The organism is Paenibacillus chungangensis (genome assembly GCF_042675905.1).
In the GTDB taxonomy this organism is placed as follows: Bacteria; Bacillota; Bacilli; order Paenibacillales; family Paenibacillaceae; genus Pristimantibacillus; species Pristimantibacillus chungangensis.
This window is the reverse complement of the sequence record NZ_JBHTJZ010000004.1, coordinates 1-57671: the sequence shown is the minus strand read 5'-3', so window position 1 is coordinate 57671 and position 57671 is coordinate 1. Positions and strand designations below refer to the sequence as shown.

At 51.4% G+C, this 57671-nt stretch carries 49 protein-coding genes, 7 tRNA genes, 1 rRNA gene and 1 other RNA gene (1 of these 58 running past the window's edge); 9 read left to right on the top strand and 49 right to left on the bottom strand.

All coding sequences use genetic code 11. The annotated features are described in order from the left end of the window. Positions 1-195 carry the 5' portion of a hypothetical protein gene (locus ACFQ2I_RS01040; RefSeq protein WP_377561593.1) on the bottom strand. 138 nt of this gene lie to the left of the window's left edge, so only the first 195 of its 333 coding nucleotides appear in the window; the start codon lies at positions 193-195; its stop codon lies off the left edge, out of view. Positions 196-655: 460 nt separating this feature from the next. Continuing rightward, positions 656-1585, bottom strand: a complete 930-nt coding sequence (locus ACFQ2I_RS01035) for a helix-turn-helix domain-containing protein (RefSeq protein ID WP_377561592.1) — start codon at positions 1583-1585, stop codon at positions 656-658. A 331-nt stretch (positions 1586-1916) separates the two neighbouring features. Between ACFQ2I_RS01035 and ACFQ2I_RS01030 the strand changes: the two genes are divergently transcribed. From ACFQ2I_RS01030 to ACFQ2I_RS01015, 4 genes are all read left to right on the top strand, one after another. Next, entirely contained in the window at positions 1917-3311 is a 1395-nt protein-coding gene (locus ACFQ2I_RS01030; protein ID WP_377561591.1) for a YfjI family protein, read from the top strand. A 190-nt stretch (positions 3312-3501) separates the two neighbouring features. Beyond that, a complete protein-coding gene (locus tag ACFQ2I_RS01025; RefSeq protein WP_377561590.1) occupies positions 3502-5517 on the top strand; it encodes a hypothetical protein in 2016 nt (671 codons plus the stop codon). Positions 5518-5847: 330 nt separating this feature from the next. Then, on the top strand, positions 5848-6693 hold the full coding sequence (locus ACFQ2I_RS01020; protein WP_377561589.1) for a recombinase family protein: 846 nt from the start codon (positions 5848-5850) through the stop codon (positions 6691-6693). A gap of 97 nt (positions 6694-6790) precedes the next feature. After that, entirely contained in the window at positions 6791-8392 is a 1602-nt protein-coding gene (locus ACFQ2I_RS01015) for a recombinase family protein (protein ID WP_377561588.1), read from the top strand. Positions 8393-8550: 158 nt separating this feature from the next. Here the strand turns inward: ACFQ2I_RS01015 and ssrA are convergent. The 19 genes from ssrA to ACFQ2I_RS00920 all read right to left on the bottom strand — a co-directional run bounded on the left by ssrA (position 8551) and on the right by ACFQ2I_RS00920 (position 32119). Next, positions 8551-8915: a transfer-messenger RNA gene (ssrA, locus tag ACFQ2I_RS01010) on the bottom strand. Between the two features lie 261 nt (positions 8916-9176). Further along, on the bottom strand, positions 9177-9659 hold the full coding sequence (gene smpB, locus ACFQ2I_RS01005) for an SsrA-binding protein SmpB (RefSeq protein WP_377561587.1): 483 nt from the start codon (positions 9657-9659) through the stop codon (positions 9177-9179). A gap of 170 nt (positions 9660-9829) precedes the next feature. Further along, the gene (locus ACFQ2I_RS01000; protein WP_377561586.1) at positions 9830-10030 is read right to left on the bottom strand and encodes a cold-shock protein; all 201 of its coding nucleotides are present in this window, start codon (positions 10028-10030) and stop codon (positions 9830-9832) included. 321 nt (positions 10031-10351) lie between these two features. Further along, on the bottom strand, positions 10352-13303 hold the full coding sequence (rnr, locus tag ACFQ2I_RS00995) for a ribonuclease R (protein ID WP_377561584.1): 2952 nt from the start codon (positions 13301-13303) through the stop codon (positions 10352-10354). A 142-nt stretch (positions 13304-13445) separates the two neighbouring features. Continuing rightward, the gene (gene secG / locus ACFQ2I_RS00990; protein ID WP_377561583.1) at positions 13446-13682 is read right to left on the bottom strand and encodes a preprotein translocase subunit SecG; all 237 of its coding nucleotides are present in this window, start codon (positions 13680-13682) and stop codon (positions 13446-13448) included. Positions 13683-13813: 131 nt separating this feature from the next. Further along, a complete protein-coding gene (locus ACFQ2I_RS00985; RefSeq protein ID WP_377561581.1) occupies positions 13814-14509 on the bottom strand; it encodes a copper homeostasis protein CutC in 696 nt (231 codons plus the stop codon). After that, the gene (locus ACFQ2I_RS00980) at positions 14506-16056 is read right to left on the bottom strand and encodes a leucyl aminopeptidase family protein (protein WP_377561580.1); all 1551 of its coding nucleotides are present in this window, start codon (positions 16054-16056) and stop codon (positions 14506-14508) included. The genes ACFQ2I_RS00985 and ACFQ2I_RS00980 overlap by 4 nt, the downstream gene beginning before the upstream one ends. A gap of 11 nt (positions 16057-16067) precedes the next feature. Then, complete coding sequence (pepV, locus tag ACFQ2I_RS00975) at positions 16068-17573, bottom strand: dipeptidase PepV (RefSeq protein ID WP_377561579.1); 1506 nt, start codon at positions 17571-17573, stop codon at positions 16068-16070. Next, positions 17573-18589: an asparaginase gene (locus ACFQ2I_RS00970; protein ID WP_377561578.1), complete on the bottom strand. Its 1017-nt coding sequence runs from the start codon at positions 18587-18589 to the stop codon at positions 17573-17575. Before ACFQ2I_RS00970 ends, pepV begins: the two co-directional genes overlap by 1 nt. Before the next feature lie 74 nt (positions 18590-18663). Next, positions 18664-20337: an ABC transporter substrate-binding protein gene (locus ACFQ2I_RS00965; protein ID WP_377561931.1), complete on the bottom strand. Its 1674-nt coding sequence runs from the start codon at positions 20335-20337 to the stop codon at positions 18664-18666. Between the two features lie 44 nt (positions 20338-20381). Then, a complete protein-coding gene (locus ACFQ2I_RS00960; protein ID WP_377561577.1) occupies positions 20382-21278 on the bottom strand; it encodes a carbohydrate ABC transporter permease in 897 nt (298 codons plus the stop codon). A 14-nt stretch (positions 21279-21292) separates the two neighbouring features. Then, a complete protein-coding gene (locus ACFQ2I_RS00955) occupies positions 21293-22108 on the bottom strand; it encodes an ABC transporter permease (RefSeq protein ID WP_377561576.1) in 816 nt (271 codons plus the stop codon). Between the two features lie 278 nt (positions 22109-22386). After that, positions 22387-24678 carry a helix-turn-helix domain-containing protein gene (locus ACFQ2I_RS00950; protein WP_377561575.1) on the bottom strand — a complete coding sequence of 764 codons (2292 nt, stop codon included), beginning with the start codon at positions 24676-24678 and terminating at the stop codon, positions 22387-22389. Between the two features lie 286 nt (positions 24679-24964). Beyond that, positions 24965-26257 carry a phosphopyruvate hydratase gene (eno, locus tag ACFQ2I_RS00945; RefSeq protein WP_377561574.1) on the bottom strand — a complete coding sequence of 431 codons (1293 nt, stop codon included), beginning with the start codon at positions 26255-26257 and terminating at the stop codon, positions 24965-24967. A 53-nt stretch (positions 26258-26310) separates the two neighbouring features. Next, complete coding sequence (gene gpmI, locus ACFQ2I_RS00940) at positions 26311-27846, bottom strand: 2,3-bisphosphoglycerate-independent phosphoglycerate mutase (protein WP_377561573.1); 1536 nt, start codon at positions 27844-27846, stop codon at positions 26311-26313. Position 27847: 1 nt separating this feature from the next. After that, positions 27848-28603, bottom strand: a complete 756-nt coding sequence (gene tpiA / locus ACFQ2I_RS00935; protein ID WP_377561571.1) for a triose-phosphate isomerase — start codon at positions 28601-28603, stop codon at positions 27848-27850. 18 nt (positions 28604-28621) lie between these two features. After that, positions 28622-29806: a phosphoglycerate kinase gene (locus tag ACFQ2I_RS00930; RefSeq protein WP_377561570.1), complete on the bottom strand. Its 1185-nt coding sequence runs from the start codon at positions 29804-29806 to the stop codon at positions 28622-28624. A gap of 167 nt (positions 29807-29973) precedes the next feature. Next, positions 29974-30978, bottom strand: coding sequence for a type I glyceraldehyde-3-phosphate dehydrogenase (gene gap / locus ACFQ2I_RS00925; protein WP_377561568.1), 1005 nt, complete (start codon positions 30976-30978; stop codon positions 29974-29976). Positions 30979-31084: 106 nt separating this feature from the next. Continuing rightward, positions 31085-32119 carry a sugar-binding transcriptional regulator gene (locus ACFQ2I_RS00920; RefSeq protein ID WP_377561567.1) on the bottom strand — a complete coding sequence of 345 codons (1035 nt, stop codon included), beginning with the start codon at positions 32117-32119 and terminating at the stop codon, positions 31085-31087. Between the two features lie 253 nt (positions 32120-32372). Here ACFQ2I_RS00920 and ACFQ2I_RS00915 point away from each other — a divergent pair. The 4 genes from ACFQ2I_RS00915 (at position 32373) to ACFQ2I_RS00900 (ending at position 35113) form a co-directional block, all read left to right on the top strand. Then, a tRNA-Arg gene (locus ACFQ2I_RS00915) sits at positions 32373-32447 on the top strand. Positions 32448-32633: 186 nt separating this feature from the next. Continuing rightward, positions 32634-33218, top strand: coding sequence for an ATP-dependent Clp endopeptidase proteolytic subunit ClpP (gene clpP, locus ACFQ2I_RS00910; RefSeq protein WP_377561566.1), 585 nt, complete (start codon positions 32634-32636; stop codon positions 33216-33218). Positions 33219-33360: 142 nt separating this feature from the next. Then, the gene (locus ACFQ2I_RS00905) at positions 33361-34140 is read left to right on the top strand and encodes a formate/nitrite transporter family protein (protein WP_377561565.1); all 780 of its coding nucleotides are present in this window, start codon (positions 33361-33363) and stop codon (positions 34138-34140) included. Positions 34141-34192: 52 nt separating this feature from the next. After that, entirely contained in the window at positions 34193-35113 is a 921-nt protein-coding gene (locus tag ACFQ2I_RS00900; protein WP_377561564.1) for an L-lactate dehydrogenase, read from the top strand. Between the two features lie 169 nt (positions 35114-35282). On the opposite strand, the gene ACFQ2I_RS00895 is transcribed toward ACFQ2I_RS00900, so the two are convergent. From ACFQ2I_RS00895 to ACFQ2I_RS00795, 21 genes are all read right to left on the bottom strand, one after another. Then, positions 35283-35552: an HPr family phosphocarrier protein gene (locus tag ACFQ2I_RS00895; RefSeq protein ID WP_262680290.1), complete on the bottom strand. Its 270-nt coding sequence runs from the start codon at positions 35550-35552 to the stop codon at positions 35283-35285. Positions 35553-35674: 122 nt separating this feature from the next. Further along, entirely contained in the window at positions 35675-36616 is a 942-nt protein-coding gene (gene whiA / locus ACFQ2I_RS00890) for a DNA-binding protein WhiA (RefSeq protein WP_377561563.1), read from the bottom strand. Between the two features lie 6 nt (positions 36617-36622). Continuing rightward, positions 36623-37609 (bottom strand): gluconeogenesis factor YvcK family protein, encoded by a 987-nt coding sequence (locus ACFQ2I_RS00885; protein ID WP_377561562.1) that lies wholly within the window; start codon positions 37607-37609, stop codon positions 36623-36625. Positions 37610-37621: 12 nt separating this feature from the next. Further along, positions 37622-38512 (bottom strand): RNase adapter RapZ, encoded by an 891-nt coding sequence (rapZ, locus tag ACFQ2I_RS00880; protein ID WP_377561560.1) that lies wholly within the window; start codon positions 38510-38512, stop codon positions 37622-37624. A 14-nt stretch (positions 38513-38526) separates the two neighbouring features. Then, positions 38527-39477, bottom strand: coding sequence for an ROK family glucokinase (locus tag ACFQ2I_RS00875; RefSeq protein WP_377561559.1), 951 nt, complete (start codon positions 39475-39477; stop codon positions 38527-38529). A 257-nt stretch (positions 39478-39734) separates the two neighbouring features. After that, positions 39735-40682, bottom strand: coding sequence for a thioredoxin-disulfide reductase (trxB, locus tag ACFQ2I_RS00870; protein WP_377561557.1), 948 nt, complete (start codon positions 40680-40682; stop codon positions 39735-39737). A 25-nt stretch (positions 40683-40707) separates the two neighbouring features. Then, positions 40708-42465, bottom strand: a complete 1758-nt coding sequence (locus ACFQ2I_RS00865; RefSeq protein ID WP_377561556.1) for a tetratricopeptide repeat protein — start codon at positions 42463-42465, stop codon at positions 40708-40710. A gap of 140 nt (positions 42466-42605) precedes the next feature. Next, positions 42606-43556: a ribose-phosphate diphosphokinase gene (locus ACFQ2I_RS00860; RefSeq protein WP_377561555.1), complete on the bottom strand. Its 951-nt coding sequence runs from the start codon at positions 43554-43556 to the stop codon at positions 42606-42608. Between the two features lie 134 nt (positions 43557-43690). Beyond that, positions 43691-44371 carry a bifunctional phosphoribosyl-AMP cyclohydrolase/phosphoribosyl-ATP diphosphatase HisIE gene (gene hisIE / locus ACFQ2I_RS00855; protein ID WP_377561554.1) on the bottom strand — a complete coding sequence of 227 codons (681 nt, stop codon included), beginning with the start codon at positions 44369-44371 and terminating at the stop codon, positions 43691-43693. Then, positions 44368-45126, bottom strand: a complete 759-nt coding sequence (hisF, locus tag ACFQ2I_RS00850; RefSeq protein ID WP_377561553.1) for an imidazole glycerol phosphate synthase subunit HisF — start codon at positions 45124-45126, stop codon at positions 44368-44370. The genes hisIE and hisF overlap by 4 nt, the downstream gene beginning before the upstream one ends. 4 nt (positions 45127-45130) lie before the next feature. Then, positions 45131-45745 carry an imidazole glycerol phosphate synthase subunit HisH gene (hisH, locus tag ACFQ2I_RS00845; RefSeq protein ID WP_377561551.1) on the bottom strand — a complete coding sequence of 205 codons (615 nt, stop codon included), beginning with the start codon at positions 45743-45745 and terminating at the stop codon, positions 45131-45133. A gap of 1 nt (position 45746) precedes the next feature. Further along, positions 45747-46346, bottom strand: a complete 600-nt coding sequence (hisB, locus tag ACFQ2I_RS00840) for an imidazoleglycerol-phosphate dehydratase HisB (RefSeq protein ID WP_377561549.1) — start codon at positions 46344-46346, stop codon at positions 45747-45749. Positions 46347-46383: 37 nt separating this feature from the next. Further along, positions 46384-47670 (bottom strand): histidinol dehydrogenase, encoded by a 1287-nt coding sequence (gene hisD, locus ACFQ2I_RS00835; protein WP_377561548.1) that lies wholly within the window; start codon positions 47668-47670, stop codon positions 46384-46386. 168 nt (positions 47671-47838) lie between these two features. Further along, a complete protein-coding gene (gene hisG, locus ACFQ2I_RS00830) occupies positions 47839-48489 on the bottom strand; it encodes an ATP phosphoribosyltransferase (protein WP_377561547.1) in 651 nt (216 codons plus the stop codon). Further along, positions 48486-49703: an ATP phosphoribosyltransferase regulatory subunit gene (locus ACFQ2I_RS00825; protein WP_377561546.1), complete on the bottom strand. Its 1218-nt coding sequence runs from the start codon at positions 49701-49703 to the stop codon at positions 48486-48488. The genes hisG and ACFQ2I_RS00825 overlap by 4 nt, the downstream gene beginning before the upstream one ends. Before the next feature lie 231 nt (positions 49704-49934). After that, positions 49935-50423 (bottom strand): acyltransferase, encoded by a 489-nt coding sequence (locus ACFQ2I_RS00820; protein ID WP_377561545.1) that lies wholly within the window; start codon positions 50421-50423, stop codon positions 49935-49937. Beyond that, on the bottom strand, positions 50410-51078 hold the full coding sequence (ppaX, locus tag ACFQ2I_RS00815; protein WP_377561544.1) for a pyrophosphatase PpaX: 669 nt from the start codon (positions 51076-51078) through the stop codon (positions 50410-50412). Before ppaX ends, ACFQ2I_RS00820 begins: the two co-directional genes overlap by 14 nt. Before the next feature lie 44 nt (positions 51079-51122). Further along, positions 51123-52169: a prolipoprotein diacylglyceryl transferase gene (lgt, locus tag ACFQ2I_RS00810; protein WP_377561543.1), complete on the bottom strand. Its 1047-nt coding sequence runs from the start codon at positions 52167-52169 to the stop codon at positions 51123-51125. A gap of 59 nt (positions 52170-52228) precedes the next feature. Next, positions 52229-53167 carry an HPr(Ser) kinase/phosphatase gene (gene hprK, locus ACFQ2I_RS00805; protein ID WP_377561541.1) on the bottom strand — a complete coding sequence of 313 codons (939 nt, stop codon included), beginning with the start codon at positions 53165-53167 and terminating at the stop codon, positions 52229-52231. A gap of 252 nt (positions 53168-53419) precedes the next feature. After that, a complete protein-coding gene (locus ACFQ2I_RS00800) occupies positions 53420-54541 on the bottom strand; it encodes an ABC transporter ATP-binding protein (protein ID WP_377561540.1) in 1122 nt (373 codons plus the stop codon). A gap of 90 nt (positions 54542-54631) precedes the next feature. After that, positions 54632-55780 (bottom strand): PucR family transcriptional regulator, encoded by a 1149-nt coding sequence (locus tag ACFQ2I_RS00795; protein ID WP_377561539.1) that lies wholly within the window; start codon positions 55778-55780, stop codon positions 54632-54634. A 161-nt stretch (positions 55781-55941) separates the two neighbouring features. Here ACFQ2I_RS00795 and ssuE point away from each other — a divergent pair, with 161 nt between their 5' ends. Next, positions 55942-56493 (top strand): NADPH-dependent FMN reductase, encoded by a 552-nt coding sequence (gene ssuE, locus ACFQ2I_RS00790; RefSeq protein WP_377561538.1) that lies wholly within the window; start codon positions 55942-55944, stop codon positions 56491-56493. A 376-nt stretch (positions 56494-56869) separates the two neighbouring features. Here the strand turns inward: ssuE and ACFQ2I_RS00785 are convergent. The 7 genes from ACFQ2I_RS00785 to ACFQ2I_RS00755 all read right to left on the bottom strand — a co-directional run. Then, positions 56870-56945: transfer RNA gene (locus ACFQ2I_RS00785), tRNA-Lys, on the bottom strand. 9 nt (positions 56946-56954) lie between these two features. Next, positions 56955-57038 (bottom strand) — tRNA-Tyr (locus tag ACFQ2I_RS00780). A gap of 36 nt (positions 57039-57074) precedes the next feature. Beyond that, positions 57075-57150, bottom strand: a tRNA-Phe gene (locus tag ACFQ2I_RS00775). Between the two features lie 4 nt (positions 57151-57154). Continuing rightward, positions 57155-57231: transfer RNA gene (locus tag ACFQ2I_RS00770), tRNA-Asp, on the bottom strand. Positions 57232-57245: 14 nt separating this feature from the next. Next, a tRNA-Val gene (locus tag ACFQ2I_RS00765) sits at positions 57246-57321 on the bottom strand. A gap of 3 nt (positions 57322-57324) precedes the next feature. Beyond that, positions 57325-57401: transfer RNA gene (locus ACFQ2I_RS00760), tRNA-Met, on the bottom strand. 176 nt (positions 57402-57577) lie between these two features. Then, a 23S ribosomal RNA gene (locus tag ACFQ2I_RS00755) occupies positions 57578-57671 on the bottom strand; the annotation flags it as partial.

Here is a 57671-nt window from a genome sequence, read left to right as displayed (position 1 = left end):
TATACCTGGAGACATGCCGAGTTCTATTCCGAGCTGCTCAAGTGTCATTTCGTCCGCTGTTCGCTTAATCCTCAGAATTTCGCCGATTTCGCGCATTCCTTCGCCCAACATAATCTGGTGATCGCCGCCTGCGTACAATAACTGCATTGCTAGTTCAATCTCTTCGTTCGTTAGTTTCCTTGCCTTAAACTTCATTCTGTTCACCTATTCATCGTTATATTATGCTCCCGCCGCCACAGCGGGAGACTTGAAAGGAAGATCGAGCATCCGAGTACTCATATAAGATATAACCATTACAACGTTCAGTTGCAATAGATTTTCAGAATTATTTTTCGAATAGTTGGACTGATTCCGAAAAATCACACCCAACAAGCTTTAAAGATCCAGAACTACGCACCACTGCTGGATTCGTGGGTTTACGATCCTCTTTACACAATCGCGGAATAAGCACATGCCGTTGGGGGAGTAGCTATAATATGATAAAAACCAAGGACTAAAATGACTAGAATACGAAAACCCGCGTCACCCCACGTCTCCACATGAATTTCAGGGTGATTTTAGATTTGCACTAAAATCCCTATTAATCAGAATTTAGTCTTGGCATGTTCAATAAGACAATCCCTCGAATCCTGCTGCAGTAAAGCTTCAACCACTTCTAGTCATTCAAGTCTTTAAGTTTTAAACTTGGTCGATTTCGCAGGATAGGGTTCTGATGTAAAGGAATTCCGTCTGATGATTGCCGCGACACTTCTATTTCATTCATAGCTTGTTCGTACGCTTGATGATTGGCAAGCAGTTGCGACACTCTGAGGTTATCCATGTATGCTTTTCTAAGTGCTTGTTCTTCGTTTGGCGTCCCCTCCTCGTAATGCGCTTTCCGAAATCTTTCTGATAAGAATGCCAACTCGCTTGAAATGAGTTGCTCTAGGATGTTAGTGTCCTCTGGAAACATTACCGAATCATCTCCAATTCTCTTTTCCCAAAGGACATGACCAGAGGACACTTGGCTTACAGACACCGTCAGCGCAACCGAATAACGATCCAGTGTGAATCCCCCGTCCGATTGACGAATTACATCTTCACCTTGATCGAACGGCCCGCATTGTGATTTATACGTGTACCCCAGCGCCTTATCCTGTGGATTAATTAGCACTTCGCGATCATCATATATATGTTGTTTTCGATATGTAAGATAAAACTCATCAAAGTAGCGATCCTTATCTTCCTGCTTGCCAAGATAGAATCCGCCAACCTCTTCCAACGTGCAATCATCGTCAAGCAGTCTCATGGGTATTGGATAGACTTTAGCCAACTTCTCGAGCGTATCTCGCCTTGGCGTTATCTTCAATCCGCCTTTTCCCCGTCGACTGCCTTCCGCATCCCTTACGCTTTGTTTCGAGATATTTGCTCGCCGAGCGACCTCATCTACTGAGAACTCACCTGGATACATCTCCTGAAGCTCATCTCTGATATACGCCAATTTGAACCATACGTCCTGCTGCAATAACACCAGCACTTCAGCCCTACTTACAATTCTCCCCTTCACATCAGACTGAACATATAATCTTTGTGTTTTCCTCTTCATTTTTCTCGCTCCCATCACTAAAATCAGAATTTGACTAATTTCATGAAAAAAGCAAATTCCCTAGCTAATACTCCACCACTATTTCCCCTCAAACGACCCCAATGATAACCATATTATCATCCCATAGCCACTTATCTTGGACATATTGCCTTATAATTCAAGTTCGTTTTATTATGGATTCCGCAAGGCCATCCACCGTCAAGGAGGTTCTTAACATGCTCCCTACTGCAAACCATGGTTATCGCGGACACCACGTATCACGTCCATATTGGTAGCTCAGAGATCAGCCGCCACACCTTCAAGTCAAACACATAACAAGGAGGAATTATCAATGCCAACCAAACTACCTCAAGAACTTATGCCAGCCCACAACTGGGAAGATCCCGTACTATTTGAATCGTTCAGAACACCAGCCTTCCCTATCGAATCTTTACCACCAATTTTATCAGAAATGGCCGTATCGGTCTCAGACGTTACGCAAACTCCGATTGATGCTTCCGCTGTTGCTCTGCTACCTATGATATCAACAGCCGTAGCTAAGAAGTTCATTGTAAAGCTGACACAGCATGGCGAAGGATGGACTGAGAAGAACAACATCTACGTATGCATTGCACTGCCATCAGGCGAACGCAAAAGCGCCATATTCAGCCATCTGATTAAGCCCATCATTCATTATGAGCGACGATTACAAGCTCAGATGTTCACTGATTCTAATGAGTTCATTGATCGGTCTCAACGCCTTGTTGCAGATGATGCCACTCCAGCTGTGCTTGCCGAGCTATTGGAACAGAATAATGCACGAATTGCACTCCTATCCACGGAAGGAGGAGTCTTCGATATGCTAGCCTCGCGTCACTATGGCAAACTTCAGAACCTTGATGCTTATCTAAAGGGATTCTCTGGTGATCGAATAACGATTGATCGGAAGAAGGCTGGTAGCATCATCATTAATGATCCAACAGTAACTATCGGCGTTTTCGTACAACCCGCGATGTTGAACAGCATTCCTGAACGTTTGATCGGAAGAGGTTTGATGGGAAGATTTCTCTATACCATGCCCTCATCTAATATGGGAGAAAGAGACATCGAACTAAAATCAATGCCTCCAGAAGTAACTTCTCGCTACTATGACTTGCTTACAGGACTTCTGCGGTTTAACCCACAGAGACCAATCCCGTTGCTGTTATCCCCTGAAGCTTTAGAGCTTTTCCAGAACTTTCGCAAGGGCTACGAGCCACAATTAGGTCGCGGCGGAGAACTATCACATGAATTTCTTCGCGCTTGGTGCGAACGGCTCCCTGGACAATTGTTAAGGATAGCTGCCGCTTACCACGCCGTCATTCTGAATATGAATGATCAACTGGAGTCGGAACGCCTTGATAACAGCATATCAGGTGAAACAATGCATCGGGCATTATTACTGAGCGACTACTTCATTGAGCACGCAAAGGCTGCTTTCGGGTGCGTGAAGACCAATGAAGCCAGCGCTGATGCTAAATATCTGTTGAATGTCTTGGAACGTAAGAGAATCCCGCTCTACAAACGCCAAACTCTGTGGTCTGCTGTAAAAGGAAAATTCTCAACAGCTGAAACATTTGACAATGCCCTAGCAGTCCTTGAAGATCGCGGATTTATCCGCATATCTAAAGTAAGATCCGAAAGAGGGCGTGATGGTACTCAGATTGAATGCCATCCTTCGATTACCTCATCTTCTGCAACAAATTGATGAAGGGGTATTCCGTGTCTTGGCGATTCTTCGGGGTCGCCTTCACATTCAACTTGACTTCGTTCGAGCTAATGGTTACTCAGTAGAATGCCAGCGATAAGAGGACGCTCTGACAAGTCGATTCCGTCACCGATAAGGATTTCGCTGGTTAAGCTCTAGGTGACGATAACACAATTGGAAGGTGACAAAAATGAAGGTTAAAGTCAGGGTAAGCATTGAGGCGTTTGCCGACAAAGAAAGTGCAATCGAGAAAACTCCACTGATAAAAAAAGGGTTCTCTGTAAAAGATACTCCCCTCACAATCCAGCAACTCGCTCAGATGTGGCTTGCGGGGCACAGCATCGCGCCTGTTAGATTGAAAAGAGGAGTTACTAATGATGCTAATTGGATTAGTCAGCAGGTATTCGCCATCGACTTTGATAATGAGAACGGTGATAAAGAGCGTGTAAGTGACAACTACTGCGTAACCTTTGAAGATGCATTAGATATGGCGCGGCAATCAGGAGTGTCTCCTGCATTCATCTACAGCAGCTTCTCATCAACAGATACTCATCAGAAGTTCCGCATGGTGTTCGTATTAGATCAAGAAATAACATCACGGGCAACGCGCGACGAGGTATTGAACAAGCTCTACTCTGTATTCAAGAAGAACGGCTTAATCGTTGCTGATACTAAGTGTAGTGACTTAGGGCGAATCTTCTACGGTGGCAACGAGTTGCTGTATGAGGATTATGCAGCTGTGAATTCCCTTAGTCACATTGAGCTGTTAGGAGTATCTGATGTACCAAGAATCAGCCAACTTCGCAGTAAGCTGAATCAGGGAGGACAACGCATATTTGACAGCATCCCTGTGTCACTCATGAAGTCAGATACCATTCGGGGCGAGACCACGCTAGCGATGACTGCAATCATAAACGGTGATAGCGATGCTCTACGAGAGCATCTTCATAAAGATACAGACAGTACTCTTAAAATAGAAAATATTTGTACTGTCTATACGAATATAGACCCTTATGAGACGATAAAGCGTCTTCCTCTGCATCTCATACTTGGAGTACCGTTAGATACTGCTTTTCGCTGTATATTGCATGGACACGAGGACGTTCATCCATCAGCGATTGTTCGTCAGCTCGGGGACGGAAAATTTGCTTACTTCTGTCACGGATGCTATGGGAAGGGCAAAGGACAGTCGCTTATAGACCTTATCATTGAGGCGACAGACTACCATTCAAGAGACATAGTTTCATTCATCGAGGCTGCACTCGGCCGCTCAATCCAAACGGAGCATCAACGTCAATGTCGAAGCCACTGTGAGCGTATTCTAAGTTTCATCCAATCCGCTGATTTCCGAAAGGGTGCGTGGGAACCTCTATTTCGCTATTTGAATCGGAAGAAGCTCCTTGGGCATTATCGCTACTACCTTGAGACTGTAGCTCAGTGTGCTATTGCAGAGCCACTGGCCGCTGAAGGAATTCCCATTTTCTTCGAAGGCGTACGCGAAACATCCGACAGAATGGCGGGAATCTCCTATTGCACAGGAATAGACAAAGACAGCGTATCCAAAAAGCGTAATGAATTGGCTGACCTGGGACTGATAGTAAAGATTAGTGGAATTGATCATCCCGCCTATTCAAAAGCACAAGAATATCGTAGACGGAAAGGAAATCCTTACAGCAAAGAATTTCTGCAAATTCCTGACTTAGATGAAGCTCTTCTTGAATCCGCACTTCAGACTATAGATCAAACTAAACAGAGAGGAGAGCGTTCCCGCTTTAAGTCAAGAGCAGCAACACTAATGTCCCGTGGTGAAGAGGCAGCTGATCGCGTATTTACCCAAGATTCAGGTTCAGTGCTTTCCAGATATCAGAATGGCTTTATCTCTACTATGATGCAAATTACATCACGCCTAACATCTAAAGGTTGGACTACAGAAGATGAGATAATCACTGAGATGATTCGAACTTCCAAGTTTAGCGGGGTTAAACGGGGAGTTGGGCAATTCCGACCGTATCTAACTAATGGCGACATTTACACCTTGCAACTTGTCACAAACGAATTACGGAGAAAACTGAACCTTCCCGATATTTTGCCTATACGAAAAAAAATAATCATTCCAGTTAACCAGATTGATGCCAATGCTATTATAGACCTAATATTCAATGATGATCCATCAGTTGTTCTTCCGCCCTCCCCCGCCCTCCCCTGAGGGGAAACGCAAAGGACTACCACCCTTTGCTATCCCGTCACTCGGCGTGAGCCATCCCTTGGCTTGTTCACCAAAGGATGGCATAGTGTTGGCAGTGGGAATCGTCGATCAAGGCTGTACAAGCTCCGCTTCAATTAGGCCTTGACTGACGTACCAAAGCTTTTGTCTCATCAATACAAGCATATCTCTGTTAACTTGCCTGAATCCTCATATGGATTTGGGCTTTTTTCGTTTCTTAACCTTGACAGCGACAATTCAGCGGTGAGATGCGCTGAGACAATGAGAGGAGGATAGTAGCCAACATCACACATTTGAAAGGAGTACAAAAGTATGAACGTAGCCATTTACCTACGCGTATCGTCCGAGCAACAAGCGGAGCGCCAGCTATCCATTCCAGCACAACGGGAGGCGTTGCAGCAGCATGCATTGCATAATGGCTGGGGTATCATCGAGGAGTACGTGGATGAAGCAAGATCAGCCAAAAGCGATGACCGTGATGACTTTCAGCGAATGATTGCAGATGCCAGGAAGCTCAGAGCACCATTCCAAGCTATATTGGTGCATAAGTTTGATCGATTCAGCCGTAGTCGTGCCGATCATGTCATTTACAAAGCCCTGCTGAAAAAACTGGGCATCATCGTGATCTCTGCCACCGAGCATACTGAACCAGACACTCCACACGGTATGCTAATGGAAGGAATGTTAGAGGTCATTTCGGAATTCTACAACGTCAATCTGAAGCATGAGACACTTAAAGGAATGCGCGAGAATGCAGAGCAGGGCTTTCACTGCGGCGGTCGTGCCCCATTCGGCTATCGCCTTGCCAGAACGGGAAGTAAGGTGAATTATGTGCTTGGTCCTGAAGATGAGGTGAACATCATTAAGCAATTATTTAGCATGGCCGCTGATGGAATGGGCGGGAAGAAAATCGCTCGCATACTCAATGAGCAAGGCGTTCCCGCTGGCCGTAAATGGCTTCCTTCTACCATACTAGCTATTCTCAGCAATGAAGCCTATATAGGTTATCGCGTATGGAACAAGAAACGGGAAACGGGAGGACGCAATAGACCGCAATCTGAATGGATTGTATCCGAAGACAGCCATCCAGCAATCATTAGCAAAAAGCTCTGGAATGCAGTTCAATCTGAGCTACAACTTCGTAAGCTCAAGGTATGAATCATATTCACCATTATGTTGTTTCACGCAGGTATGCCCAAGCGGTGTACCTGCTTTTTTTATGCCAAAAAACGACTATACGAAGGAGATGTTATCAATGAAAGTTGCAATTTACGCCCGTGTATCGTCAGATCGTCAAGCCGAGAAAGAACTGTCCATTCCCGCCCAAGTCAAAGCTATCCAGCAATATTGTCAGGAGCGTGGATACATCATCGTTAGTGAATACATTGAGAAGGGAAAGTCGGCCAAGACCGATGACCGTCAGGAGTTTCAGAAGATGGTTGCGGTAGCCAAGCGTAGCAATCGACCGTTCGACGCTATTCTGGTCCATAAGTTTGACCGCTTCTCCCGTAAGCGAGATGACCACGTGATCTACAAAGCTCTGCTGGCTCAAGTCGGTGTTAAGGTAATCTCCGTAACCGAACAAACTGATAACGATACGCCGCAGGACAAGCTCTTAGAGGGTATGCTGGAGGTGATGTCCGAGTTCTTCAATGCTAATCTTGCCGTTGAAGTGCGCAAAGGAATGGCGCAGAACGCCAAGCAAGGCTTTAATAATGGCGGCACTCCTCCCTATGGCTACAGAACAGAACATGTTGCAATCGGTGCTCAGAAGACTAAAGCTGTATGGGTGCTCGGACCTCGTGAGGAAGTCGATATAGTAAAGTGGATATTCAATCAATATGCTTACGAAGGTATTGGCTACACCAAAATAGCATCTGAGTTAAACCGTCAGCAAATCCCTTCGCAGAAAGGAGGAACATGGTCATCAAGTACGATAAGGGCGTTCATCTTCAATGAAGCCTATGTAGGACGGCGCTGCTGGAACAAGCAAGACTACCAAACCAAAGGCAAGAAGTGGCGGGATCGCTCGGAATGGATAATCACAGAAAATGCCCATCCCGCAATCATATCGCTTGAACTCTTCAACAAGTGCCAAGAGATCGCCAAAGGAAGAAACAATGGTGGGGGCGAAACTCATAAGCCATTTGACAGAAAATCTTCTTCCCCATTCTGGCTCAGAGGGACTATAACTTGTGACAAGTGCGGTTCCCGCATGGTGGGCAATTCAACATCAAGTAAAACGAAGGGCGGTAAGAAGCATTACTATGTATGCGGCGGATACCTAAGGAAGGGTAAAGAATACTGTGCATATGTAGGCTGGAACAAGGAAAAGGTCGAAGAGATCGTATCCAATCGTTTACGGATCGCACTCATGCGTCTTCTCGTGAATGACAATCTTACAGATGAGCTGCGACTGTTCTACACCGAAAACAATCAGCACAGAATCGCTCAGAAGGCAAACATCGAAAATGAGATTAAATTTCTGCAAAAGCGCATCAAATTGATTGAAGAAGATATTCAGGTAGGCAAAGTAAAGTCTTATCATCAAGAAATGCTTACAGAGATGCAGGATGAGCTGCGGGAGAAAACAGCGGAGCACTTACGGGTTACAGCCAATTGGTCGGAATTCAATGTTCCTGAGGAGAGTATTGTTGCAATCAAGTACGATATCCAAACCTTCCTCGGGTTGCTCGATCAAGATGTACCGAATCCTCAGTTGTTGCATACCATCGCTAGTAAGTATATCTCCAAGCTATTCATCAACAGGGATGCTGGAAAGGTCTATTTGACGCTCCAAATGACCCATGATGATAAGCTTTTGTTTGAAAAAACGATGGTATCGGAATGGCATTAAGTTATGATTCGTGGCGGCACCACACCTTGAGTTGATTAAAATAATTCTGATGCCCTGTGATTGTTGGCTAAAACCTAGTGATTACAGGGCTTCTCTAACCACCATGTATTCAGAACAAACAAAAAAAGCACCTAGCACGGTGCTCCTTCTGATGGTATTGGTGGAGGCGAGGGGATTTGAACCCCTGTCCGAAGATCACGTCACACAGGCATCTACGGGTGTAGTCACAGTTTTGATGTCACCTGGGCCGACGCCCCGTAACCGGCTGCGATCCAGGTCAGCCTGATTGTCTTCTTCAGCACACCCCAGGCGGAGATGTGACAGCGTATCCCACTAAAGTTGGGCCCTCATCACGGCACATGGGCGATGCAGAGCGAGAGCACGCGAGCAGGTTATTAAGCTGCTACAGCGTAGTTTGTTTGTTGTTTGCCATTTAATTGGCTTTAGCGTTGATGAAGCAGACGACTCCCTGCTACCCGCAACCCGCGCTCGTCCAACCCCCGTCGAATCCATAAACGCCCCCAAATTCGGCATAAATGAAGCCTCATCCCCACAGCCGCCGTACAATCGCACAGCACTGATCAGGAAGATCAACATTTAGCGCATGAAACAAAGGACCTCTTGAGTGAGGTGGATACAACTAACGGATTAATAATATACATTACATTTCCTTGCTACAAACTTAGTATAACACGATCGCTGATCAAATGCTTCAAGATGTTGCTGGCAAGTCTGCCCCTTCCATCCATGGAAGCACTGGTGCAACTTAACTGCGGCGATGTGATTACCGAGCTACCTTCTGTTTCTCACGAAGCACACGTTGAATGTCTCGCTGAGCATCGCGCTTCGCTGCCGATTCACGCTTGTCGTATTTCTTCTTGCCTTTGCCAAGCCCGATTAACAGCTTGGCATAGCCATTGCGCACGTAGATCTTCAACGGTACGATCGCGTAGCCTTCTTGCTTCGTCTGACCGTACAACTTATGAATTTGCTCCTTGTGCAGCAGCAACTTGCGAGCTCTTGTCGGGTCTGATGGATTATGCATATTGCCCTGCTCGAATGGACTAATATGCATGTTGTTTATGAATATCTCGCCGTTCCGAATCGTGGCGAATGCATCGTTAATATTCGCTCTTCCGCTGCGTAGCGACTTGATCTCCGTTCCCTTCAGCACCATGCCCGCTTCGAATGTTTCCTCAATGAAATAGTCATGGGAAGCTTTCTTGTTTTGGGCCAATTGCTTGCCGTCATTCTTCTTACTGCCCATGCCGCTCACCTCACATTCGGGCTTTATCCGCTTCAGCAACTACAATACGGACAGACATTCATTGTATCAATTCAGAATCATAAAATCAAGAAACTACATACGACGAAAACCGCCCCCAACCTTGCGGTCAAGAGCGGTTTCCGCATGAAGTTGAATGAACTAGTCAGCTATTACAGCTTAACTACGTTCTCAGCTTGTGGTCCGCGGTTGCCTTCCACAACGTTGAATTCAACTTGTTGGCCTTCTTCAAGAGTCTTGAAGCCTTCGCCTTCAATTGCGGAGAAATGTACGAATACGTCATTTCCGCCCTCAACTTCGATAAAGCCGTAGCCTTTCTCAGCGTTGAACCATTTAACAGTACCTTGTTGCATGTCTGTGTACCTCCTTGCACAAATATTAATATGCGCCTATTTCTGTTCTTAAAAACAAAAAATTCACACATTGAAAAGGACTTCATGATGCAATGATACCCTTTTCAATATGTGAATGCAGGCTCATCAATCAGATGACTTGAGTTTACTATAGCCTCCGGGAAAAATCAAGGGATAGAATGTTTATATTTTTTGTAACGATATCCAATGAATCTAAGCGGAATGAATGAAGGAGCGTCAAACCGCAACGTCACCGCAACATCAGCCCTAAGGCTCTCTGTTCAATCGCTCCTTCAATGCCATTACACTGCTTGCCAAGCGTTATTTTTTCTTTTTACTAGCTTTTGTGGAAGCCCCATTTTTCTTCTTTTTCTTCTTCTTTCCGGCTAGCGGCACCACTATGGAATCACTGTGGCCATCTCCGACGAATACACCGCTTCGGGATGTCTTCCTGCGACGATGACCAGCATCGCCTTCTCTTGCTCCTGCGCCTGAGCCGCCACCCACAGTGGAGTTGCTACTATCTGCACGGCCCTGGTGTCTTCCGCTACCGCCCTTCCTGCGTTCTTGACGACGGCTCGGCAGGCTGCTGAACCATTCTCCTGAATCATCGTCGCCACGCCGTCTGTCGCTACCAGATTCTTCATGTCGAATGGCGTCATCACCTTCACGGCGATGAGTGCGGCTGCGAATCGGTAATCCCCACATGTCCTTCCGCGAGCCTCCCGCCGCCTCGTCAGTTGGCATGAAGCCTTCTGTCTCAGGGGCGTTCATCCACGGATTGACACCTTTGCCATCCGGCCCGGTGTTCACATGGCCGCCGTCGCCACGCTTGCGGCGTCGATCATCCTCGCGTCCGCCGCCCAAGCTTATACCGCTGTTTGCTGAGCCAGCTCCACCTTTCCCTTGCCGTGCAGCGCCAGCCCCTCCAGTTCCACCAGCAGCGGAACCCGGGCCTCTGCGCTTATTGCCCCCGCTAGAGACACCATTGGAGCCGCCACGTTCGCCGCGTCCACGACGCCTTCCTTGCTGCCTTTCATCATCGCGGTTATTGCGACCGCGCCCCCGTCCGCCACCCGCACCGTACCCACCGCCGTCGGACACGCCTCGGAAGCTTTGCCGCGGCTTCATGTCCACCATCTCGAAGTCGATGGTGTATTCCTCCATATCGACACGCGAGACGCGCACTCTTACCTCATCGCCGATGCGATACACTTTCGACGTGCGCTCTCCGATCAGCACCATATGCATCTCATGGAAGTGGTAATAATCGTCGTTCAAGTCGCTCAGCCGGATTAATCCCTCTACTGTATTGTCCAGCTCGATGAACATACCGAAGCTCGTTACACTGCTGACAATGCCGTCGAATTCCTCTCCGACCTTATCCAGCATGAACTCGCATTTCTTCAGGCGCTCCGTGTCTCTCTCCGCATCGACCGCCACTCGCTCGCGCTCGGATGAGTGCTGAGCGATATCCGGCATGCGCGCCGTCAGAGCCTCGTTCCGCGCTTCACTCAGTATGCCGCCGCCCTCAATCACCTCGCGCATAATGCGGTGGATGACGAGATCGGGATAACGTCTGATCGGCGACGTGAAGTGAGAATAGAATTCCGCCGCCAGTCCGAAGTGTCCCAGACTCTCCGCATCGTACTTCGCCTGCTTCATTGATCGCAGCATCATCGTAGAGATGACCGTCGCTTCCTTCGTCCCCTGAATCTCCTCCAGCAGCGTCTGTAGCGCGCGTGGATGCACGGAGTTACCCTTGCCCTTCACGACATAGCCGAAGTTGGAGGCGAATCGCAAGAAGGTAAGCAGCTTCTCACTGTCGGGGTCTTCATGAATACGGTACAGGAACGGTACTCTCAGCCAGTGGAAATGTTCCGCGACTGTCTCATTGGCCGCCAGCATGAATTCCTCAATAATTTGCTCCGCAACCGAACGCTCTCGCTTGACGATATCGACAGCTTTGCCTTCTTCGTCCACCAGCACTTTCGACTCCTGGAAGTCGAAGTCGATCGCGCCCCGCTTCATCCGCTTGGAGCGCAGCCGCATTGCCAGCTGCTCCATCATTCCGAACATGTCCAACAGCTCGGAATAACGCTCCTTAAGCTCCGTCTCAGGCTCCTCTTCCGTCGCGTTCAGAATCCGCCTCACATTCGTGTACGTCATTCTTTCCTTCGTGCGTATCACACTGGTGAAGATATCGTGCCTGACCCGCTTCATCTTGCCGTCGAATTCCATCTCGCAAGAGAGCGTCAGACGATCCACCTGCGGATTAAGCGAGCAGATACCGTTCGACAGCCTGTGCGGGAGCATCGGAATAACCCGGTCTACCAGATACACGCTGCACCCCCGCCTGTATGCCTCCTGATCCAATGCGGACTGCTCCTTCACGTAATAGCCAACATCGGCAATATGTACGCCCAGCACATAGTTACCGTTCTCCAGACGCTTCACATGAACGGCATCGTCCAGATCCTTGGCATCTTCGCCATCTATTGTAACGATAACCTCATTCCGGAGATCTCGCCGCCCTTGCTGAGCAATCTCTTCCTCCGTAATCGTATCGGGAGCGGATTCAGCTTCCTTCATGACTTCCTCCGGAAAGCCCTCAGGAAGTCCATGCTTGCGGATAATGGACAGAATATCGACGCCAGGATCATTTTTATGCCCTAGTATCTCTATGATCTCGCCCGCTGCGGCCGACCTTCCCTCCGGGTAGGAGACAATTCGAACGACCACCTTCTGACCGCTAACAGCTCCCTTGAATCCTTCCTTCGGAATGAATATATCGCGATTAATTCGCTTGTCATCCGGAATGACGAAAGCATACGCCTCATGATGCTCGAACGTCCCTACGATTTGTGTGACCGCTCGTTGCACAACACGGACAACCTCGCCTTCCATGCGGCCTCCGCTCTCACTCTTGGACATCACTCGAACGAGCACGATGTCGCCGTTCATCGCACTCTTCAGGTCATTGGCATGCAGATACACGTCTGGATGATCCTTCTCGTCTACGATGAGGAACGCGAATCCTTTCGCATGCGCATGCACTTTGCCCCGCAGTAGATTCATCCGCTCCGGCACGCCGTACAGCTCATTGCGCGTCCGGATAACTTTGCCCTCCTCTTCCAGAGCGTTAAGCAGCTTCAGGAACGCCTTGAATTCCGCGGCATCCGATATGCCGAAGTGCCCTTCCAGCTCTTGATACGTCATCGGCTTATATGCCGTCTCTTTCATAAAATCAAGCAATTCCTGCTCATTCATCATGAATGCCAGTTCTCCCCATGACCGCTGCTCTCAGCGGTTGATAGATGATTATATACCATGTAGTATACACGAAAGCCTCTATCTGCATCCCTCATACACAAAAAAAGACGAGGTTCGCCCTCGCCTTCCAACAGCCCATGTATTATTTCTCTACAAAGTAAGACACTACTAGCGCCAGTACAAAAAAACCAACAGCAAACGCTATTGTCAAGCGTTGCAGGAACAAATCCAATCCGCGCGCCTTCTGCTTGCCGAACAGATGCTCCGCACCGCCCGTAATCGCTCCGGATAATCCTGCGCTCTTGCCCTTCTGAAGCAAGACGACAGCGATCAAGCCCAAGGAAAAGACGATAAGTACAATCTTCAATGCGATTTCCATTCCATCCACCTCCAGCGTAGCCGTTCCTAGAAACACATGGGCTGATTGTACCATAGCCTTCGACAAGTTTCAATAGCACGCCATTATTCAAATGTATTCTTTTACGTACAAAGCACATCGCCTGGTGCCGATTATGCACGCATTGGCCAATTGGAGCGAATGCGCTCTACTGCGCTAACATCCACCCCGTACTGAAAGCTCCCATTCAAGCGTGCCCCCGAGCCAAAATGCACTTCCGGCACGCCGGTCTTCTTCACTAACTCTGCTGCATTATCCGCATTCAACCCATAACCGCCCATAATGCGCGGCCCGCCTAATTGGGCTGACAGCTCCTGCAGCATCCGCAGCTGATCGCAAGATTCCGGTGCGGGACGCAAGCCTCCAGCCGTCAGCACTCGGCTAATCGCTTTATATTCTGACAGCACACGAAGCCCGTCAGCTTGATCCTGCAGTTCATCGAATGCACGGTGGAAGGTCACATCCATGCCAGAGGCCGCGGCCAACATGCGCTCCAATGCCGCTCGGTCAATCTCTCCTTCATCATTCAGTAGGCCGATGACGATGCCGGCCGCTCCTGCGGCGCGAGCCACCTCAATATCCCGCAGCATAACCAACTGATCCGCCTCGTTGTAGCGGAACGATTGGCTATGCGGGCGAATCATGACATTGACGGGAATGGCCGCCGCTTGCACCGCTGCTTCTATCAAGCCTGCGCTCGGTGTCAGTCCTCCTTCCGCAATGCCGCTTACCAGCTCGATTCGATCTGCGCCTGCCGCGGCAGCTACTGCCACATCATCCGGCGTTATCGCGATAATCTCAACAATCATCTCTGTCGCTCCTCTGTCACAGATAATATATAGTCGGCAATCAACCGAACGCCATAGCCTGTCGCCCCGGCAGGCGTGTAGCCACGCCCTGACTTAGCCTGAACGGTATTCGCCATGTCGATATGCGTCCAGCACACATCCTTGTCCACGAAGCGGCGGAGGAACAGCGCAGCTTGTATCGCTCCTCCATAAGGGCTTGAGCCGATATTGTTCATGTCTGCATAATCGCTGTGAAGCAGTTCCTCGTAATCCTCCACGAGAGGCATGGTCCAGTTGCGATCGCCATTGCGCTCCCCCAACTCATGCAGCGCCAGTGACATCTCCATATCGCCCCAGACACCTGCCATACCAAGACCCAGCGCCTGGCCCACATTGCCCGTCAGCGTCGCGATATCGATGATCCGGCTCGCTCCCAGTCGTTGGGCGTGCAGCAGCGCGTCAGCCAGAATGAGTCTTCCTTCCGCATCGGTGTTGCCTACTTGCACATGCAAGCCGTTAGGGTAAGCAATGACAGTGGAGGGGACATAGGCCTCACCGTCCGGCACGTTATAAGCCGTTGGAATTAATGCGACAATATTCGCCTCCATTCCTAGCTTGGCCAGCATATGCATGGCTCCCAGCACAGCGCAAGCGCCGCCCATATCATAGCGAGCCTCGCTCAGATCCTTGCCTTCCTTCACATTCATACCGCCCATGTCGAAGGTGACGCCTTTGCCTATCAGTGCTATTAGCGGCAGCTCCGTCTTCGTCCTGTATGCCAGTTCAATCATAGCCGGTCCGTGGCTGCTGCCCATTCCTACTGTTAGCAATCCCGACATTCCCAGCTCATGGAGCGCATCGTCCTCTATTACATTACATTCCATGCCTGGCAATGAAGAGAAGTGCTCCCGGCACGCTTCCGTAAGACGGTGCGGCGTCATCACATTCGACGGCTCATTGCACCAGTCGCTCGCTAGCATGACGGCTTCCGCGCGAATGCTCGCACGTTCTACAGCCTTCCTCGCACTAACGCTGTAGCACTTGCCGACACGCTCCCCGTCTCCATATGCTGTTGCCACACCCGCTACGCCGTTACCGTCTATGCCGATGCCTGCTTCGCCGACAGCAATCCCATTAGACCGTCCTCCAGCATCATCTACGATGATATGCAGACAATCTACCGCACAGAAGCGCGCAGAAGGCATCTTATACTTGTCGAAGCTGTATCCGCCAAGCAGCCATCCCTCCGTCCAGGCTTCGACAGTGGCTTCCACCGTGCAGCCACAGGCTGCCGCTACAGCAGCAATCTCCTGCAGCTCAAGCGATACCATCGTCACACGCCGCGCGGCAATGCCTCGGACACACTGTCCCGCTGCCCGTCGCAGGCCTTCCAGCGTCAGCGACGACGTCTTGCCAAGTCCAGCTATAACCAACTCCGCTCCGTTGTCCAGAGCGAACGACAAGGCGCCTGCGGCTCCTGTGCCAAGTACCCTATTCGACGCGCCGTCCTCCAGCTCAAGTCGTAGCAGCAAGCCCTTGGCTCGCTCTACACCTATAGTCACTTCCATATGCGTCCCCCTCATGACAGCCTAACTCCAGGCATGTCCAGATTGCCCAGTTCGTAGATTGCCCGGGCGAACATCGCTGTCGCTTGCATCAGCTCGTCGATATCGACGTACTCGTCCGGCTGATGCGCCGTGCTTTCGCGATCCGGGAACAATGCGCCGAAGGCGACTCCGCACGGCATCTTGCAAGCATACGTCCCGCCGCCGGTCGATAGCAGCTCGGGCTCCAGCCCCGTCTCTTCCCGGTAGATTCGTTGCAGCGCCCCGATCATCGGATGGCTTCTCGATACATGATGGGGCTTCTTCACTGTAACATCCTGCCAGCGATAACCCAAGCGACCAACGCATCGCGAGATTCGGCCGATGATTTCTTTATCGTCAGAGCTGATAGGATAACGAATATTAAGTACGAGACTGGACATTACGCCTCGCTCATAAGCCAGAACTCCGACATTGACCGTAAGCTCCTTCGTCTCCTCATCCCGCCGGGCGATCCCTAGGCGTTCTCCGAGGCAGTCATCTAGGAAGTACAACTCACAGCAATTCAGGAAGCTTCTCGCTTCCGCATCGACCGGCTGCAGGTTCAGGAAGCTCGCCAGCTTTAGCCCGGCGTTGATCCCCCGCTGCGGCTCCATGCCATGGGCGGATCGCCCTTTCACCCTTACTTCCACCAATCCATCCGGCAGCCTAACAACGCTTCCTTGAATGGAAGTCGCCTTTCCATACCGCTCCAGTGATGCCTGCAGTTGCTGCATCCGCTCGTCAGACTCTCCCTTAAGCGTCAGAATTGCCCTTGCTTCGTCGGGCACCATATTGGCGGCCGTTCCGGATTGGAAGCTAACGAGCACCATCTCCGTATGCTCATCAGCTGATTCATGCCCACCCGCCCTCTCTTCATTAGCCGCAATTCGCTCGATTCGGCCGTTCACCTGTCCCTTCTCGGCATTCACGATCGGGAACACCGCATCCGGCGTGAAGCCTGCCAGCGGCGGCGGCTGTCTGCGATTGTACGCGTCCATACAAGTCATACCGGTTTCTTCATCGATTCCGAATATTAGTCTGACGTTATGCTTCATCGGCAGCCCGAGCTCTTTCACGATTTTGAGAGCATAGAGCGTAGCCATTGCCGGTCCCTTGTCGTCGATCGCACCTCGGGCATACAACCTTCCATTCCTGATCCATGGCTCGAACGGGGGCGTCGACCAGTTGCCGGTGGCGGGAACCACATCCAGATGGCTCAATACAGCGATATAATCTCTATGGCCTCTGCCTACTCCACGCTTCATTCGGGAAGCGTCGTATTCCGCAAACCCTACCAATCCGTCAATCACTGCCGTACGCAAGCCATTCTTCTCCGCTAACTGCAGCATATATTCCAGCGCACGCGCCGAATGGCAGCCCTGAGGCTGCCCCGGACCACTGCTTGCCGCATCCTTAACGCTCGGAATGGCCAACAGAGGAATGAGATCGCCTAGCAGCGCTTCTCGTCTCGCTTCTACTTCCGCTCTCCAGTCAATCATTAGCCCACCATCACATCTTCGAGCCGGAATACCGCCTGATTCCTCCCGATGATCAGCCCGTTGTCATTCCGAATCTCCGGCGGACCGATCCGGTACATCCGATCGATCGTCGCCCGGTTGCTATAGCCGATCTGCTCCAGGATGGATGCGACGATAATCGGCCATTCCTCCTCCGAGCCGTCATTCACCTTCAAGGCGAAAGCCATACGCTCCTTCCGCAAGGCGAAGCAATAGACGCCCTTGGCCCCACCCTTGGCCACAATATTGTCATCCATCAGCAGATTGGGGCAGATGAGGTAATCAGCAGATATCATCGCAGGATAACGATTCATATTCGCCGTCACTTCCATGACGGCCTTCCGAACCGCTTCATCTTCGATCAGATCGGGACACGCCAGCTTCAGGAAGGCTCTGGCCATGCCCGAGAGCGGCATGCCGAATACCGGAAAGCCGCAGCCATCTGTCCCAATTCGAATGTCACCTGAAGGCACTTCAGACAGAAGCGATACGATGCGAAGCACTTCTTGCTGAGCGGGATGACTAACCTGCTCGTACCCCTCCAGCGGATAACCCATGCCGATGCAATAAGCGAGCAGCCCCAGATGCTTGCCAGAGCAATTGTGATACACTCTGCGCTGCGGCTTGCCGCCAGCCACTAACGCATCTCTGGCATCCATATCCAACGGATACGTCGGCTTGCATACCAGCGTCTCCTCGGCAAGACCCAGCTTCCCGAGCATCCCCTCCAGCGCTTCCACATGATACGGAAGGGCTCGATGGGATGCCATCATAATTGCCTTTTCTTCGTCCGTGAAGCGGAATCGATCATCCAGGAAGCCGCCCATGAATGCCGGTACCGCCTGCATCGGCTTAGCGGCGGAGCGCATGAACGTCACCCATTCCGGATCGCCTGACCGGTATACGACCCGCTTTTGCTCATTTACGCCACAAATATGACCGTAATGAATATTTTCCAAAAAACCGCCGCGGTACTCCTCCACCAACACATTGCTCATTATCCGTTGCCTCCTCATACATGGCGGAAAAGGATTCATTCCCAAGAATGAATCCTTCCCTTACTTTTATTGAATTATTGCTGAGCATCGTAAGCCGTTTGATAAATTTCGATCAGGCGCTTCAGATTCATGCTATCAAGCGTCTTCAGATACGCATCCCACTCCGAATCGATATCAGCGTCGCCGATAATGAAGCGAGCCATCATCTCCTCTACGAAGTCATTGATCGTCTTGGACAGGTCAGCTGTCTCTGTCGCTTGATCGTTCGTCATGAACAGCGGCGGAACCGTCTTGTATTGGTCAGACTTGAACGGCTCATAGTTCTTCTTCGTCTCTTGGTACAGAATTTCCTCTAATGAATCTTCGCCTTTGCTCACCGCGCTCAAACGGAACTCGTTCGACCGGTTAGAAGGACCTGTCTGTGCCCAGTGTACATTTTGCACTTCACCGAAGGATTTCAGATCGATCCACTTCGCAGGCTCGCCGTTAATACCGATCTCGCCGGCCTCTGCATCGCGCCATTCCTCACCTGGACGACCATAGTTGGTACGTAGTGTATGCTCATATTCAAAGAGACCGTCCGCCCAGCGAAGCGCAACGTCAGGATGCTTCGCTTTGTTTGTAATAATGAATGTGCCAAGCGTCATACCGGACGGATCTGTCGGAGCGAAGCCCTCGCCGTTCGGTCCTTTCAATACTGGAACCGTCTTGTACTCCATCCATCTGCCACTTTCTCCCATCAACTGTGTGAAGACGCCTTGATGGCCGCCCGTCGATGCGCCGAGCAGGACCGTGTCCGGGTTTTCCCCGATTTGGATCAGCTGGTTATCATCTTGCGTGAAGGACTCGCTGGCGATCAGACCGTCTTGATACAGCTTGCGAATATACTTCAGGCCTTCCTTCCACTCCGGCTTGTCGAAGGCGACATCCATCACACCGTCTTTCACGAACATATGCTTCGTGCTGTTTCCGTATACGGGATTGTAGATGAAGGAGTTCATCAGGAATGCATCCATGGAAGATCTCCAGCTCTTCGGCGAGATGGACAATGGAATTTCATCCGCTTTGCCGTTGCCGTTAGGGTCTTGCTCCTTGAACGCTTTCAGTACGTCATACAGTTCATCAGTTGTTGTCGGCATATCAAGGCCCAGCTTATCCAGCCATGGCTGGTATATCCACATCTTCTGGCTCATGGAGCAGTGGTAGCATTGATTGATTTCCGGCAAGCTGTAGATGTTGCCGTCCGGAGCCGTAATCGCTTTCTCTACCTCTGGGTATTGCTCGAACAGCTTCTTCGTCTGCACGCCATGCTCTGCGATCAGATCGTTCAGCGGCAAGAAGGACCCTTCGCTGCCGTAGATCATCTGCTGTGCCGGCGTGACGTTCAGACCGAGAATGACATCAGGCAGATCGCCTCCCGCCAGCACCAGGTTCAGCTTTTCCTGCATGCTCTGCTCAGGAACGACTTCCCACTCGATATGCACGTTCGTTTTCTCTTCATACCACTTCGTGAATTCATTCGTTGCGAAATCCTCGACTAGCGGATTGCCGCGAACCATCACCTTCAATGTAACCTTCTCGTTCACGATAGGATAAGTGCCAGGTTCCGTCAGCAGATCGGCAGAGCCGCTGTTGCCGCTGTCGCTCTTCCCATCATTGCTACCCTTACCCGTATCTTTATTGTTATCGGAACCGGAGCATCCGGCAAGCACAAGCGTTAACACCATGACAACCGCTAGCATAGACATGAGAAGCTTCTTCAAATTGACCCCTCCTAATAATTAGGTTGTTATTATCCCTTCAATGATCCGATCATAACGCCCTTCACAAAAAACTTCTGCACAAACGGATAGACGATAATCAATGGCAGCGACGATACGACAATAAGCGAATACTTGAGCAGTTCCCTCAAGCCTTGGCGGGCGGCTGCCGTCTTGGCGTCCCCGATCATATCGATGTTCACTTCATTCTGAATGAGAATATCGCGCAGAATGAGCTGAAGCGGATACAAATCCGGGCTCTTCAAGTAAATCATCGCATTGAAATACTGATTCCAGTGCCCTACGGCATAGAACAAGGCGATAACCGCCAGAATGGGACCCGATAGCGGCAGCACGATGCGCCACAGAAAGCGAAAATCATTGCATCCGTCGATCTGGGAGGCTTCCAGAATCTCATGTGGAATGGTCGTCTGGAAGTACGTCCGCATAATGATGACATTCCATGCCGTCAGCGCGGTCGGAATGATCATCGACCAGAACGTATCGATCATGCCCAGCTCCTTCACGATCAGGTAGTTGGGAATGAGTCCGCCATTGAACATCATCGTGAACACCAGCATCAGCATGAAAGCCCCTCTGAAGCGGAAGTCGCGACGGGACAGCGGATAAGCCGCCAAAATCGTCATCGCCACGTTGAGCAGCGTTCCGATACCCGTGTAGAGAAAGGTGTTTTTGAAGCCGATGAGTACATTTTTATTTTTAAATACCGCCTTGTAGCCATCCAGCGACGGCTCCACCGGCCACAGCCACACCTTGCCCGACATAATGGCGTAAGTCGAACTGAAGGAGGCGCTTACAACGTAGATCAAGGGATAGAGTATAATTAACAGTACGAATGTCAAAAGGACATAGTTGACGATAGTAAACACTCTATCTCCACCGGATTCTTTCATTGCGTTTGTTTCCATGCACTATCCCCCCCTTACCATAAACTTTCCTGTTTCATTTTCTTGGCTGCGGTGTTCACGATAATAAGGAGAGCGAAGCCGACAACCGCCTTGAACAATCCGATTGCTGTGGCGTAAGAGAAGTTCATCGCCTGTGAGATCAAGCCGACCTTGTACACGTAGGTGTCGATCACTTCGGATGTCCGCAAGTTAAGCGCATTTTGCATAAGCAGGATCTTCTCGAAGCCGGTCTCCAGCACCTGTCCCGTATTGAGGATAAGCAGGATAACGGCAATTGGCAAAATCCCGGGAATATCGATATGCCAGATGCGTTGCATTTTGGATGCTCCGTCGATCACGGCCGCTTCGTGAAGGGCTGGATCGATTCCTGCCAGCGTCGCCAGATAAATGATGCAAGCGAAGCCGACGTTTTGCCATACATGAGACCATACATAAATTGACTGGAACAGCGACGCATCGGCCATGAAGTTGATCGAGTCCACTCCGAACCAGCTCAGCACCAGATTGATAGCACCCGTGCGAGGGTCCAGGAATTGGAACAGCAAGCCGACGAGCACGACCACACTTATAAAGTATGGCGCGTACGTCACCATTTGAACCGTCTTCTTGAATCGGTGGTTCCTCACATAGTTCAATCCGATTGCCAGCATAATAGGAAATGGAAAGCTGGCGATCAGCGTATAGAAGCTGACGCTTAACGTATTGAACAGGAGCCTGTTGAAATCATAGGATTCAAAAAACCGCATGAAATGCTTCAGTCCAACCCATTCGCTGGCGAAAATGCCCTTGGAAATAGAGAAGTCCTTGAAAGCAATGACGGCTCCAATCATCGGAACGTACTTAAATAATAGAATGTAAATCAAAGGTGGTAAGAAAAGCACATACAGCTGCCAACTACGAAAGGTCCTCCGCCTTGCAATCAAGTTACGTCCCCCCTTGGTATCGCCAAAGTCATGTTTGTTTACCGGCCGGTGATTCGAAGTATAGACGACTGGGGCTGCATTCGTAAATATGACATATTCTAATGCTATTCATCATTCAAGAAAGCGCTTTAAAAGGGTCATTATTCCTAATTCAAGCCGTGTGCAAATCTTTAGAAACCGCTTCCTTACTTGCCTTTTCGGTATTCCGTCGCACTGATGCCATTGGCCCGCTTGAAGGCGCGGCTGAAGGAGTTCAGAGAATAATAGCCGACCAGACGGGCGATCTCGTTAACAGAAGCATCGCCTTCCTTCAGCAGTCGCCGGGCCGCACTCATCCGAAGGCGCTCCACATATTCCGAGAAGTTGACCCCTGTCTGCTCCTTGAAAAAGTATGAAATATACGTCTCTGAAGTTTGCAATTCCTCCGCCAGCAGTGTCAGGCTCAGATCAGTACGGCGGTAGTTCTGTTCCACATAGGCGATCAGTCGTTCCTTCAATTCATCGTTATGGCTCTTCTTCCGATCATGATGTTTATGGCATAAGCTGCTGAACGCGTCGCCAAGCAAGTCCAGACTTTCCTCTAATGTCCGCTTCGGCTCCGTCGCCAACAGCGCGCCTTCGCGCTCGGCGTGCAACTCATCCGGGGGTATAGCTGACTGTTCGCAACACTTCAACAGTGTGCCGGAAAGCTCGTGTATGAAGATCTTTCCCACGGAATGGGGCAATGACCGCTCCCGTACATTTTTCTCCGTCAGTTGCGCAAGCACGTCCTTCACCTCTTGATCGTTGCCGGACTTCACAAGTCCCATTAGTCGCTGTTCCAGATCAGATGGGTAGAAATAAGCTTGAATCGCTATCGTTCCCATATCGCCATGGCAAGCGACCGGCTGCTCCGTCGACCACTCCTTGCGGTCAAGCAGGAAGCTCGCTTCCTGATAAGAACGGCTGACATCCGTCAGTTGGCTGCAACTGCCGCCTGCCGCAATATACGTCAGCACGCCGAGCTTCTCATTGATTCCGCGCTGCAGTTCTTCCAGAAGCAGTCGCGTCTTCTCTTGGAATCGCTTCTGTGACGAGGCGTCACCATGAAAGAACAAGGCGATCTGATGCTCGTCAAGATCAAGCGTTGTGACCATACCCGCATATTCCTTCGCGATCAGTTCCCGGATACCCAGCTTCTGAATGTTCAACTCATCCAATATCTCTTCTGTATAAGCTCCCTTATAACTGGCAAGTTGCAAGATGGCGACCATTATATAGCGTCCTTCCCAGGACAGCTTGGAGTGCTCCATCGCGAGGGCAATGTCTCGACCCGACGGGAATTGGCCTCGCAGCAACCGGCCCAGGAAGGCGCTGCGGAGCAAGGGCAATTGCTCGTCCAGCTTCGCAACCAGCGTCTCGTGGTTGAAAATCAGGCTGGTCACCGATTGTCCTACGTAATCTATCGTATGACGAACGGACGCAGTATTGGCCGGAACACCGCGCTGCTCCGGCAGCAGCCTCAGCATCTTCCATAGCCATTGGCTGTTGCGATAGGAGAAGTAGAATGCGGTAAGCAGACCACCCAGCAGAGCAATGGCCAACACCGTCAGGAACGTCTGCCGAATATATTCCGCCCGTTCCATCAGCTTTTTCTCCGGTTGAAGCGCCACATAGGTCCATCCGCTATAGCTTGAGCTGATGCGGGTCACATACATATTCTCTTCGCCTACCTTCATATGGTAGTATCCGTCTTTCATGCTACTTAGAGAGAAACTGAACGGACCGTCGCCGACTGCGCTGATCAGCTCGCCTTGCTTATTGGCGATAAACGCCACCCCGCCGCTTAGCGTTAGATTGGACAGCATACTCTGAATCTGGGTATTGTCGATAAGCATCAGCACTTGCCCGTTCTGTGCACCTGTGCCGAACGGCTGCAGGAATGTGACAACAGAAGAGGACTTGCCTTGGTACAACGACGGCCTTCCCGGCACGTATTGCTTGGATCGATCATTGCTTAACAGCATTCCTCTCCATTCCTCATATGAGACGCCTTCATATTGGAATTTCAGATCGTAGAGCTGTCGCAGCTTGCTTACGCTTTTGGGCGATATGGCCAGCTCGCTCTCAGGATAGATGACATAATAATCAATAAGGAATTGATTGACGAGCGAATAGTCGAACAGATCGTTCTTCACATCGATAATACGGTAGGGGTTGCTGTCGCGGAACGGATCCTTCACCTGCAGGAACGACAGTACCTTCGTATTGCTCGCTACTTGCATTGCAATCGTCTCCACCTCAACGAATCGACGTTCCACATTTTCTTGCATTTGCTCCAGCATATATTGCGCCGTGCTTTGAGCGCTCGACTCCACCTTTTGCACCGTTTTCTCATAGATGAACAGCCCTGCACCGCCGAAGAGCGCAAGCAGCAGCGCGAAAGGAATGAAATAATACAGAAGCACTTTCACATGATTGCCACGCGCTTTCCTCATCAATACAACCCCTCTTTTTTTACAATGTTATACAATAATTATAAATTTTTTATATATAATTTTATGATAACGCTTTCACGCTTCATGATTAAAGCGGCAATAGCAAAATAATTATACATGAGCTTGTATGTATGCGCCACCTCTTTCGCGATCCAAATAGTTACTAATTTCAGACATTAACATAAAAGGTTACTCTCGCATCCAATAGAAAAAAGGCTACTTCGCTTGAGCATAACGCTCTCACGAAGCAGCCATTCATTGCTGTACCTTTATCGGCAGTGCAATCTTACTTGAAGTTTTTCAGGTTGTAGAACGCAGCTTTGCCGCCGTATTGCGCCGTGGAGCCCAGCTGATCCTCGATGCGAAGCAATTGGTTGTACTTCGCTACGCGGTCCGTACGGGAAGGAGCGCCTGTCTTGATCTGGCCTGCATTAGTCGCAACCGCGATGTCAGCGATCGTGCTGTCTTCGCTCTCGCCGGAACGGTGAGAGATGACTGCCGTGTAGCCTGCGCGCTTCGCCATTTCGATCGCGTCGAACGTCTCAGTCAGCGTACCGATCTGGTTCACCTTAACCAGAATGGAGTTACCCACGCCCTTCTCGATGCCGTCAGACAGACGCTCTGTATTCGTCACGAACAGATCGTCACCCACGAGCTGAACCTTGCCGCCTAGCTTGTCGGTAAGCAGCTTCCAGCCATCCCAGTCGTCTTCGGAGCAGCCGTCTTCAATCGATACGATCGGATACTTCTCGACCCAGGAAGCGAGCAGATCGACGAACTCCGCGGAAGTGAAGGACTTGCCTTCGCCGGCCAATACATACTTGCCGTCCTTGTAGAACTCTGTAGATGCAACGTCCATGCCCAGGAATACATCTTCGCCTGGCTTGTAACCAGCGCGCTCGATGGCGGAGATGATCGTCGTGATCGCTTCTTCGTTGGAGCCCAGGTTCGGAGCGAAGCCGCCCTCGTCGCCAACTGCCGTGTTCAGACCTTTATCATGCAATACAGCCTTCAGGCTGTGGAAGATTTCCGCACCGATGCGAAGCGCTTCTTTGAAGTCTGCAGCGCCAACCGGCAGAACCATGAACTCCTGAACGTCGATGTTGTTGTCGGCATGCTCGCCGCCGTTGATGATGTTCATCATCGGTACAGGCAATGTCTTCGCGTTGAAGCCGCCGAGGTACGTGTACAGGGATACGTCCAGCGCGTCTGCAGCAGCGCGCGCTACAGCCATCGATACCGCCAGAATAGCGTTGGCGCCCAGCTTGCCTTTGTTAGGCGTACCGTCGATTTGGATCATTTTGCGGTCGATAGCGACTTGATCCAGTGCGTCCAGACCGATGATTTCCGGTGCGATCAATGTATTTACGTTTTCTACTGCTTTCAGTACGCCTTTGCCCAGGTAACGGGACTTGTCTCCGTCACGCAGCTCTACCGCTTCATATGCGCCTGTGGATGCGCCGGATGGCACGATAGCGCGGCCTTTGCCGCCGGATTCCAGCGTTACTTCTACTTCAACTGTCGGATTCCCGCGGGAATCCAGCACTTCGCGTGCATATACGTCAACGATCATGGACATGAATAGACACTCCTTTAATGTTCAATTAGTGGTGTTGATGAATGGATTGATCCTTACTTGATCAGTGAATTCCCTGTCATCTCCGCCGGCTTGTCAAGCTTCAGCAGCTCCAGCAGCGTCGGCGCGATATCTGCCAGGATGCCGCCATCGCGAAGATCCAGTCCTTCTCTTGTTACAATGAGCGGAACGGGATTCGTCGTATGCGCCGTATGCGGACGGCCATTCTCGTCGGCAATCATATCCGCGTTACCATGGTCTGCCGTAATGATGCAGACGCCGCCTTTCGCCAGCACCGCTTCTACCACCTTGCCGAGACACTCGTCCGTCACCTCTACCGCCTTGATGGTCGGTTCCAGCATACCGGAGTGGCCCACCATATCCGGATTGGCAAAGTTCAGAATGATCGCATCATGCTTGTCCGCCTCAATCTCCCGCACAGTTGATTCCGCCAACTCATAGGCGCTCATCTCCGGCTGCAGATCGTACGTCGCCACCTTCGGCGAGTTGATCAGCACACGCGTCTCACCCGGCAGCTCGACATCGCGGCCGCCGCTGAAGAAGAACGTGACATGCGGGTACTTCTCGGTCTCCGCCGTGCGCAGCTGCGTCTTCCCATTCTGCGCCAGCACTTCGCCCAGCGTGTTATCCAGGTTCTTCGGTGAGTAAGCGACGTATCCGCCGACCGTCTCGCTGAACAGGGTCAAGCAGACGAAGTGAAGGTGCTTCGGACACTTCTCCCCGCGGTCGAAGCCGCGGAAATCCTCATTCGTGAACACTTGCGACAATTGGATAGCGCGATCGGGGCGGAAGTTGAAGAAGACGACTGCATCCTCCGACTCCACGAGACCGACAGGCTTGTTGTCCTCGCCCACGATCACCGTTGGCATAACGAATTCATCATATACGGATTTCGCATAGGATTCAACTACCGCTTCCACGGGATCGGTATACTGCGGGCCTTCGCCATATACCATCGCCCGGTAAGACTTCTCCGTACGCTCCCAGCGCTTGTCGCGATCCATCGCGTAGTAACGGCCTTGCACCGTCGCTATGCGGCCTACGCCGAGCTCGTCGATCTTCGCCTGCAGCGCTTCGACATAGCTCTTCGCGCTGTCCGGAGCCACATCGCGCCCGTCGAGGAATGCATGGATGTAGACTTCCGTCAAGTTCTCCTTCTTGGCCAGCTCCAGCAAGGCGAACAGATGAGCAATATGGCTGTGCACGCCGCCGTCGGACAGCAAGCCGTACAGATGCAGCTTACGGCCCTTCTCCTTCACATGCTTCACTGAGGCATGCAGCGTCTCATTGTCGAAGAATTCACCTTCACGGATCGACTTGCTGATCCGGGTCAGGTCCTGATATACGATACGTCCCGCTCCGATATTCAGGTGGCCGACCTCCGAGTTGCCCATTTGCCCTTCGGGCAAGCCTACCGCTTCGCCGCATGCCGTCAGCGTTGTGTTCGGATATTGCTGCAAATATTTGTCGTAGTTGGGCTTGTTCGCTTGCGCAACCGCGTTGCCCGTGACATCATCGCGCAATCCGAAGCCGTCCATAATAATTAATGCTACCGGTTTGCGTTCAGCCATCTTACTTGGCCCCCTCGATGAGAGCGATATAAGACGCAGGCTCCAGGCTTGCGCCGCCGACGAGCGCGCCGTCGATGTCCGCTTGGCCCATGTACTCCGCTACGTTGTTCGGCTTTACGCTGCCGCCGTATTGAATGCGGACGGCATTCGCAGTAGCTTCGTCGTACAGACCCGCCACGATGCCGCGGATATAGCCGATCACATCCTGCGCATCCTCGGAAGTGGAGGATTTGCCTGTTCCGATCGCCCAGATCGGCTCATACGCAATGACGACAGCTGCCGCTTGCTCCTGGGACAGACCCTCGAACGCCGCTTCCGTCTGTGTCTTGCACACTTCCTTCGTCTCGCCTGCTTCGCGTTCTTCCAGCTTTTCTCCTACGCACACGATTGGCGTAAGACCGTGTCTGAATGCGGCATGAACCTTCTTGTTCACGATCTCGTCCGTCTCCGCGAAGTAAGCGCGGCGCTCGGAATGGCCGATGATAACATATTTCACGCCAAGCTCCTTCAGCATTCCGCCGCTGATCTCGCCGGTGTAAGCGCCATTGTCCTCGAAGTGGACGTTTTGCGCTCCGATTGCAATGCTTGTCCCTCTCGCCGCTTCCACGAGGGCGGGAAGATTTGTATAAGGTGCGCAGATGACGCTCTCAACACCTTCAACCTCCGCTTTGCCCTTCACTTCCGCGAAGAAGTTCTGCGCCTCGGATACCGTTTTGAACATTTTCCAGTTGCCCGCAATAATCGGTGTTCTGCTCATGCTTATGCCTCCTTTGGTTTATTTGTCGTTCAGAGCTTCAACGCCTGGCAGCTTCTTGCCTTCCATGAACTCCAGAGAAGCGCCGCCGCCTGTGGAGATGAAGTCCATCCGGTCTGCAAGACCGAACTTCTCAGCCGCAGCAGCGGAATCGCCACCACCGATAACCGTGTAAGCGGACGTCTCAGCCGCCGCCTGCGCAACAGCGCGTGTACCGTGGGAGAACGGCTCTATCTCGAACACGCCCATTGGACCGTTCCATACGACGAGCTTGGAATTCTTAATGACGTCTCCGTAGATAGCGCGCGTCTTCGGTCCGATATCGATGCCTTCCCAATCGGCCGGGATGCCGTCCACGTCCACCACTTGCGTATTCGCCGATGGGCTGAAGTCATCCGTTACCACAATATCTACCGGCATGTAGAAGTTTTTGCCCAGTTGCTTCGCCTTCTCGATGAAGCCGAGCGCCAGGTCCAGCTTGCTCTCGTCCAGAAGGGAATTGCCGACTTCATGGCCTTGCGCCTTGAAGAAGGTATAGGACAAGCCGCCGCCGATAATAATATTGTCTGCGATCTCGAGCATTTTGTCGATAACCGCAATTTTATCTTTCACCTTGGAGCCGCCGATGATCGCTGTGAACGGGCGCTCAGGATTGTGAAGCGCCTTGCCCAGCACATCCAGCTCTCTCTCCATCAGCAGACCGGATACCGCTGGCAACAGATGCGCGATGCCTTCTGTAGATGCGTGTGCGCGATGAGCTGCGCCGAATGCGTCATTCACGAACAGGTCCGCCAGCTTCGCGAATGCTCTCGCCAGCTCAGGATCGTTGTTCTCTTCGCCAGCGTAGAAGCGCACGTTCTCCAGAAGCAGCACGTCGCCGTTCTGCATTGCCGCGACTTGTGCCTCCACCTTCTCGCCGATTGCCTCGTCGGCTTTCGCCACAAGCTTGCCCAGCAGCTCGGAGAGACGCGCCGCAGATGCCGTATGACGCAGCTCCTCGACCACCTCGCCTTTCGGACGGCCCAGATGGCTTGCCAGAATGACCTTGGCGCCCTGCTCCATCAGATAGTTAATCGTAGGAAGCGTCTCACGGATCCGCTTGTCGTCCGTAATTTTGCCATCTTCGATCGGCACGTTGAAGTCCACGCGCACGAACACTCTTTTGCCGGCCAGATCAGCCACATCGCGTATGCTCTTTTTATTCATGAATGAACCCTCCCAGATTTATATTGCGAAGAAAACAAGAGAAGGGCGCCCCTTCCAGGGAAGGAACGCCCTCATGGCGGGACCCTGCTTCAGGGCACAAGGCCTCGGGGCCAAAGCTCATCGGCAGAGACAGCCAGAACGCTATAGTCCTGCCCGCATGTCTCCTCTTACAGACCTTTCGCTGCGATGTAAGCAGCCAGATCAACTACACGGTTGGAGTAGCCCCACTCGTTGTCGTACCAGGATACCACTTTCACCATGTTGCCTTCTACGATCATAGTCGACAGACCGTCGATTGTGGAGGAAGCAGGATCTGTATTGTAGTCGCTGGATACAAGCGGCTCTTCATTGTAGTTCATGATGCCTTTGAGCGGACCCTCGGCAGCAGCTTTCAGAGCGCCGTTCACTTCGTCAACCGTTACGTCAACCTTCAGCTCAGCCACAAGGTCAGTCACAGATACGTTAGCGGTAGGAACACGCATAGCCATACCGTTCAGCTTGCCCTTCAGCTCAGGCAGAACAAGGGATACTGCTTTCGCTGCGCCAGTCGTGGAAGGAATGATGTTCTCGGCAGCTGCGCGAGCGCGACGAAGATCCTTGTGCGGCAGATCCAGTACGCTTTGGTCGTTCGTATAGGAGTGAATAGTCGTCATCATGCCTTTCACGATACCGAACTTGTCATTCAGGACTTTCGCGAATGGAGCAAGACAGTTCGTCGTACACGATGCGTTGGAAACAATGGTATGTGCCGCAGGGTCGTATTGGTCTTCGTTAACACCCATGACGATGGTAATGTCTTCGTTCGTTGCAGGAGCGGAGATGATAACCTTCTTAGCGCCGCCTTGCAGGTGAAGCTCAGCTTTGTCCTTCGCAGTGAAGATACCCGTCGACTCTACTACGATTTCAGCGCCTACAGATGACCAAGGCAGATCAGCAGGATTGCGCTCCGCGAACACTTTGATTTCGCGACCGTCAACGATCAATGCGCCTTCCTTCGCTTCAACGCTAACATTCAACTTGCCGTGCGTTGTGTCATATTTCAGAAGATGAGCCAGTGTCTTCACGTCTGTCAGATCGTTAACCGCTACTACCTCAACATTAGGGTTGTTCAGGGAAGCGCGGAACACGTTACGGCCAATGCGACCAAAACCATTAATACCAACTTTAACCATTTCTAGTTCCTCCTAAGCTTTGCTTTTATATAATGCAATATATATTTCAAGACAATGCGCACACAGACTCTCGCCGTATGCAAGCATTGTCATGATGCCTGTCTAGCTAGTTCTCATCCTCAGACATCTCTACTATGGCGGTAGCTGCAGCCTCGTCGGTGATGAGTACATCGTTGTGCCCGAAGCGCATAATGGACGCAATGGCATCTGCCTTACTCTTGCCTCCGGCCACGCCGATAACAACTTCAGTGTTCACAATATCCTCTAGTCGTAACCCTACCGTCTGCATTTTGTGCACAACAGCGCCATTCTGATCGAAATAGTAGCCAAATGCCTCTGCCAGTGCGCCTTCCTCGGTCATTGCCGCCACATCGGTCTCCTTCAATCGTCTGCGCCTGGCCATCACCTTGGCATCGCCGATTCCGTGAACGACTATGCGTGAGCTTCGGATGACATCCACAATCTCACGTATGTTCGGTTCGCCCATAATCGACGAGTAAGCCTCCTCGCCAAGGAAGTCAGGCACATGCAGTAGTCGATAATGTCCACCCGTGCGCTTCGCCATCGTCGAAGCGAGCGTATTCGCTTGGTAATCCAAGCTCTCACCAAGGCCGCCACGCGCAGGCACGAACCACACATCCTTAGCCGATGCCGACAATACGAGTTGATTGGCAACCTGAGCAATCGTCGTGCCGCCTGTTACCGCCACAACGTCCCCTTGCCTTACCGTCTCCCGCAGCACTTGGCAGGCCGCTCTCCCCAATTCCCGCTTCGTCTGCAGCGAGTGATCCGAGTCGCCTGCTACGACAATAACGCGCGATAAGCCGAAGGCATTCTGAAGCTCCTTCTCCAGGGAAGACAAGCCGAATAACGATTTGTAGAGCGGTTCAAGCTGTTCCAGAAGCTCCTTGCCCGCTTCGCTGATCCGCATCCCGGCTGAATGAATGTCCAGCAGCCCCTGCTCCTTCAGAAAGTCGATCTCAGCACGCAGCACTCTCTCCGTCATCGCCATCTCGGTAGCAAGCGTCCGTCGGCCAATGGTATCGGATAGCATGACCTGATGCAGAATGGCATATCTCTTCCTCATCGTATAGAGAAGATCCGGCACAAGCTGCTGCTGCAATTCAATGAGCTGATGCATTCGCTCTCCTTCTCTCCATCAATCAAAGCCAGAGACTCTTATCGAAATATGGGGACTCTCGCCACACCTGGACGCGTAACGTCCCGCCGATCCTTTTTAAGTCCCACCATTATATTACCGAATAATCTGACGTTCTGCAAGTGCTGGAGTCATGATGAAAACGATTACTCGATAAATTCACAAAATATTTATTCAGGAATGGCTCTTGCGTTCGGAACCAGAATATCATATAATCAATTTTGCTACTGTTTTTGCGCCCGTGGTCCAATGGATATGACGTAGGCCTCCGGAGCCTGAGATCTAGGTTCGATTCCTAGCGGGCGCGCCACTATAAAGGATACATAAGCTGCCATGCGACCTTTTGTCGCTGGGCAGCTTTTTTTCATGTTATCACCGCCCATCCCTTTACTGGAAGACATGTTTGACTTTCTTTGACTTTTGTTTTTTTATCCGTTATTATAGGAATACATTAAGATATACAGAGAACATACTTTCGAAGGAGGATTGGTTGGCTATGAATTTTGTTCCAATGGTAATCGAGCAAAGCAATCGCGGTGAACGCTCCTACGATATTTACTCTCGCTTGTTGAAGGATCGCATCATTATTCTGGGATCGGGTGTTAACGATGTCGTAGCGAATTCCATTATTGCACAGATGCTGTTCCTGACAGCGGAAGATCCCGATAAGGATATTTCGTTATACATTAACAGCCCAGGCGGTTCCATTACGGCAGGGATGGCCATTTACGATACAATGCAGTATATTAAGCCTGACGTATCCACCATCTGCGTGGGCATGGCCGCATCCATGGGCGCGTTCCTGTTGTCGGCAGGCGCCAAGGGCAAGCGTTACGCCCTCCCGAACAGTGAGGTCATGATTCACCAGCCGCTTGGCGGAGCCGAAGGGCAGGCCAGCGACATTGAGATTCGCGCGCGCCGCATCCTCAAGATGCGGGACAAGTTGAACAACATCTTGGCAGAGCGCACCGGACAGCCGCTTAGCCGTATCGAGCAAGATACCGACCGCGATTACTTCATGAGCGCCGCTGAGGCGAATGAATACGGCTTGATCGATAAGGTGATCGAGCGTATTGACTAATAGGGACAAGAGCCATCCTTCCATAATCCTGGAAGGGTGGCTCTTGTTCACATATAGTGACATTAATCACATCTCCCTCCCTCCTGTGATGCTATCCTTTGCATACGACAGAATAACCTAGAAGTTATGAGGGGGTAGAGCGATGGAGGCCGAACCGCTACAACAAGTCGAGCAATTGGCATTGAAGAAGCTAAAAATATTCAAGCAGAGTATCATCATATCTTTAGCCAGATCCATGCTGGCGAGCATGTTCATCGGCTTCGGGGTCATTGTAGCTTTCAAGACCGGGAGTTACTTCTATATAGAGCATTCTCCGCTTACCTATCCGATAGCAGCCTTAACCTTCGGGACGGCGATTATTCTGATTAGCTATGGAGGCGGAGACCTGTTCACTGGCAATACGTTCTACTACAGCTACGCCGCGTTGCGCAAGAAGATGAGATGGATGGACACCATTAAGCTTTGGATAACCAGCTATTCCGGCAATGTGCTTGGAGCAGCCGTATTTGCTTTCCTGATCTGGTCAACCGGACTGTTTGACAGCGACTATGTGAACGGCTTCCTGCTGGAAGTCGCCGACAAGAAGGTGAGCACACCTGGTATGCAGCTATTTTTTCGAGCCATATTATGTAATTGGCTCGTCTGTCTCGCTTTCTTTATTCCGATGTGGATGAAGACTGACGGGGCTAAAATGTTCGCCATGATGCTTTTTGTCTTTTGCTTTTTCATCTCTGGCTACGAGCATAGTATTGCCAATATGTGTACATTTGCAATTGCAATGGTCGTACAAGATACCGACATCGTTACGTTGGAAGGGGCTCTCCTTAATTTGATCCCCGTCACGTTCGGTAATCTTATTGGCGGAAGCGTGCTGATGGGATGGATGTATTACTTCGTGAACAAACCATTCCTGAACAAGTGAGAAAACCTAATCGAGAAACTTATCAGACAGAAGGAGACAGGGGCTTATCACTATGAAGAAAACAAAAGTAGTCGTGATCGGGACGGGCGCTGTGGGCGCAACAACAGCTTATACATTGCTGCTGCGGAACCGGATGGATGAGCTGGTGCTTATCGACAGTAATTACAATAAGGCGGCGGGAGACGCACTCGACATGAACCACGGCATGCCATTCCTCGACGGATCTACCGTATGGGCAGGAACTTACGAGGATTGTGCAGGAGCAGATATTATCGTCATTACCGCCGGAGCAGCGCAGAAGCCGGGAGAGACCCGCACGGATCTATTGCGACGAAACGCTGACATATTCGATAACATCATACATCAGATTCTACCGCACAACCAAGATGCCATCCTGCTCATCGCAACCAACCCCGTCGATATTATGAGTTATATTGCATTGAAGAAGTCCGGATTGCCAGCAGAACGCGTTATCGGCTCCGGCACGCTGCTGGATAGCGCCAGATTCCGTTACCTGATCGGTCAGAAGCTACATATCGATCCACGCAGCGTGCATGCCCATATCGTGGGCGAGCATGGGGATTCTGAAGTGCCGATATGGAGCCTGGCCAACATCGCCGGAGTGGAGCTGCAGCTTTCAAAAGAGGACAAAGAAAATATCTTCGTTCATACGAGAGATGCAGCGTATAGCATTATCGAAGCGAAGGGGGCCACCTACTACGCAATTGCACTGGCTATCGATCGGATCTGTACAGCCATCCTCCGGGACGAAGGGGCGGTACTGAATGTATCTACGATGCTCGGCACTTATTGCGGCGTAGAAGCTGACACTTATCTTGGCGTCCCTTGCATTGTCGACCGCACCGGCATCAGGAAGACACTGGAGCTGACGATAACTGAACAAGAGCAAGAGCTATTCCGGCAATCCGCGAACAAGATGAAAGCAATAATTGCCGAACTGGAGCAAGCTTAAAGCCTTATCAAATAGCCAAAAAGAACGTCGCGGACTCACTCCTTCGGGAGCGAGTCCGCGACGTTCTTTTTCCAATGAAAAAAATGTCTTATCCCTATAAGCTCAGTACAAGCGTGCTTATGCTGGGCTTATAGGATGAGAAAATCACAAGTATATCACTGGTCTGGTCTTACTGATTCTCCAGCTCTTCCTTGCTGACAAGCGCGACTAAAGCGTTTACAGCCTGTTCCGCGTCCGATCCGTCAGCACTTATGGAAATTTCTGTGCCTGAGCTGATCGCCAGGCTCATAATACCCATGATGGATTTCGCATTAACCTTCTTATCGTCCTTCTCTACGAATACCTCAGAGGAGAACTTATTCGCTTCTTGAACGAACAGCGCTGCTGGTCTTGCGTGAAGTCCCGTTCTCAGACGAACAACAACTGGAAGCTTTGTCATGGAATCATACCCCCTATATTTTATGAAGTCTTTATATGCGCGATGTGATGAAGAGTACCCTTGATATGACCACCAAGCAAAATACTTTTACATCTTATTATATCATTTTACACCTAATTGCACTAGGTAAAACTTACTCCGTTGCGTATTTTTTCAGCAAGTTCGTCTATTTTGCGAAGTCTGTGGTTGACCCCCGATTTGCTCACCTTACCCTTCAGCATCGCTCCAACCTCGGTCAGATTGGAATCCGGGTGTAGCAGACGAACCTCCGCAACTTCTTTTAGCTTATCGGGCAGATTCTCTAACCCAATCTCCTTCTGCAGCAGCTTTATATTGTCGATTTGCCGAACAGCGGCGCCGATCGTTTTATTCAGATTAGCCGTCTCACAATTAACAATCCGATTAACGGAGTTGCGCATATCGCGCATAATCCGAACATCCTCGAACTTGAATAGTGCCTGATGCGCTCCGATGATGTTCAGCAGCTCGATAATTTTCTCGCCTTCCTTAATGTAGAAGATGAAGCCCTTCTTTCGCTCGATGCACCTTGCATTCAGCCTGAAGCTGTTGGCCAGATCTACAAGCGCCTCGCAATGCTCTTGATACATTGAAGCAATCTCCAGATGATATGAAGATCCCTCGGGGTTGTTCACCGAGCCCCCCGCTAAGAAGGCTCCCCTAAGGTAGGAACGCCTGCAGCATGACTTGCGGATAATGTCCCGGTCAATGTAGGGATTGAAGTTGAAGCCTTCGGATACAATCCGAAGGTCGCTCAGCATCTCCTGCACTTTGGTCGGCATCCGCACGATATAGACATTGTTTTTTTTCAGGCGCATCTTCTTGCGGACAAGCAACTCTACGTGCACATCAAAGTGCTTCTTGATTAAGGAATAGATTCTTCGGGCAATAGCGGCATTCTCGGTCGAGATGTCCAGAACGATTTTGCGGCTGGATAAGCTGACTGAGCCGTTCATCCGGATAAGGGCGGCCAGTTCGGCCCGTTCGCAACATCCGTCCGTCTCAATTAGCGTCAGTTCCTTCTTCGTTTGCGCCGCAAATGACATCGTTCATCACCTCTTTCGTAACATCCAGTTCTCTACAAGCTTATAAATATGATGGCTCAACCGCTCCGCATCATGCCGCAGGAACGTCTGGAACAGCACAAGCCGATCCGCGATCACCTTATAGCCTCGCTTGCTCACCTCATCCATGTCGAGGCGAACGGCTTTGGCTCCTTTCTCGGCGTAACGGTCTTCCACTTGCGGCGGTATATCGCCATTGTTAACTATAACATAATCGAATAAATGATGACCAATATGCCGATATACGGCATCCAAATGCTGACTTACTGTATAATTATCCGTCTCTCCCGGCTGCGTCATCACATTACAGACGAACAGCTTCACCGCAGACGAAGCCACTATAGCTTGCGCCAGCTTTGGGACGATCAAATTAGGCATAATGCTGGTATACAGACTGCCCGGGCCGATCAGTATCGCGTCTGCACTCTCCAGAGCTTCCACCGCTTCCGGCAGCGGCTCCACATCATGCGGCTCCAGGAATACTCTTGCAATTCTGCCGCCTGCCTTCGGAATCATGGATTCACCCGTAATAATCGTTCCGTCCTCCATCTCCGCGCTCAGCACAATGGCGCGATCAGCCGCCGGGAGCACGCGACCTCGCACCGCAAGCACCTGGCTCAACTGCCGTACTCCAGTCACGAAGTCGCCGGAGATGTCCGTCATCGCCGCCAGTATGAGATTGCCCAGACTATGGCCGGCCAACCCCGTTCCGTTATGGAACCGGTAATTCAGCACCTCAGCCAGTAGAGGCTCCGTATCGGCTAGCGCCATCAGCACGTTGCGGATGTCGCCAGGCGGTGGGATTTGCAATTCATTGCGCAATATGCCAGAGCTTCCTCCGTCATCTGCTACCGTCACAATTGCTGTAATATCAAGAGGCTTCTCCTTCAGACCGCGCAGCATGACGGACAGTCCCGTACCGCCGCCGATGACGACAATTTTGGGACGTCTAATCACTTTCTGTATCGTCTGCATACTCTACCCCCGTCAATGATGCTTATCGCGCAGAGAGTCACGATGACTGACGCGCACCGTCTCCGTATCGCTGCTGCCAAGCATTCTGCCCAAGTATTCGGCAATCGCAACGGACCTGTGCTTGCCTCCTGTGCAGCCGATCCCGATGACGACCTGACTCTTCCCTTCCTTCCTGTATAGCGGAATTAAGTATTGAAGCATATCCAGAAGCTTCGTCAGAAATTGCTGCGTCTCAGGCCACTTCATCACATAATCATATACATCGGGGTGTTGCCCTGTATTGGGCCGCAAGCTCTCCACATAATGCGGGTTAGGGAGGAATCGTACATCGAATATCAGATCAGCATCGATTGGAATACCGTATTTGAAACCGAAGGACGTTACGTTGACAGACAATGCACTTTCTTCCACACTGGTGAACTGAGCGATAATGCGCTCCTTCAATTTTTGCGGCTTCAGCCCGCTCGTATCGATTACGAGAGAAGCCGATCCCTTCAGATCTTCAAGAAGCCTCCGCTCCGCATGTATCCCCTCAAGAGGCAGCCCCTCCGAAGCAAGAGGATGCCGGCGACGGCTTTCCTTATACCGCTGAACCAGTACTTCATCCTTGGCGTCCAAGAACAATATTTCAAGATTGATCGTATGATGGTCATTCATATAAGCCAGCGATTCCGACAGCGCAGTGAAGAACTCTCGTCCGCGCAAGTCGATAACAAGAGCTACCTTCCCTATTTTACCGTTCGACTGCTCAATTAATTCCGCGAACTTCGGAATAAGCACTGGCGGTAAATTATCTACGCAGAAAAACCCGAGATCCTCCAGGCTTTGGACAGCAATCGTCTTGCCCGCACCCGACATACCTGTAATAATGACAAGTTTCGATAAGGTTGCTGTCGTCTCCATGAGTCCCACACCTACTATCCTCTTAGAATAAGACCTGCTGCACCTACGACACCAGCGTTGTTGCCAAGCGTTGCCGGCACGATAGTAACGCCTTCCTTGGCTTGATCAAGCGTATACTTCTCGAATACTTCTCGAATTTGGTCAAATAGGAAATCTCCAGCTTTGGATACCCCTCCGCCTACGATGAAGCACTTCGGATTGAGCGCAATAGCCATCATGGACATCGATTTGCCCAGATAGAATGCGGCACGGCTAATAATACGGTTCGCCACTTCATCGCCTGCCTTGGCCGCATCCATGACGTCCTTGGCCATAATCTCATCCACTTCTGCCAGCGTCGTGCGATCGCCGCGCTCTACCGCATCCTTGGCCATGCGAATAATCCCCGTGGCGGAAGATACCGTCTCCAGACAGCCCATCTTGCCGCAGCCGCATTGGATTGCTTCCAGATCCGGCACGATGGCGATATGTCCCAGCTCGCCCGCCATGCTAGCGAAGCCTTCCACAATCCGGCCTTCGATGATGATGCCGCCGCCGACCCCGGTTCCCAGCGTATAGCACACGCAATGATCTACGCCGCGTCCCGCTCCAGCCCAGGCCTCGCCCAGTGCCGCCACGTTGGCGTCATTGTTGACTTTGATCGTCTTCTGAAGCTCCTGCTCCAAGTAACCTTTCAAGTCCGCGTCCCGAAGACCTAGATTAGCAGAATACTTGACATATCCCCTTGGAATGTCCAGGAATCCTGCGATTCCGACGCCGACGCCATCTACCTGCTCCCAAGCATATGACGATTCTTCCACGATCATTTTGGCATATTTCGCAATGTTATGAAGAACGGCATCCTGACCCTTGTTCACCTCAGTTGCCCCTTCGAAGGTGTGAAGCAGTTGTCCCTCCGCATCGCATATGCCGACCTTGACCGTCGTTCCGCCCACGTCAACGCCTACGTAAATCTTCTCAGACATCCAATAGCCACCTCATCCATATATAAAGTTCTTCTATGTTCCAACTATAAGCGTTGTTCCAACTCTGGTCAAGCGCAGTGACAATCGCCCGAGAAGGGCGCAGCGGCTAGCGATTTCACTCTCTATTATCTCTATCCATCCCGCTCCCTTGAGAGTAAAATAAAGAAACTGCACCCTTGAGCGTCTACTCGTCAGATGCAGCCTCGTTGTCTCTTCGCCAGTCTTGCACATTTCCAGGAAATAGGACGTTCAGCCGTTTAGACGGACTGGCTCCAATCGTGCGTCATGCTTCCTTCCAGGAACCGCTCGCAGTCCAGAGCCGCCATGCATCCGCTGCCTGCAGCAGTGATCGCTTGGCGATACTTGTTGTCCTGCACGTCTCCGCAGGCGAATACACCCGGCACATTCGTCTCCGAGGAGCCCGGCTTCACTTTAATGTAGCCCTGCTCATCGGTATCTACTTGGCCCCCTAGGAATTTTGTATTCGGCGTATGGCCGATTGCGACGAACAAGCCGTCGGTCTCGATCACTTCCTCTTCGCCGGTCTCATTATTACGAACCTTAAGCCCAGTTACTCCCATTCCTGTAGCCACGACTTCCACCGGCGTACGGTTCAGGCTCCAGCTGATCTTTTCATTGGCGCGAGCGCGATCCTGCATGATCTTGGATGCGCGAAGCTCTTCGCGACGATGCACTAATTCCACGTTGGTAGCGAATTTCGTCAGGAAGCTTGCTTCCTCCATCGCGGAATCTCCGCCACCGACGACAACGATACGCTTTCCGCGGAAGAAGAAGCCGTCGCAGGTTGCACAAGTGCTGACTCCCTTGCCGACATTGTCCTTCTCGCCCGGAATCCCCATATACTTCGCGGAAGCGCCTGTGGAGATAATAAGACTTTCGCCGACAATTTCACCTTCGCCTTCCACTTGCAGCTTGAACGGACGCTCCGATAGATCCACGCTGTTCACCCAGCCCGTCATGAAGGTTGCCCCGAAGCGTTCCGCCTGCTTACGCATATTTGCCATTAGATCTGGTCCCATAATGCCCTCCGGAAAACCAGGGAAGTTCTCAACGTCGGTCGTTGTCGTGAGCTGACCGCCTGGCTCGGGACCTTCAATAATAAGCGGATTCATATTCGCACGAGCCAGGTAGATCGCAGCCGTCAGCCCCGCAGGCCCCGTGCCGATAATAATTGATTTGTACATTCCCTTCACCTCTTCGCAGTTTACGCTAGTCTTCCGTATTCGTATCATGCCCGGAAAATACGGAGCTAATTGATTTCATTTTCTCCTTGATGCCGCACACTTCATCGATGAGCTTCACGTGCTTGCTTACCGTAGAGATAGATACGCCATAGCGTACTGATACCTCATGATAAGATATGGCCCTGCGATGCATCTTGGCGGTTAAATATTCCAACGCAGCCGCCCAGCCTTCCGACTTCGCCAACTTCGGCACGCCAGGATACACCCGGGACAGAAATTCAACCCATAATGTCATCATATCATGCTGCTGCACCAGATCATAATGCTTCGCCATTCGGCTGAGCGCCTCCTGCGCCACAGCCTCCCACTTCTCATGCCATTCAGGCAGGCGCGAAGGCATTCTGTTGCTCTCAATGATGAGTTCCTCGCCGTTCAGGACAGTCTTCAGTCTCCCCCGCACTCCCATATTGCGAAGCACGAAGATCGCGATACGCTTCAAGTAATCGTCTTCCTCCGGTTCCAACAGGAAGGAGCTTAACGCTTCCTTCACCTCGTTGTCCGCAATCATGCCGAACGCCTGGATGACCTGCAGCTTCGTGTGCTGATCCCCGTGCCGCAGCGCCCAGAAGAAGGAAGAACGGACAAGCGGGTCACGCTTCAAGTAGTCCGGTATACCTGAGGAAGACTGCTCCCACAGCTTGAGCTGTTCCTCGAACGGCAGATGGTAGTGATAGCTAAGCGGAGTAGCAGTCGCCCCGACTTCCTGCCTCTCCTTCAATTGGGACATATAATAGAGCGGTATGCTTGAACCGGGATCCAGCTTCATCGTCTGCTTCCATAGCCGCTCAGCCTCCTGCAGCCTGCCGATATTGCATGCGGCAACCGCCGTATAATGGTACAAGCATGGATCTTGAGGCGACGCGCCTTCCTTCACCAAGCGGCTGAAGTGTCCGTAAGCGGACAGATGTTCACCAAGTATACCCATCGTCGTGGCCAGCTTGAACACATGCTCCTGATGGAACGGCACCGTCTTCTTCAATTGCTCGACTAACGGATCAAGACTGTCTCTGTCGCTCTCATGCTGATAGAATATCGCGAGATTGCACAGCGCATGCAGATTGCCGGCCTCGTAGCTCAGCACATCGGCAATCGTCGACTTGGCTTTATCGAACAAGCCCATATAATAATAAGCCAGTGCAAGATTGTTGCGAGCCGCGAGGAATTCCGGCTGCTTCTGCAGAATATCCTCCAGTATACGAACCGCCTCTGCGAATTTCCCTTCCTCCAGCAGCGCTCTTGCCGCGTCATGCTCCACCATACCCTCGCGGGATTTGATATTCGTCAGCGGAGTAGGTCGTTCCAGCTCGTAACGAAGCAGTTCCATCATTTCTTCCGCTTCATCCAAGTATTGTCCGTCCGCATCCTCTTGCAGATATTGAATCAGGGAACTCTCCGCCGACTCGAACAGATCCATGTTGGCGTAATTGTTCGCCATATAGAAGTGACATTCTGTCATCGTGGGATCCAGTTCTGTCACAATCCAGCTCAGTATGTTGTTAGACTCCTCATAGTTACCAAGCTCCGACATAATGCCCGCCATATTGCAATGATTAACTGGATTATCAGGTTCATACTCGACAGCGCGCCGAAAGTACTTCAGTGCCTTGTCATAGTGGAATCGATCCAGCGAACGAACAGCCCGTTCAAAGAAAAATGTAGCATCCCATTGTATCGGTATGACTTTTGTCTGCCCGCCAGCTGCGACACGTTCCTTCCCTTTCATGGGCAAGGCACCTCCTTTGAACGTTTTTTTACGATTATACCATAGCCGGGACTCTCCATCCTATCCTATTATGCAGCAAATCGCGGACGGCTCCTAAGGCCATCCGCGATTACATCCCTACAATGCTATTCGGCTGTGGGCTATACTCCTTTGTTCTTGAACAGCGTACTGATAGAACCGCCATCCAAGATGATGCGGGACGCCTCCGCGAGCAGCGGAGCGACAGACAGGATCGTGAAGCGGTCCGGCCTGTTGTCCGGCAGTGTAATGGAATCTGTAACGATAACTTCCTTAATATTGGGATGATCCAAACGCTCGATGGCATTGCCGGAGAATAGCGGGTGCGTCGCGCAGACGTATACATCCTCCGCACCACGTTCCTTCAAGCCCTCAACGACATTAACGATGGTGCTCCCCGTATCGATCAGGTCCTCGATAATGATAGGCGTCTGCCCTTCCACATCACCGATTACATGCGTGATGGAAGACTCATTGTGCGTCGGGCGCTTCTTAATCATAATGGCGAATGAAGTATCCAGATAGTTAGCCAGCTTCTCGGCAGTGGAAGCGCGCCCTGCATCCGGAGATACCACGACAGGATTCTTGATGTTCTTGGCTTTCAGGTAATCGCTGATCAAGTCCAGCGCCGTCATATGATCTACCGGTATGTTGAAGAAGCCTTGAATTGCCGGCGCATGCAGATCGATCGTCAGCACACGAGTCGCTCCCACGGTCGTCAGCACATCGGCCAGCATCTTCGCCGAGATCGGCTCGCGTGGCGCCGCCTTGCGCTCCTGGCGTGCGTAGCCGTAATAAGGCATGATGATGTTAATCGTCCGGGCGGATGCCCGCTTGGCCGCGTCAATCATGACAAGCAATTCGACAAAATGCTCGTTGACGGGATGTGAGAACGATTGCACGAGGAAAACGTCGCAGTTTCGTATCGTTTCTTCGTAGTGGACATAAATTTCGCCGCTTTTGAAACGGGAAAGCTTGATAGCACCTAAAGTCAGTCCCATTTCCTCGCTAATTTTTTGAGCCAGTACCGGATTTGAGGAACCCGAGAAAATACGCACCTTGTCGCTTAACATGATACCCTCCTGAGCGTTTCAACCAAATATTTATTGCTTCTTACTCGTCCTATTATACATTGATTTATTAAGATTTCAAAAAAAAATGCTACGATTTTTCGACAAGTGTCATTTCACGCCTATGGATACACTTTTTAGCGCATTTTATTCGTCGTTGGCTGGCCAAATCGCTTCTTCAATACAGCCATTACCTCATCCAACGGCAAGCCTCGCTCACGCAGTAGCACCATGAGATGGAATAGCAGGTCGCCAGCCTCATCGCGCAGCTCCTCGTTATCCCCGTTTTTGGCTGCGATAATGACCTCGGCTGCTTCTTCGCCCACCTTTTTCAATATTTTGTCGACGCCCTTGTCGAACAGGTACGTCGTGTAGGCGCCGTCGGGACGCTCCGCATGCCGCGCTGCGATAATGCGTTCCAGATCGCCGATGATACCGAATCGCTCGTCGGATAACGGCTGAACTTCCTCATGCGCCTCACCACTGGCAAGCTCCACTCCTTGATAGAAGCAGCTGTAGCGGCCCGTATGACATGCTGGTCCCTGCTGTCTGACGCGCAGCAGCAAAGTATCAGCATCGCAATCATAGGCCATCGTCTCAATCTGCTGCCTGTTCCCGCTCGTGGCGCCCTTATTCCACAGCTCCCCGCGCGATCTGCTCCAGAACCAGGTATAACCCGTCTCAATCGACTTCTGCAACGATTCCTTGTTCATGTAAGCCAGCATCAGCACTTCCTTGCTGACAGCATCTTGCACGATAGCAGGCACCAGTCCATCGGCATTCCACTTGATCTCTTCATTCCATCGGTTCTCCGTCATCTGACCTCTATCCCTTTCTTACGCAGGTCGTCCTTCACCTCGCGAATTGTTATTTCTTTATAATGGAATATGGTCGCAGCAAGAGCGGCATCCGCTTGCGCGTCCCTGAACACTTCATGGAAGTGCTCGATCTTCCCGGCGCCTCCCGAAGCGATGACAGGAATACCCACCGAGCGGGATACCTCGCCTGTCAGCTTCACGTCGAAGCCGTCCTTCGTGCCGTCCGCGTCCATGCTCGTCAGCAGAATTTCCCCTGCTCCCATCGCTTCCACATCCCGCGCCCATTGCAGAGCTCTAATACCGGCCGGTTGTCTGCCGCCATGCGTATAGACTTCCCATTCTCCCCACTCCGGATTATACTTGGCGTCAATCGCGACGACAATGCACTGTGATCCGAATCGTCTGGCTCCATCCGATACGAGCGACGGATTCTTCACCGCCGCTGTATTGATGCCGATCTTGTCAGCCCCCGCCCGCAGCAGCCGCTTCATGTCGTCCACATGGGAGATGCCGCCGCCGACCGTGAATGGAATTGTAATCTCACCCGCCGTCCGCTGCACCACTTCAATCATCGTCGCGCGTCCTTCTACGGAAGCCGATATGTCCAGGAATACCAGTTCATCCGCGCCTTCGCGATCATAGGTGGACGCCAGCTCCACCGGATCCCCGGCATCTCGCAAGTTAACAAAGTTAACGCCCTTTACTACCCTTCCGTCCTTCACATCCAGACATGGAATAATCCGTTTCGCCAACATGCGGCTACTCCCCCTTCTTCGTTAACTTCAAAAAATTGTTCAGCAGAGCCATGCCGAGCTCACCGCTCTTCTCGGGATGGAACTGCATGCCGAATAATCGTTCTCGACCGACGATGGCCGTTACATCTCCGGCATAATCCGTCGTCGCCAGCAGATCGTTCCCTTGCGCAGGGAGCACGTGATAGGAATGCACGAAGTATACATGGCCTTCCTCCAGCTCCCTGAAGAGCGGGGAAGCCGATTGCTTGAACGTCAGCGTATTCCAACCCATGTGCGGCACCTTGAAATCGCCGCTGAACTTAACGACTTTGCCAGGCAGCAGATTCAGACCTTGATGCTCGCCGTACTCCTCGCTTTGACTGAACAGGAGCTGCATGCCCAAGCAGATGCCAAGCAGCGGCTTGCCCGAAGCGGCATAGAACTTCACCACCTCATCAAGCCCCGTCTGTTGCAAATTGTGCATCGCGTCGCCGAACGCCCCTACACCCGGCAATATGGCTCCATTCGCTTCCAGTATCCGCTCCGGCTCCGAGGTGACGACGGCTTCGTAGCCCAGTCGCTCCACCGCTTTACCGACGCTGTGCAGATTGCCCATACCGTAATCGATAATCGCAATCACACTAGAGCACTCCCTTCGTGGACGGCACCCCTTGCACGCGGGGATCGATCATCGTCGCCTCGTCCAACGCTCGGCCCAGCGCCTTGAACACCGCTTCAATCATATGATGCGTATTGTGCCCGTAGTGAACGATGACATGAAGCGTAATGCGCGCTTCCAGCGCCAGCTTCCACAGAAATTCATGAACCAGCTCCGTAGAGAAGCTGCCCACCTGCGAAGAAGGATATTCTGCGCGGTACTCGAAGTGCGGACGGTTGCTGACGTCGATGACAACCTGGGCAAGCGCCTCGTCCATCGGCACAAATACGCTGGCATAACGCTTAATGCCCTTTTTGTCTCCCAGCGCTTCACGCAGCGTCTGTCCGAGACAGATACCGATGTCCTCTACGGTGTGATGATCGTCAATCTCAATATCGCCCTTGGCGTCCACATCCAGATTGAACTGCCCATGCTTGGCGAACAGGTCCAGCATGTGGTTCAGGAATGGCACATCCGTCTCCAGCTTCGTCTCCCCGCTGCCATCCACTGCGAACGTCAGCTTGATATCCGTCTCATTCGTCGTCCGAGCGATGGACGCTTCTCTTCCCTTTTTGTCTGCCATCGTATTCAGCCCTTCTTTCCTCTATTCAAAATTTTGTCTACCGGCCTTCCTTCTCCAGCCGAATCTCTATCGCTCTCGCGTGCCCCTCCAGCCCTTCGTGACGAGCAAGCGTCATGATTTTGTCTCCGCTCTCCATCAATGCTTGCTTGCTGTAGTAGATCAGGCTCGACTTCTTCAAGAAGTCGTCCACATTTACCGGCGACGAGAATCGTGCCGTACCGTTAGTCGGGATGATGTGATTCGGCCCCGCGAAGTAATCCCCGACCGGCTCCGAGCTGTACGGCCCCAGGAAGATGGCTCCGGCATTCTCGATATGTCCCAGCAGGCTCATGGGGTCGGCTGTCAGCACCTCCAGATGCTCCGGCGCCAGCTGATTGACAACGTCAATACCGGCAAGCAGATCGTTCACCAGCAGCACCGCACCGTAGGCGTCGATCGACTGCCTTGCAATGTCCTGTCTCGGCAGCGTAGCCAGCTGACGTTCCACTTCGGCCGCGACGGCTTCCGCCAGCGGCTCCGAAGGCGTAACGAGCACAGCCGACGCCATCTCGTCATGCTCCGCTTGCGACAGCAGATCGGCCGCGATATAGGATGCGTCCGCATGCTCGTCGGCGAGCACGACGATCTCGCTCGGCCCCGCGATGCTGTCGATATCTACCGCGCCGAATACGGCGCGCTTCGCCAGCGCGACATAGATATTGCCCGGACCGCATATTTTGTCCACAGGGGCAATACTCTCCGTGCCATAGGCGAGTGCCGCTATGGCCTGCGCTCCCCCGACCCGGTACATCTCCTGCACGCCCGCTTCTGCGGCCGCGACCAGAATATACGGGTCAATACCTGCCTTGCCGCCTGTCGCTGGCGGCGTCACCATCACAATCTCCGGCACGCCGGCTACCTGTGCCGGAATGACATTCATCAGCACGGACGAGGGATACGCCGCTTTGCCGCCGGGCACATAGACGCCCACCCGCTTCAGCGGGCGCATGATCTGGCCCAGCATCGTCCCGTCCGGCTGCAGATCCATCCACGAATTGCGCAGCTGCTTCTCGTGGAACCGCCGTATATTCACAGCGGCCTCACGAATCGCTGTGAGGAATGCGGCATCGACCCTATCGTACGCCGCTGCAATCTCCTCCTGCGTCACTCGCAGCTCCGCAGCTGTCAGCCGCATGCCGTCATGCCGCTCCGTATAACGCAGCAGCGCCGCATCCCCTTCCGCCTTGACGTCTTCGACGATACGCAAGGCTGATTCATTCTGCTCCGGTGTGCCATACTCCACCTCGCGCTTCAACCCGAACTGCTCCGCTCGCATAATGCGCATACGCTTCGCCTCCCTCTTCCTATTCTTCTATTAAACTTTCCGGACTGGCCGGCGCCCGCTTATATTGATCGCATCAGTTCTGTTAATCGTCCTGTCCCATTAGCAAGCCTAATGATTCATCTCGTTAATAACGTTCTACCAATCCGCTACTGCGGCGATCGACCGCTCTTAATGCGCCCCGGCCGCAATCGTCGCCTGCAACATATCGCACAGATTCTGAATACGCTCGTTCTTCATCCGGTAGCTCACTCTGTTCGCAATTAGCCGGCTTGTTATCTCGAAGATCGATGCTTGCTCCACGAGACCGTTCTCCCGCAGCGTCTGTCCCGTCTCCACCATATCCACGATACGGTCCGCAAGACCGATTAGAGGGGCAAGCTCGATGGAACCGTTCAGCTTAATTACCTCCACTTGTTGTCCTTGCTCGCGGAAGTACGCGGAAGCCACGTTGGGATACTTCGTCGCCACGCGCGGATGGATGGTCGGCTTCCAGTCGGGCATGCCGATGACCGACATTCGGCACTTCGCAATACCCAGATCCAACAGCTCATACACATCCTTATTCTCCTCCATCAGCACATCCTTGCCCACTATGCCGATATCCGCCACACCATACTCCACATAAGTCGGCACATCGACCGGCTTCGCCATAATGAATTCCATATTCATATCAGGCAGCTCGATGATTAGCTTCCTCGTATCGTCGAAGTCGCTCGGTATCGGCAGTCCCGCTTCGCGGAACAACTTGGAGGCTTGCTTATAGATGCGCCCCTTCGGCATCGCAACCTTCAATATATCCTTCTGCCCGTTATTGCTCATTGCCGACCTCCTCCTTCCGCACCCTCATTGCCATACACAAGCACACGGGTATAGCCACTGTCCCTATTATCCTCATTGGAGGCAGACTCATCCTGCAGCAACTGCTGGACCTCCACCCGCTCCGTTACTGTGCTCACGCCCGACCGTCTCAGTTCTTGTGCCTTGGCCAGCGCCGCTGCTCTTCCCTCTGCCGTATACCGGACAAGAACGCGCTCTTCCTGTACTTCCCGCTCCGCGCCCAGCAGTTCCAATATACGCGTCGTCTTCAATGCGAAGCCGGTAGCAGCAGCCGGGCGGCCGAATTGCTCCACTAGATTGTCATAACGTCCGCCGCTGACGACGGGGAATCCAAGATCCGCCGCGTAGCCTTCGAAGGTCATACCTGTATAATAGGAGAAATCGCCGATCATCGTCAGGTCAATCAGCACATGCTCGCTAACGCCGTACGCCTTCAGCACTTCCCATATCTCGCATAGATGAGCGATAGACTTGCGCGCCGTTGCATTGACGCTAAGCTGCAGCGCTGCATCGCATATTTCCCCGCCGCCGCGCAGCCTCAGAATATCCTCCAGCTCCTGCTGTACATGCGCCTGCAGGCGAAGCCCCTTCAATTGATCGCGGTAGCCGACATAGTCTCGACTGAGCAAACATTCCTTCAACTGCTCCTGCGCCGTACGATCGCCCGGCAGCGCCTCCTCCAGTAATCCATTCAGGAAGCCTACATGGCCGATCGCGATCTTGAATCGGTCTACGCCTGCCGCCTTGAGTGAAGCAATCGCAAGCGCCACTACTTCAGCGTCCGCTTCCGCGGAAGGATCGCCTACCAGTTCCACACCCGTCTGGAAGAACTCCGCCACTCTACCCGCTTCCTCTTCAATCGCTCTGAAGACGTTGGAGTGGTACGACAAGCGAACCGGGAACGTCTTATCCTTCAGCAGCGACGCGACCACGCGCGCGATAGGGGCCGTCATATCGGAACGCAATACCAACGTCGTTCCCCGCTTGTTCAACAGCTTGAACAGCTTCTGATCGGAGGTGGAGCTGGCTACGCCTACTGTATCGTAATATTCCATCGTAGGCGTAATAATTTGCTCATAACCCCATGCCGACATACAATCCAGCACGTTCCTCTCGATACTGCGCAGCTGCCTGACCGCTTCCGGCAAATAGTCTTTTACGCCAGTCGGCTTCTCGAACACTTTTGGTTTAGACATCATCTTGCCCCCGTTATCAATACTTTATTATGTTAAAGCGATAATATGCTACCTTGCTAATAAAATAAAGAGATTAGTCGATATCTTAGCATGATCGTCCTGTGGTCGTCAAGCCGCTTCTCTATCGCGCCAAACAAAAAAAGGACTCCTCCGAGCAAGCCTCCCAAAAACGGGAATTGCTTTGCTCATAAAGAAGACCCTTTCACCTCCGTCGATACGCTCTGGATGTCGCTAATCTTTCATGTTCTTAATGACCGTCATGGGATTGCCCCCTACGAATGTATAAGGCGGCACATCTTTATGGATAAGCGCCCCGGCCGATACCACCGCATGATCACCGATCGTCACGCCGGGTAGAATCGTTGTATTGGCTCCGATCATGACATGATCGCCAATGACCACATCGCCCAGCCTGTATTCGTTCGTTAAATATTCATGCGTCAGGATTGTCGTATTATATCCTATAATGCTATTGTTACCGACCGTTATCCGTTCGGGGAAGAACACATCCACCATCACCATAAGCGCAAACGCCGTATGCTCTCCTACCTTCATCCCCAGCAAGCGGCGATATATCCAGTTTTTCAGAGGCAGGGAAGGGCAATAACGCGCAACCTGGATAAAGATGAAATTGCGTATGCCCTTCCATCTGCTGACCGTTGAATATAGCTGCCACAACGCATTAGGACCTTCCACCGGATAACGTTCAACCTTTCTCAATCGGCTCCTGCTCCAATCCCGCGAACGCATACAGCTCCCGCATATCGTCAATGACATAATCGGCACCGGCCTTCCGTAACACTTCGGCCCCCTTCAGCGACCAGGCTACGCCGACAGCCGTTGCCCCGGCTGCCTTCGCCGCAGCCATATCCACCACGCTATCTCCAACCATAATCGTACTTGCGGGGTCTGCCTTCAGCAGCTCCATGCCTCGCTGCACGGGTTCCGGGTGAGGCTTCGCATTCGTTACATCGTCTATCGTCACAATGGCATCAACCTTGTCGTAGATACCTACGAACTTCAAGCCGCGCTCCGTCGTTAGCCTCATCTTCGTCGTAACGATACCAATTGCAATTCCTTCCCGATGCAGCCTGTCTAGCACTTCATTCACGTAAGTGAACGGCTCAACCAGCTCATCGTGCAACCGCAAGTTCACCTCTCGATAAGCCGCTACCAGATGCGTCACGTCCTCCAGTCCGGAGAATCGCTTCATCTGATCCTCGAGCGGCTCTCCCATGGAAGGAATAATATCGTCTCGGCTGAAGCCTTCATGTACCGTTCCCTTGAGCGATTCCAGGAACGATCTGATAATCAGTTCGTTCGTATCCAATATTGTGCCGTCCAGATCGAACAGCATCGTGCGAACAGCATTCATGTCCTCCGCTGCCTCCCGTCGTAGTATGATGTCTGTGTGCTGCTCTACGGATTGATAGTATCTCGCTTATAATCCCCATCTTCCGTCTTCGTATCGGACTTGCCACTGCTCTCCTTCATCCCTTCACCACTATCAGCCGGCGCATCCGCGATACGCTCCGGCTTCGTGGATACGATCGGATCGGAGTAGCGGGTGTTAGCGGCTCCAGTCACTCTGCGCACAATGATGAAGATGATAGAAGCGACGATGAGGCCTACGGCAACCAATTGCGAGATGCGAATATTGCCGTATGCCGGGTCCAGATAACCCTTGTCGAATATCAGATTCATAGGCGCCCACAGACCGTTCATGATCGAAGCAAGCCAGCCAGGTCCCATGAAGGCCAGACTGTCAATGCGCAGTGCCTCGATGAAGAAGCGTCCTATAGAGTACCAGATCAGATAGGTAGCCATCAGTTCGCCGGTACGCAGGAACTTCTGACGTCGCAATACGAACAGCACAACAAGCCCGACAAGACTCCAGAGAGATTCATATAGAAATGCGGGATGGCGGAATGCGCCTGCCTGAAATGCTTGATCGACAATAAACATCTGGTCTACGATGAAATTGGGCAGGTTCAGCGTCTCGCGCAGGAACGATTCCTCTACAGGCCCGCCGTACGCTTCCTGGTTCATGAAGTTGCCCCAGCGTCCGATCATTTGACCGGCGAGCAGCGATGGCGCACATATATCGACAATGCGCCAGAAGCTATAGCCCTTGTATCTGGAGTAAATGACGCCTGCCAGGAATGCGCCTATAATGGCACCGTATATCGCAATGCCGCCCTCCCATATTTTGAATATGTCCATGGGATTGTCCTTATACTCATCCCACATAAATGCCACGTAGTAAATTCTGGCACCAATAATAGCGGTAGGCGCTCCAATAAGGAGCAGGTCCATAAAGAAGTCGGGCTTAATGCCGAACCGCTTCCCTTCCTGTACCGCAAGCAGCAGCCCCACAAGCGCCGCAGCGCCCAGGATGAAGCCGTACCACCTTACTTCAATAGAGCCAATCGAGAATATAACGGGATCCAACGCCAACGTTTGCATATGTACGACCTACTCCTCTTCTTTTTTGAATAGCGATACACTTCTACACGCATAGCCTGTCAATCGTAATCGTCGATGTCATCCGCTATGGTCTCTGTCAGCTTGTTCGTAAATTGTAATGCGGCGTTATACCCCATGCGCTTCAGCCTGAAGTTCATAGCGGCCACCTCAATAATAACGGCCAGATTGCGGCCCGGACGGACAGGAATAGTCACCAATGGAATATCCGTATCAATAATGCGCGTCGTCTCCTCATCCAGCCCCAGTCGGTCATATTGCTTGTCCTGCTGCCAATTCTCCAGCTTGATAACAAGTCCGATGCGCTTCTGCGTTCGCACGGCCCCTGCACCGAATAGTGTCATGACGTTAATAATGCCAAGTCCCCTAATCTCAAGCAGATGCCGGATAAGCTCTGGAGCTGTGCCGAATAATTGACCGTCGGAAGTCTGACGAATTTCTACAGCATCATCCGCGACTAGGCGGTGAGTTCTCTTCACAAGCTCCAACGCTGTCTCGCTCTTGCCTATGCCACTGCCGCCCGTAATAAGCATACCAATCCCGTATACATCTACCAGCACGCCGTGAATCGTTGCAGTAGGCGCCAGCTTGCGTTCCAGGAAATCCGTTATACGGCTGAATAATATCGTAGTTGCCACATTGCTTCGCAAGACCGGAATATTCGTTGCATTGGACTGTTCCAGCAGTTCTTTCGGCGCTTCCAATCCGCGAGTCAAGATGATACATGGCGTCTCATCCAAGCACAATCTGACCATGCGGTTCCTCCGTTCTTCGCTGTCCAGCATACTAAGGAATGATATTTCTGTTCTGCCCAGCAGTTGTACCCGTTCGCTAGGATGATAATGGAAGTAGCCAGCCATCTCCAGACCCGGACGATACAAATCATCCACTGTTATGTTGCGCTTTAATCCGTCCTCTCCGGACAGAATTTCGAGTTGGAAATGCCGGACGAGCTCAGATACTTTTACTTTCTTCGGCATAATGTTGTGAAGCCTCCTTCATATAGAACCGCAATCCAGGCGGGACAAGTCTTTTCCCAATGTCTTCATCGTAATGCAAAAAAGCGCCGAACGCAACGTTTCGCGTTCAAGCGCCTCTTTTATTTGATTTCCACAGACATGTCTTCCAGTACATTTTTCTATTAATTAGACGCCCAACAAGTCTAAACGGTTTTTTAAGCAAAAAAAAGAAGCCATCAGCATACCCGATGACTTCTCTTGTATAGTTGTAGATTAGTTCTCGAAAATATTTAGCTCGGACTCTTTGTCGAACAGGTGTGCCTTGTTCATATCAATAGCAAGCTTAACGCTAGCACCGTCGCGAAGGCCGGAACGGCCGTCTACACGAGCGATAACAGTGTCTGTGCCGATACCGTTCAGGTACAGGTACATCTCATGACCAAGGTTTTCCGCTACCTCTACGTTCGCGTTTACGATCGTTTTCGGTGAAGCCTCCAGGAATACCGGCTCTTCATGAATGTCCTCAGGACGTATGCCCAGGACTACTTCTTTGCCGATGTAACCTTTCGAACGGATAACGCCAGCTTTCCCCTCTGGTACAACAACATTCACGCCAGCAGCTTTGAAGTATACCTCTCCACCTTGCTCCGACAGAGAGCCAGTGATGAAGTTCATGGATGGAGCTCCGATAAAGCCCGCAACGAAGATGTTTACAGGATGGTTGTAAAGCTCTTCCGGAGACGCCGTTTGTTGAATGAAGCCATCCTTCATAACAACGATACGGTCACCCATCGTCATTGCCTCGATCTGGTCATGTGTTACGTAAATTGTAGTTGTCTCAAGACGCTTTGTCAGCTTGCTGATCTCTGCGCGCATCTGACCGCGAAGCTTGGCATCCAAGTTGGAGAGAGGTTCGTCCATCAAGAAGACTTGAGGCTCACGAACGATCGCACGACCAAGCGCTACACGCTGACGCTGACCACCGGACAACGCCTTAGGCTTACGGTCCAGCAAATGCTCAATATCAAGAATTTTAGCAGCTTCACGAACACGCTTGTCGATGTCTGCTTTTTTGAATTTACGAAGTTTAAGACCGAATGCCATGTTTTGATACACGTTCATGTGCGGATACAGGGCATAGGATTGGAATACCATTGCAATATCGCGATCTTTAGGAGCAACATCGTTCACGAGGCGGTCGCCAATGAACAGTTTACCTTCAGTGATTTCTTCAAGTCCCGCTATCATACGAAGAGTTGTAGACTTACCGCAGCCGGATGGGCCAACCAGTACGAGGAACTCTTTGTCTTGGATGTCCAGATTAACATCTGTTACGGATGCTTTCTCTGCACCTGGGTATTTTTTATAAATGCCTTCTAAACGTACGCCTGCCATGTTCAATTTCCCCCTAAAAAAGAAATTTCGATATGCATCTATCTTATCCCACACATGGAATTATGACTATGCACATACTTTACAAAAAAATTAATGCCTTTTCGTAACTTTATACAAAAGCAATATAATTTTCACTAATACGGCATCCCGGAACTGCCTAACGTCCAGTCCCGTCTCCTGCTTCAGCTTGTCCAACCTGTACAAAAGCGTATTTCGATGAATGTAAAGCTTCTTGGCCGTCTCGCTGACATTGCAATCTAATTGAAAGAAAGTTTCCAGCGTAGCCAACATCTCTGATTCTACGAACAGATCCGTTCTCTTAAGCGATTGCTCCAGATAACGGGCTCTATGCTGCTCCGGAATCGCATTAAGCAGACGTTCCAGCTGCATCATCCAAGGCAGATGAATATTAGTTCCGATATGGAATTTGCGACCTAGGTTAATCGTTTCCCTTAAGGTGTTCGTCGTCTCTACTATTCCTTTCGAAGGCGAGACGGGATGCGTTACTGCCAGATGACATTCGCCCAGCCATTCGCTAGCGAGCATCTCGTGAAGCGCCGATACAATAGAAGCCAGACTATCCTCCACACTTTCATCATCACTAGATTCAGCTGTATCCGGTTCTTCATCTTTTAGAAGCGACATTGGTCCCCAGATGAGCCATTCCTGACTGGTAAGCGGAATGAGCAGAATATCTTCGGACATGAAGGAGCGAAGAAGCTTCTCCAGCTCTTTGTATGCAGCTTGCTTCGCACTATGCTGCTCGGTAATAAGTAGGAACGGTATCATTTCACGGTAGAGACGATTGCCCGTCATCAAGTGCCCAGGCAAGGAGTATACCGGCTCACTTGACTCCAGCTGTGTCAGTATCCAATCGCTTAATTTGCGTGCGTATCTTTCCGTATCAGACATATTTTTATCCGATGGATCCTTCGGAATATTGGTCTTGACAGCATGCTGCAGGGTCCAACTGACAAGTTCCTTTTCCTTCAATGTAAGCGCTGCGGATTCCGTTTCTAGCACTGTTACCTTATCTTCCGCCACATCCGCCGCGAACCATAATTTATTCTCTTTCTCCAATCGCTGTCCGGGAGACACCGTCCCTGCCTGGCTATCCCCTATCCATGCAGCATCAGCGTCGATTGCTCGAACATCCCACTCCGTAAGCGTCTTCACGACAATTTGTACAGGACAATTCAATATGTGCTGCAGTTGACCTAGCCAGTCGTTCTTGCTCATTTTGTTTCCTCACTCCATGTCAAACGCTTTTGTTCGTCATTGTAACATATTGCCTGCAATAATTCACTTTTAACACTAAACCGCTGCATTCGGTTTGACCCATTATACATTTCATGGTACTCTACGAACGAATAGGAAAACATATTAAAGGAGATACCATCATGTCCAATATCATAATTATTTCAGGCAGTCCCAATGCGACTTCCAGACTGAACGGCATGATTGATTACGTTCGCGAACAACTGGATAAGCAAGGATATGCGACAAGCACAATTACAGTCGTGACCTTACCGGCTGACGACCTGATTCATTCCCGTTTCGGAAGCGCGGCTATCGTAGAGGCCAATAGACTGGTTGCAGAAGCTGCCGGTGTCATCATAGCTAGCCCGGTCTATAAAGCCTCTTATACAGGTGTCTTGAAAACTTATTTGGATCTATTGCCACAGAAAGGGTTAGAAGGAAAAGTAATCGCCCCTTTGTTCATAGGAGGCACGCTTGCGCATCTTCTGTCTATTGATTATTCACTCAAGCCGGTTTTGGCATCCATGGGAGCAAGACATTTCGTACGAGGGGTATATGCCACCGATTCGCAGATTGGCCGCAGTCAGGACGGTCATAATCGTACAATCTTTAAGTTGAACGAGGAGGTAACAGAAAGGCTGCAAGCAACTGTCGAAGAGCTTATTGCTGAGCTACAATTAAGACGCCAGTAGTAAATGAAAATGATAAAACTTATACAGATATCATCGAGCTTGTTGTATCTGCATCTCCTCTTTTTACTGTAGCGGTTGCTCGGAGCCTACTGCACGCTATGACACTCCATATTGTACATTCCGGACTCCATAAGTACCAGGGCAACCGTTTAACCTGCAAATCCGCTCATTATAATTCAATTAAAGCCGGTGACAACTGTTACCTGCATTCGCACCTACACCACACGGGTCAACAAGGCCGCCTTCTTCTGCTCCAATAACTTTATTAAGCCATGTCACTTTTGTGATAACCAGTTCGAACTTTTGCATAATTCCCTGAACACAAAAAAGGAGAAGCAACGCTTCTCCGTGTCGTTATTATTCACCTGAGTAAAACTGGTGAGCCATGAAGGACTCGAACCTTCGACACCCTGATTAAAAGTCAGGTGCTCTACCAACTGAGCTAATGGCTCGTAAGAAGATGGTGGAGGATGATGGATTTGAACCACCGAACCCGAAGGAAGAGATTTACAGTCTCCCGCGTTTGGCCACTTCGCTAATCCTCCAAAGGATGACTTACGTCTGCCAACCGCAGAAATAAGTGGTGGCTCGGGACGGAATCGAACCGCCGACACGAGGATTTTCAGTCCTCTGCTCTACCAACTGAGCTACCGAGCCAAAATGGCGGAGCTGACGGGATTCGAACCCGCGGTCTCCTGCGTGACAGGCAGGCATGTTAGGCCTCTACACCACAGCTCCAGCTTCAATAAAAATGGTGGAGGATGACGGGATCGAACCGCCGACCCTCTGCTTGTAAGGCAGATGCTCTCCCAGCTGAGCTAATCCTCCATATGGTAGCGGCGGAGGGGATCGAACCCCCGACCTCACGGGTATGAACCGTACGCTCTAGCCAGCTGAGCTACGCCGCCATGCTTGTCCGATGGACAAGTTCAATTCAGGTAATGGCATCGCCAAATGCCATGTACAAAGCTTCTGTTTCTGTAGCACTCGTCTACATTCACTTCTTCATTGCGCCCTGAAAACTGGATACGAAAGTTGCTTACTTGCTTTAGCTGATTGCTCCCGATTCATATCGGAAAGCAGGTAGGATAAGCCCTCGACCGATTAGTATTCGTCAGCTCCACACATTGCTGTGCTTCCACCTCGAACCTATCAACCTCGTCGTCTTCAAGGGGTCT

Coding starts and splice junctions, on each gene's coding strand:
- ACFQ2I_RS01035 (WP_377561592.1), bottom strand. CDS start 1,585: ATGAAGAGGAAAACACAAAGATTATATGTTCAGTCTGATGTGAAGGGG.
- ACFQ2I_RS01030 (WP_377561591.1), top strand. CDS start 1,917: ATGCCAACCAAACTACCTCAAGAACTTATGCCAGCCCACAACTGGGAA.
- ACFQ2I_RS01025 (WP_377561590.1), top strand. CDS start 3,502: ATGAAGGTTAAAGTCAGGGTAAGCATTGAGGCGTTTGCCGACAAAGAA.
- ACFQ2I_RS01020 (WP_377561589.1), top strand. CDS start 5,848: ATGAACGTAGCCATTTACCTACGCGTATCGTCCGAGCAACAAGCGGAG.
- ACFQ2I_RS01015 (WP_377561588.1), top strand. CDS start 6,791: ATGAAAGTTGCAATTTACGCCCGTGTATCGTCAGATCGTCAAGCCGAG.
- smpB (WP_377561587.1), bottom strand. CDS start 9,659: ATGGGCAGTAAGAAGAATGACGGCAAGCAATTGGCCCAAAACAAGAAA.
- ACFQ2I_RS01000 (WP_377561586.1), bottom strand. CDS start 10,030: ATGCAACAAGGTACTGTTAAATGGTTCAACGCTGAGAAAGGCTACGGC.
- rnr (WP_377561584.1), bottom strand. CDS start 13,303: ATGATGAATGAGCAGGAATTGCTTGATTTTATGAAAGAGACGGCATAT.
- secG (WP_377561583.1), bottom strand. CDS start 13,682: ATGGAAATCGCATTGAAGATTGTACTTATCGTCTTTTCCTTGGGCTTG.
- ACFQ2I_RS00985 (WP_377561581.1), bottom strand. CDS start 14,509: ATGATTGTTGAGATTATCGCGATAACGCCGGATGATGTGGCAGTAGCT.
- ACFQ2I_RS00980 (WP_377561580.1), bottom strand. CDS start 16,056: ATGGAAGTGACTATAGGTGTAGAGCGAGCCAAGGGCTTGCTGCTACGA.
- pepV (WP_377561579.1), bottom strand. CDS start 17,573: ATGATTGACTGGAGAGCGGAAGTAGAAGCGAGACGAGAAGCGCTGCTA.
- ACFQ2I_RS00970 (WP_377561578.1), bottom strand. CDS start 18,589: ATGAGCAATGTGTTGGTGGAGGAGTACCGCGGCGGTTTTTTGGAAAAT.
- ACFQ2I_RS00965 (WP_377561931.1), bottom strand. CDS start 20,337: ATGTCTATGCTAGCGGTTGTCATGGTGTTAACGCTTGTGCTTGCCGGA.
- ACFQ2I_RS00960 (WP_377561577.1), bottom strand. CDS start 21,278: ATGGAAACAAACGCAATGAAAGAATCCGGTGGAGATAGAGTGTTTACT.
- ACFQ2I_RS00955 (WP_377561576.1), bottom strand. CDS start 22,108: ATGATTGGAGCCGTCATTGCTTTCAAGGACTTCTCTATTTCCAAGGGC.
- ACFQ2I_RS00950 (WP_377561575.1), bottom strand. CDS start 24,678: ATGAGGAAAGCGCGTGGCAATCATGTGAAAGTGCTTCTGTATTATTTC.
- eno (WP_377561574.1), bottom strand. CDS start 26,257: ATGTCCATGATCGTTGACGTATATGCACGCGAAGTGCTGGATTCCCGC.
- gpmI (WP_377561573.1), bottom strand. CDS start 27,846: ATGGCTGAACGCAAACCGGTAGCATTAATTATTATGGACGGCTTCGGA.
- tpiA (WP_377561571.1), bottom strand. CDS start 28,603: ATGAGCAGAACACCGATTATTGCGGGCAACTGGAAAATGTTCAAAACG.
- ACFQ2I_RS00930 (WP_377561570.1), bottom strand. CDS start 29,806: ATGAATAAAAAGAGCATACGCGATGTGGCTGATCTGGCCGGCAAAAGA.
- gap (WP_377561568.1), bottom strand. CDS start 30,978: ATGGTTAAAGTTGGTATTAATGGTTTTGGTCGCATTGGCCGTAACGTG.
- ACFQ2I_RS00920 (WP_377561567.1), bottom strand. CDS start 32,119: ATGCATCAGCTCATTGAATTGCAGCAGCAGCTTGTGCCGGATCTTCTC.
- clpP (WP_377561566.1), top strand. CDS start 32,634: ATGAATTTTGTTCCAATGGTAATCGAGCAAAGCAATCGCGGTGAACGC.
- ACFQ2I_RS00905 (WP_377561565.1), top strand. CDS start 33,361: ATGGAGGCCGAACCGCTACAACAAGTCGAGCAATTGGCATTGAAGAAG.
- ACFQ2I_RS00900 (WP_377561564.1), top strand. CDS start 34,193: ATGAAGAAAACAAAAGTAGTCGTGATCGGGACGGGCGCTGTGGGCGCA.
- ACFQ2I_RS00895 (WP_262680290.1), bottom strand. CDS start 35,552: ATGACAAAGCTTCCAGTTGTTGTTCGTCTGAGAACGGGACTTCACGCA.
- whiA (WP_377561563.1), bottom strand. CDS start 36,616: ATGTCATTTGCGGCGCAAACGAAGAAGGAACTGACGCTAATTGAGACG.
- ACFQ2I_RS00885 (WP_377561562.1), bottom strand. CDS start 37,609: ATGCAGACGATACAGAAAGTGATTAGACGTCCCAAAATTGTCGTCATC.
- rapZ (WP_377561560.1), bottom strand. CDS start 38,512: ATGGAGACGACAGCAACCTTATCGAAACTTGTCATTATTACAGGTATG.
- ACFQ2I_RS00875 (WP_377561559.1), bottom strand. CDS start 39,477: ATGTCTGAGAAGATTTACGTAGGCGTTGACGTGGGCGGAACGACGGTC.
- trxB (WP_377561557.1), bottom strand. CDS start 40,682: ATGTACAAATCAATTATTATCGGCACGGGGCCTGCGGGGCTGACGGCT.
- ACFQ2I_RS00865 (WP_377561556.1), bottom strand. CDS start 42,465: ATGAAAGGGAAGGAACGTGTCGCAGCTGGCGGGCAGACAAAAGTCATA.
- ACFQ2I_RS00860 (WP_377561555.1), bottom strand. CDS start 43,556: ATGTTAAGCGACAAGGTGCGTATTTTCTCGGGTTCCTCAAATCCGGTA.
- hisIE (WP_377561554.1), bottom strand. CDS start 44,371: ATGACGGAGAACCGATGGAATGAAGAGATCAAGTGGAATGCCGATGGA.
- hisF (WP_377561553.1), bottom strand. CDS start 45,126: ATGTTGGCGAAACGGATTATTCCATGTCTGGATGTGAAGGACGGAAGG.
- hisB (WP_377561549.1), bottom strand. CDS start 46,346: ATGGCAGACAAAAAGGGAAGAGAAGCGTCCATCGCTCGGACGACGAAT.
- hisD (WP_377561548.1), bottom strand. CDS start 47,670: ATGCGCATTATGCGAGCGGAGCAGTTCGGGTTGAAGCGCGAGGTGGAG.
- hisG (WP_377561547.1), bottom strand. CDS start 48,489: ATGAGCAATAACGGGCAGAAGGATATATTGAAGGTTGCGATGCCGAAG.
- ACFQ2I_RS00825 (WP_377561546.1), bottom strand. CDS start 49,703: ATGTCTAAACCAAAAGTGTTCGAGAAGCCGACTGGCGTAAAAGACTAT.
- ppaX (WP_377561544.1), bottom strand. CDS start 51,078: ATGAATGCTGTTCGCACGATGCTGTTCGATCTGGACGGCACAATATTG.
- lgt (WP_377561543.1), bottom strand. CDS start 52,169: ATGCAAACGTTGGCGTTGGATCCCGTTATATTCTCGATTGGCTCTATT.
- hprK (WP_377561541.1), bottom strand. CDS start 53,167: ATGCCGAAGAAAGTAAAAGTATCTGAGCTCGTCCGGCATTTCCAACTC.
- ACFQ2I_RS00800 (WP_377561540.1), bottom strand. CDS start 54,541: ATGGCAGGCGTACGTTTAGAAGGCATTTATAAAAAATACCCAGGTGCA.
- ACFQ2I_RS00795 (WP_377561539.1), bottom strand. CDS start 55,780: ATGAGCAAGAACGACTGGCTAGGTCAACTGCAGCACATATTGAATTGT.
- ssuE (WP_377561538.1), top strand. CDS start 55,942: ATGTCCAATATCATAATTATTTCAGGCAGTCCCAATGCGACTTCCAGA.